General features: G+C 61.7%; 48 protein-coding genes, 2 tRNA genes and 3 rRNA genes (2 of these 53 cut by a window edge). 20 read left to right on the plus strand and 33 right to left on the minus strand.

Annotation, left to right across the window (positions count from 1 at the left end):
* From AACG97_RS21690 to AACG97_RS21745, 12 genes are all read right to left on the minus strand, one after another.
* Positions 1–1,506: the 5' portion of a pyridoxamine 5'-phosphate oxidase family protein gene (locus AACG97_RS21690; protein ID WP_009682585.1), read on the minus strand. 531 nt of this gene lie to the left of the window's left edge; 1,506 of the gene's 2,037 nt are visible here — the first part of the coding sequence; its start codon is at positions 1,504–1,506; the stop codon falls past the left edge of the window.
* A gap of 22 nt (positions 1,507–1,528) precedes the next feature.
* Positions 1,529–2,158 (minus strand): glutathione S-transferase family protein, encoded by a 630-nt coding sequence (locus AACG97_RS21695; protein WP_047150015.1) that lies wholly within the window; start codon positions 2,156–2,158, stop codon positions 1,529–1,531.
* Between the two features lie 215 nt (positions 2,159–2,373).
* Complete coding sequence (locus AACG97_RS21700) at positions 2,374–2,925, minus strand: UPF0149 family protein (protein ID WP_009682588.1); 552 nt, start codon at positions 2,923–2,925, stop codon at positions 2,374–2,376.
* 92 nt (positions 2,926–3,017) lie between these two features.
* Complete coding sequence (locus AACG97_RS21705; RefSeq protein ID WP_009682589.1) at positions 3,018–4,007, minus strand: asparaginase; 990 nt, start codon at positions 4,005–4,007, stop codon at positions 3,018–3,020.
* Positions 4,004–5,158, minus strand: coding sequence for a hypothetical protein (locus AACG97_RS21710; protein WP_009682590.1), 1,155 nt, complete (start codon positions 5,156–5,158; stop codon positions 4,004–4,006). Before AACG97_RS21710 ends, AACG97_RS21705 begins: the two co-directional genes overlap by 4 nt.
* Before the next feature lie 10 nt (positions 5,159–5,168).
* Positions 5,169–6,065: a nitrilase family protein gene (locus AACG97_RS21715; RefSeq protein ID WP_009682591.1), complete on the minus strand. Its 897-nt coding sequence runs from the start codon at positions 6,063–6,065 to the stop codon at positions 5,169–5,171.
* Positions 6,066–6,288: 223 nt separating this feature from the next.
* On the minus strand, positions 6,289–7,932 hold the full coding sequence (locus AACG97_RS21720; RefSeq protein WP_054881147.1) for an acetolactate synthase large subunit: 1,644 nt from the start codon (positions 7,930–7,932) through the stop codon (positions 6,289–6,291).
* 229 nt (positions 7,933–8,161) lie between these two features.
* Positions 8,162–8,277: ribosomal RNA gene (rrf, locus tag AACG97_RS21725) — 5S ribosomal RNA — on the minus strand.
* A 134-nt stretch (positions 8,278–8,411) separates the two neighbouring features.
* Positions 8,412–11,315, minus strand: a 23S ribosomal RNA gene (locus AACG97_RS21730).
* A gap of 249 nt (positions 11,316–11,564) precedes the next feature.
* Positions 11,565–11,640: transfer RNA gene (locus AACG97_RS21735), tRNA-Ala, on the minus strand.
* Between the two features lie 114 nt (positions 11,641–11,754).
* Positions 11,755–11,831, minus strand: a tRNA-Ile gene (locus AACG97_RS21740).
* Positions 11,832–11,917: 86 nt separating this feature from the next.
* A 16S ribosomal RNA gene (locus AACG97_RS21745) occupies positions 11,918–13,453 on the minus strand.
* The 16S, 23S and 5S rRNA genes sit together here with 2 tRNA genes alongside, the layout of an rRNA operon.
* Before the next feature lie 456 nt (positions 13,454–13,909).
* On the opposite strand from AACG97_RS21745, the gene AACG97_RS21750 reads away from it, so the two are divergent.
* Positions 13,910–14,806 (plus strand): formate/nitrite transporter family protein, encoded by an 897-nt coding sequence (locus AACG97_RS21750; protein WP_009684638.1) that lies wholly within the window; start codon positions 13,910–13,912, stop codon positions 14,804–14,806.
* Between the two features lie 2 nt (positions 14,807–14,808).
* Here the strand turns inward: AACG97_RS21750 and AACG97_RS21755 are convergent, their stop codons facing one another.
* A complete protein-coding gene (locus AACG97_RS21755; protein WP_047149994.1) occupies positions 14,809–15,900 on the minus strand; it encodes an MBL fold metallo-hydrolase in 1,092 nt (363 codons plus the stop codon).
* A gap of 129 nt (positions 15,901–16,029) precedes the next feature.
* Here AACG97_RS21755 and AACG97_RS21760 point away from each other — a divergent pair, with 129 nt between their 5' ends.
* Both AACG97_RS21760 and AACG97_RS21765 read left to right on the plus strand, forming a co-directional pair.
* A complete protein-coding gene (locus AACG97_RS21760; RefSeq protein WP_033690737.1) occupies positions 16,030–17,103 on the plus strand; it encodes a diguanylate cyclase in 1,074 nt (357 codons plus the stop codon).
* Positions 17,104–17,154: 51 nt separating this feature from the next.
* A complete protein-coding gene (locus AACG97_RS21765) occupies positions 17,155–19,719 on the plus strand; it encodes a bifunctional diguanylate cyclase/phosphodiesterase (RefSeq protein ID WP_009684634.1) in 2,565 nt (854 codons plus the stop codon).
* Positions 19,720–19,789: 70 nt separating this feature from the next.
* Here the strand turns inward: AACG97_RS21765 and AACG97_RS21770 are convergent, their stop codons facing one another.
* Both AACG97_RS21770 and AACG97_RS21775 read right to left on the minus strand, forming a co-directional pair.
* Positions 19,790–20,119, minus strand: a complete 330-nt coding sequence (locus tag AACG97_RS21770) for a DUF2025 family protein (protein ID WP_009684633.1) — start codon at positions 20,117–20,119, stop codon at positions 19,790–19,792.
* A 125-nt stretch (positions 20,120–20,244) separates the two neighbouring features.
* Positions 20,245–21,153 carry a LysR family transcriptional regulator gene (locus AACG97_RS21775; RefSeq protein ID WP_225785944.1) on the minus strand — a complete coding sequence of 303 codons (909 nt, stop codon included), beginning with the start codon at positions 21,151–21,153 and terminating at the stop codon, positions 20,245–20,247.
* A gap of 112 nt (positions 21,154–21,265) precedes the next feature.
* On the opposite strand from AACG97_RS21775, the gene AACG97_RS21780 reads away from it, so the two are divergent.
* Positions 21,266–22,024 (plus strand): SDR family NAD(P)-dependent oxidoreductase, encoded by a 759-nt coding sequence (locus AACG97_RS21780; RefSeq protein WP_009684631.1) that lies wholly within the window; start codon positions 21,266–21,268, stop codon positions 22,022–22,024.
* Positions 22,025–22,046: 22 nt separating this feature from the next.
* Here AACG97_RS21780 and AACG97_RS21785 read toward each other — a convergent pair whose 3' ends face one another.
* The 7 genes from AACG97_RS21785 to AACG97_RS21815 form a co-directional block, all read right to left on the minus strand.
* On the minus strand, positions 22,047–22,904 hold the full coding sequence (locus tag AACG97_RS21785; protein ID WP_009684630.1) for an efflux RND transporter periplasmic adaptor subunit: 858 nt from the start codon (positions 22,902–22,904) through the stop codon (positions 22,047–22,049).
* A 12-nt stretch (positions 22,905–22,916) separates the two neighbouring features.
* Positions 22,917–23,123 carry a DUF1656 domain-containing protein gene (locus tag AACG97_RS21790; RefSeq protein ID WP_009684629.1) on the minus strand — a complete coding sequence of 69 codons (207 nt, stop codon included), beginning with the start codon at positions 23,121–23,123 and terminating at the stop codon, positions 22,917–22,919.
* On the minus strand, positions 23,110–25,098 hold the full coding sequence (locus AACG97_RS21795) for an FUSC family protein (RefSeq protein WP_054890183.1): 1,989 nt from the start codon (positions 25,096–25,098) through the stop codon (positions 23,110–23,112). The genes AACG97_RS21790 and AACG97_RS21795 overlap by 14 nt, the downstream gene beginning before the upstream one ends.
* Positions 25,099–25,343: 245 nt before the next feature.
* Positions 25,344–25,460 (minus strand): cytochrome c oxidase subunit CcoM, encoded by a 117-nt coding sequence (ccoM, locus tag AACG97_RS21800; protein ID WP_003254862.1) that lies wholly within the window; start codon positions 25,458–25,460, stop codon positions 25,344–25,346.
* A gap of 135 nt (positions 25,461–25,595) precedes the next feature.
* On the minus strand, positions 25,596–25,757 hold the full coding sequence (locus AACG97_RS21805) for a hypothetical protein (protein WP_009684626.1): 162 nt from the start codon (positions 25,755–25,757) through the stop codon (positions 25,596–25,598).
* Positions 25,758–25,824: 67 nt separating this feature from the next.
* A complete protein-coding gene (locus AACG97_RS21810; RefSeq protein WP_009684625.1) occupies positions 25,825–26,154 on the minus strand; it encodes a hypothetical protein in 330 nt (109 codons plus the stop codon).
* 63 nt (positions 26,155–26,217) lie between these two features.
* Positions 26,218–26,913 (minus strand): M949_RS01915 family surface polysaccharide biosynthesis protein, encoded by a 696-nt coding sequence (locus tag AACG97_RS21815; protein ID WP_009684624.1) that lies wholly within the window; start codon positions 26,911–26,913, stop codon positions 26,218–26,220.
* 151 nt (positions 26,914–27,064) lie between these two features.
* Between AACG97_RS21815 and rapA the strand changes: the two genes are divergently transcribed.
* Positions 27,065–29,911: an RNA polymerase-associated protein RapA gene (rapA, locus tag AACG97_RS21820; RefSeq protein ID WP_009684623.1), complete on the plus strand. Its 2,847-nt coding sequence runs from the start codon at positions 27,065–27,067 to the stop codon at positions 29,909–29,911.
* Positions 29,912–30,177: 266 nt separating this feature from the next.
* A complete protein-coding gene (locus AACG97_RS21825) occupies positions 30,178–32,442 on the plus strand; it encodes a putative bifunctional diguanylate cyclase/phosphodiesterase (protein WP_009684622.1) in 2,265 nt (754 codons plus the stop codon).
* Here AACG97_RS21825 and AACG97_RS21830 read toward each other — a convergent pair.
* The gene (locus AACG97_RS21830) at positions 32,342–33,229 is read right to left on the minus strand and encodes an NAD(P)-dependent oxidoreductase (RefSeq protein ID WP_009684621.1); all 888 of its coding nucleotides are present in this window, start codon (positions 33,227–33,229) and stop codon (positions 32,342–32,344) included. The genes AACG97_RS21825 and AACG97_RS21830 overlap by 101 nt on opposite strands.
* Positions 33,230–33,394: 165 nt before the next feature.
* The gene (locus AACG97_RS21835) at positions 33,395–33,706 is read right to left on the minus strand and encodes a DUF2288 domain-containing protein (protein WP_009684620.1); all 312 of its coding nucleotides are present in this window, start codon (positions 33,704–33,706) and stop codon (positions 33,395–33,397) included.
* A 359-nt stretch (positions 33,707–34,065) separates the two neighbouring features.
* On the opposite strand from AACG97_RS21835, the gene AACG97_RS21840 reads away from it, so the two are divergent.
* The 7 genes from AACG97_RS21840 to AACG97_RS21870 all read left to right on the plus strand — a co-directional run bounded on the left by AACG97_RS21840 (position 34,066) and on the right by AACG97_RS21870 (position 41,604).
* Positions 34,066–35,181: a branched-chain amino acid ABC transporter substrate-binding protein gene (locus AACG97_RS21840; RefSeq protein WP_009684619.1), complete on the plus strand. Its 1,116-nt coding sequence runs from the start codon at positions 34,066–34,068 to the stop codon at positions 35,179–35,181.
* Positions 35,182–35,366: 185 nt separating this feature from the next.
* The gene (gene livH, locus AACG97_RS21845) at positions 35,367–36,290 is read left to right on the plus strand and encodes a high-affinity branched-chain amino acid ABC transporter permease LivH (protein WP_008097482.1); all 924 of its coding nucleotides are present in this window, start codon (positions 35,367–35,369) and stop codon (positions 36,288–36,290) included.
* Entirely contained in the window at positions 36,287–37,543 is a 1,257-nt protein-coding gene (locus tag AACG97_RS21850) for a high-affinity branched-chain amino acid ABC transporter permease LivM (RefSeq protein ID WP_009684618.1), read from the plus strand. The genes livH and AACG97_RS21850 overlap by 4 nt, the downstream gene beginning before the upstream one ends.
* Complete coding sequence (gene livG, locus AACG97_RS21855; RefSeq protein WP_009684617.1) at positions 37,540–38,307, plus strand: high-affinity branched-chain amino acid ABC transporter ATP-binding protein LivG; 768 nt, start codon at positions 37,540–37,542, stop codon at positions 38,305–38,307. The genes AACG97_RS21850 and livG overlap by 4 nt, the downstream gene beginning before the upstream one ends.
* Positions 38,308–39,009 (plus strand): ABC transporter ATP-binding protein, encoded by a 702-nt coding sequence (locus AACG97_RS21860; RefSeq protein ID WP_009684616.1) that lies wholly within the window; start codon positions 38,308–38,310, stop codon positions 39,007–39,009.
* Positions 39,010–39,218: 209 nt separating this feature from the next.
* Complete coding sequence (locus tag AACG97_RS21865; RefSeq protein ID WP_009684615.1) at positions 39,219–39,893, plus strand: COG3650 family protein; 675 nt, start codon at positions 39,219–39,221, stop codon at positions 39,891–39,893.
* Between the two features lie 103 nt (positions 39,894–39,996).
* Positions 39,997–41,604 (plus strand): NAD(P)/FAD-dependent oxidoreductase, encoded by a 1,608-nt coding sequence (locus AACG97_RS21870; protein ID WP_009684614.1) that lies wholly within the window; start codon positions 39,997–39,999, stop codon positions 41,602–41,604.
* Positions 41,605–41,714: 110 nt separating this feature from the next.
* On the opposite strand, the gene AACG97_RS21875 is transcribed toward AACG97_RS21870, so the two are convergent.
* On the minus strand, positions 41,715–42,179 hold the full coding sequence (locus AACG97_RS21875; protein WP_009684613.1) for an outer membrane lipoprotein: 465 nt from the start codon (positions 42,177–42,179) through the stop codon (positions 41,715–41,717).
* 146 nt (positions 42,180–42,325) lie between these two features.
* Here AACG97_RS21875 and AACG97_RS21880 point away from each other — a divergent pair, with 146 nt between their 5' ends.
* Positions 42,326–42,565, plus strand: coding sequence for a hypothetical protein (locus AACG97_RS21880; protein ID WP_009684612.1), 240 nt, complete (start codon positions 42,326–42,328; stop codon positions 42,563–42,565).
* A 112-nt stretch (positions 42,566–42,677) separates the two neighbouring features.
* On the opposite strand, the gene pdxH is transcribed toward AACG97_RS21880, so the two are convergent.
* From pdxH to dinG, 5 genes are all read right to left on the minus strand, one after another.
* On the minus strand, positions 42,678–43,325 hold the full coding sequence (gene pdxH, locus AACG97_RS21885) for a pyridoxamine 5'-phosphate oxidase (RefSeq protein WP_009684611.1): 648 nt from the start codon (positions 43,323–43,325) through the stop codon (positions 42,678–42,680).
* An 18-nt stretch (positions 43,326–43,343) separates the two neighbouring features.
* The gene (locus AACG97_RS21890; RefSeq protein WP_009684610.1) at positions 43,344–44,315 is read right to left on the minus strand and encodes an OmpA family protein; all 972 of its coding nucleotides are present in this window, start codon (positions 44,313–44,315) and stop codon (positions 43,344–43,346) included.
* Between the two features lie 99 nt (positions 44,316–44,414).
* Complete coding sequence (locus tag AACG97_RS21895) at positions 44,415–45,560, minus strand: EstA family serine hydrolase (protein ID WP_009684609.1); 1,146 nt, start codon at positions 45,558–45,560, stop codon at positions 44,415–44,417.
* A 118-nt stretch (positions 45,561–45,678) separates the two neighbouring features.
* Positions 45,679–47,916, minus strand: a complete 2,238-nt coding sequence (locus AACG97_RS21900; protein ID WP_047149545.1) for a beta-galactosidase — start codon at positions 47,914–47,916, stop codon at positions 45,679–45,681.
* A gap of 79 nt (positions 47,917–47,995) precedes the next feature.
* Positions 47,996–50,140: an ATP-dependent DNA helicase DinG gene (dinG, locus tag AACG97_RS21905; RefSeq protein ID WP_029887504.1), complete on the minus strand. Its 2,145-nt coding sequence runs from the start codon at positions 50,138–50,140 to the stop codon at positions 47,996–47,998.
* A gap of 98 nt (positions 50,141–50,238) precedes the next feature.
* On the opposite strand from dinG, the gene AACG97_RS21910 reads away from it, so the two are divergent.
* A complete protein-coding gene (locus AACG97_RS21910; protein ID WP_047149546.1) occupies positions 50,239–50,703 on the plus strand; it encodes a CopD family protein in 465 nt (154 codons plus the stop codon).
* A gap of 91 nt (positions 50,704–50,794) precedes the next feature.
* Here the strand turns inward: AACG97_RS21910 and AACG97_RS21915 are convergent, their stop codons facing one another.
* From AACG97_RS21915 to AACG97_RS21925, 3 genes are all read right to left on the minus strand, one after another.
* Positions 50,795–51,553 (minus strand): collagen-like triple helix repeat-containing protein, encoded by a 759-nt coding sequence (locus AACG97_RS21915; protein WP_009684603.1) that lies wholly within the window; start codon positions 51,551–51,553, stop codon positions 50,795–50,797.
* The gene (locus AACG97_RS21920; RefSeq protein WP_009684602.1) at positions 51,546–51,821 is read right to left on the minus strand and encodes a DUF1145 domain-containing protein; all 276 of its coding nucleotides are present in this window, start codon (positions 51,819–51,821) and stop codon (positions 51,546–51,548) included. Before AACG97_RS21920 ends, AACG97_RS21915 begins: the two co-directional genes overlap by 8 nt.
* 213 nt (positions 51,822–52,034) lie before the next feature.
* Positions 52,035–52,730, minus strand: a complete 696-nt coding sequence (locus AACG97_RS21925; RefSeq protein ID WP_009684601.1) for an OmpA family protein — start codon at positions 52,728–52,730, stop codon at positions 52,035–52,037.
* 159 nt (positions 52,731–52,889) lie between these two features.
* Between AACG97_RS21925 and AACG97_RS21930 the strand changes: the two genes are divergently transcribed.
* The 5 genes from AACG97_RS21930 to AACG97_RS21950 form a co-directional block, all read left to right on the plus strand.
* Positions 52,890–53,384 carry a DUF6231 family protein gene (locus tag AACG97_RS21930; RefSeq protein ID WP_009684600.1) on the plus strand — a complete coding sequence of 165 codons (495 nt, stop codon included), beginning with the start codon at positions 52,890–52,892 and terminating at the stop codon, positions 53,382–53,384.
* 227 nt (positions 53,385–53,611) lie between these two features.
* Positions 53,612–54,481, plus strand: a complete 870-nt coding sequence (locus AACG97_RS21935; RefSeq protein ID WP_225785943.1) for a site-specific integrase — start codon at positions 53,612–53,614, stop codon at positions 54,479–54,481.
* A gap of 60 nt (positions 54,482–54,541) precedes the next feature.
* A protein-coding gene (locus tag AACG97_RS21940; protein WP_182275479.1) for an IS3 family transposase occupies positions 54,542–55,692 on the plus strand; the annotation gives its coding sequence in 2 pieces (ribosomal slippage) (positions 54,542–54,776 and positions 54,776–55,692; 1,152 coding nt in all).
* Between the two features lie 426 nt (positions 55,693–56,118).
* The gene (locus tag AACG97_RS21945) at positions 56,119–56,601 is read left to right on the plus strand and encodes a YchJ family protein (RefSeq protein WP_009684592.1); all 483 of its coding nucleotides are present in this window, start codon (positions 56,119–56,121) and stop codon (positions 56,599–56,601) included.
* On the plus strand, positions 56,598–56,950 hold the 5' portion of the coding sequence (locus AACG97_RS21950; RefSeq protein WP_009684591.1) for an LEA type 2 family protein. 124 nt of this gene lie beyond the right edge of the window; 353 of the gene's 477 nt are visible here — the first part of the coding sequence; its start codon is at positions 56,598–56,600; its stop codon lies off the right edge, out of view. Before AACG97_RS21945 ends, AACG97_RS21950 begins: the two co-directional genes overlap by 4 nt.

Genomic DNA, 56,950 nt, shown 5'->3' on the forward strand with positions numbered 1-56,950 from the left:
TTCCGGCTGGCTCAGGGCGCGATGAATGTGCAGCAAGCCCTCGGCCCGTTGCTGCAAACTCGCCAGCTCCTGCCTGAACGGCAGGTCGGCCAGGCTACGCGCCCCCTGGAACACGTGGATGGCCCGAGCCTGCCCTTGGCTCAATTGCTCACGCAGCATGGCCAGCAACGGCGTAATGCCTACGCCGGCGCCAATCAACACCAGCGGCCGCGTGCTCTGCACGTCGAGCGTGAAACTGCCCATGGGTGGGCGAACGTCAAGCACATCGCCTGGCGCGATGCGCGCATGCAAGTGGCGGGAAACCGGGCCCTGGGCTTTGACGCTGATGCGCCAATAGCCGTCGGAAGGTGCGCTGGACAAGCTGTAGGTGCGGATAAGCGGCGCCTCATCGTCGCGCTTGACCTGCACCGGTACATGTTGCCCGGGTGCAAACACCACAGCACTATCGCTGGGCGGCTGGAGGTAGAACGAACGGATATCGCGGCTCTCCTGCTCTACCCGCAGCACCCGCCAGGCTTGCCATTGGTGCTGCTGCTGACGTTGCTGCAAACGCGCATCGGCCTCGGCCCAGGTGCCGGTCATCAGGCTGGTGGGGGCGTACTCCTTGAACGCCCAGCGCAGGGAAACCGCAGCCGGCCGCCACACCACCTGGTCGACCTCCAGCGTCCACAGCCGCTCTGCACCTTCGAACGCCTGGATGGCCGGGCTTTCCAGCAGCACCTCGGCACGCCCGCACACCTGCAGCACGTTGCCGTTGCTGAAGTCGATGAACAACAAACCTGCCCTCGGGTTGACCAACAAGTTGCCCAAGGTGTTGAAGTGCAGGTTACCGGCGTAGTCGGGAATGGTCAGCGTATTGCCTTGGACCCTGACGAATCCTGGCCGACCGCCACGGTGGGACACATCCACCGAACGCTGGCCGTTGTCATGCTCGACATAGCTGGCGACGAAGAAGGTGTCGGCAGACTGGATCATACTGACGGTCGTGGCATCCAGGGCCGTCGCATCGATGCGCCCCTGGGCCGGTTCGGCGACGCGCGTGTAATCGCGCAACTGGATGTATTGCGGGCAGTTGCCGAACGACTGCTCTACCGTCACCTGCAATTGCCCTGCAACCGCCTTGCGAATCTGCCCGTTGAGGCGGTTGCGCCGGCGGGTGTGCAGTTCGATGCCCAGCAGGCCGATTGCCTGCCCGGCGACCAAGCCCGGGGTCGCCGGGTCATCGGCCGCTAGCCTGGCGTCAATCGTCAACTGGCGTGGGTCGGGCGAACTGACGAAACCTTCCGGCCCTTCCAGCAGCGTCGCCCAGGGCCGCCCCTGAGCGTCTACGCTGGCCGCCACCATGAACGGCAACTGATGGTAGAACGTGCGGTGCTGGTCGGGCATGTAGTCACGAATGACCTTTTGCCCGAACGCCTCCATGCGCTCTGCTACACCGACCTTTTCCTGCAGGGTTTTCTCGCCCGCATGCCAAGGCGAGGGGCGGTGATCGGGGGACTGTTGCATGGTGGCGTTCCTCGCAGGGGCATCAGGCGCTGGTCTGCAGCCCGATGACGGTGCGGGGCATCGGTACGAAGCCCGGCAATGCCTCGATCCGCGCCAGCCAGCTACGTACGTTGGCATACGGCTCCAGCGACACGTTGCCCTCCGGTGCGTGGGCGATGTAGGAGTAGTTGGCGACGTCGGCGATGGTCGGCGTGTCGCCTGCCAGGAACGGCGACTTGGCCAGTTCGGCATCAATCACCTTGAGCAGGGTGTGCGCCCGGGTAATCACTTCGTCAGTGTTGAACGAAGCGCCGAACACGGTCACCAGGCGTGCAGCGGCCGGGCCAAAGGCCAGAGGGCCTGCAGCGACCGACAGCCAGCGTTGTACACGGGCGGCAGCGGCTGGCGCTTCGGGTAGCCAGGTACCGTTGTCATATTTTTTGGCGAGGTAAACGAGGATTGCGTTGGAGTCTGCGATCACCGTGCCGTTGTCATCGATGACCGGTACCTGGCCGAACGGGTTGAGGGCCAGGAAGTCCGGCTGCTTGTGCGCACCTTTGGCCAGGTCCACGAACACCAGCTCGGTAGGCAGGTTGAGCAGCGAAAGCATCAGCTCGATGCGGTGGGCGTGGCCGGACTTGGGGAAGTTGTAGAGCTTGATCGGGTTCGACATGGGCTTGGCTCCTGGTCAGCACCGGATTGGGCTGATGGAGCACATGCTGCACTGATTCGGCTGGCAGCAGAATCAGTGCGCGGGGGAAACCATAATTTCGCCAGATGGAATAATAAACCGCCCCATGACAAAAAACAGTCTGCGTTGTTCGGGTGCTTGCCGACGGATCCGCAGTGCGGCCCCAGCAAGTACCGCAGCAACCGAGCCCGTGTGCCTCAGTGCAGCTCTTTGAAGTAGCGGAACAAACCACGCGCGGCTTCGATCACCTTCGGCACACAGGCCTGGATCTCCGCTTCGCTCATCTGGTCCAGCAGCTCGAAGTTATCCTCCAGCCCATGCAAAGAGATGGCTTTGAGTAACTGGTCCTGCTCTGGCGGCAAAGCTTCCCAGTTGGCGACCTGGGTAGCGCGCATGTAGCCGAAGCACCATTCTTCAATCACGACCACGGTGCCCTGCTCGTCTTCTGTTTCCTCGAACAGCGGCTCGAACTGATCGATGTGGTCGCCCAACTGTCCGGCGACTTGGTCGGCATAGCGCAGCATCAATGCCACATAGGCTTCTTCATGGGCCGGTTTCTTGAACTTGGGCACCTTGCCACCTGCCACTGCCGGCAGCCAGTGCTCGGGGGTGACCGTGGTCGGCGAGCTAGCCAGCGCGGTGAAAAAGCCATTGAGCTCGGCCAGGTTGAGTACCGAATAGTCGTTGCCGTAGGTGATCAGCAGGTCTTCGAGGCGGTGCAGTTCTTTTTCGCTGAGTGGCGGGAGCATCGGGCAGGGAATCCTTGCTAGCAAAAGTGTGTGCACCCTAGCACAGCAATGCTTGAAGGGTTGCCCGTGCAAGGCACTGCACGGGCAAATTTTCAGGTGGGCAGCCAACCCGGCAACTCATGCTGCCGGTCGGCGCCAATCAGCAGCCACAGCAAGATGCGGCACTTGCGCGGGCAGAGGTGCCCGGCCATGTGCACACCTTTTTTCTGCAAGTCGATCTCGGAGCCGGAAAAACCGTATGTTGCGCGGGCTGTAGCCCCCTCACCTGTACGAGTGGCGACAATGACTGGCAGGGTTGGCGTCATGTGCTCCAGAACATCAGACCAATCGCCGGAAACATGGCCGGCGCCGAACCCGGCGATGACCAGCCCGTCGTAGCGCAATGCGGGCAGAGCCTGCAGCAATACAGTGTCGGCGTCCAGGCACGCTTCCAGCAGGATGACGCGCTGGTCGGTACGCCCCGGCAGCGGGAGTACCTCCCGCCTGTCTGGGGGATGGCGGTACGTTGCAACACCTTCTACAACTTCCCCCACAGGACCGAAACCAGGCGAGTCGAATGCCGCTATCGCCAGGCTGGCTGTCTTGCGAACCTTTGTCGCACGATGGATCTGATCATTCATCACCACCAGCACACCACGCCCACCGCTGCCTCGTGCCAATGCAACCTGGGCCGCAGCCAGAAGGTTGGCCGGGCCATCGTTGCCCGGCTGGCTGGGCGAGCGCATTGCACCGGTCATCACCAAAGGCGCATCGAATGGCCAAAGCAGGTCAAGGAAATAGGCCGTTTCCTCAAGGCTGTCGGTGCCTTGGGTCAGTATCACGGCCCGGGCACCGCCCTCGACTTCGCAGCGAGCCCAGGCCAGCACTTCCAGCAACGCGTTGAAGCTGAGCGATGCACTGGGGACCAGGCTCAATGACGTTACAGTCAACTGCGCCATTTCGCGCAACTGCGGTACCTGAAGCAGTTGCTGCTCACAATCCAGGGTGGGCGTTACGCCACACCCACCCGCTGTAGCCTGCATGCTGACCGTCCCGCCCAAACTGGCGATCGACAGCGTGGGTAGGTCCGAATGCTCAATCATCCTTCTCCCCCCACCAGTAACCCGATCAGCGGTACGATTCCCAACGTGCTGATCGCCATCGACACCACGTTGCCGATGTAGCCATGCACATAACCCGGCAACCGCTGCCTGATCGCCACTGCCAGCGGCGGAGCCACCAGGGCCCCCAGCACTGCACTGGCCACAATGACTTGCCAACTACCGCCATGCGTCAGCACGGCGGCGGGCACGATCGAGACAATCGGAATATAAGTCGGATACCACCCCCGGGCTTGCCACTGGCCGCGCCAGAATACGACCCCGACCAAGGATGCCAAGACCTGTCCGGCCAGTATGTGCAACGCCAACATTGAACCGTATGCAGGTGCTGCCGGGGCCAACAGGTAAGCCAGTAACAAACCCAGTAGGAGACCCAGACTGGCCAGCTCATTGCCAAAGAAGGGGGCTTCACTGAAATCGGCCAGTACACGCCGCAAAGTCCAGATCACACCGTAGGATGGCTGGCTGGCCACAGGCTTCACAACGTCGGGTTCGTGGCTTTGACGGACCCATGACGGGTAGCGCTTGCACAGCAGGAAAGCGGCGGCACTTGCCACGGCCATTCCACCCACGTTGCCGATAACCACAGGCAACTGCAGGGGGTAGCACAGGTAGTTGACCAGCAGCAGACTCGCCGGGGTTACGAGTAATGCCCCCAGCAATGCGCCTGCTATCGCCACACGCCAGCCCGCCCCATACAACAGCACCATGGCTGCCGGCAACGACACGAAGGCCACGAACGTTGGTTGCCAGGTACCACTGGCCAAGGTCCATCCCCACAAGGCATGGCTAAGTAAAAGGCCCATCAGCGAGCTGGTGAACACCCATGGCCACAGTCCGCTTCCATAGCAGATGGCAAAACCCTGCCAGCGGTACCCGCGAAGATGGGCCCAATGTGCCAGACTGGCGCCTAGCAGCAAGCCCAGCGCAGGCAGCTCATGCTTGTAGAATGCGACCTCGCTGATATCGCCCACTATCCAGCGCAAACGACTCAGCGGTTGGTCCAGTGTCGCCGCCAGTTGCCCGTAGTCTGGCCACGGGCCTAACGCAAGACTGGCTGCCAGCAGCATTGCCAGGCAGGTGAAGATCAGCACGGGGGCGTGCTGCCGATTGGGCAGCAGTAATGGCTTCATGTGCGGATCCTCAGCGTGGCATAGGCGCATGCAGGCGGTAGCCAAGCGCAGCATCGTAGAGGTCGGTACGGCGATCACGCTGCAGGTCGTTGAGGCTGTTCCAGATCGGCGCTGAACGCGCGCTGCTGAGGTCGACATCGGCGTAGACAATGCTTTCCTCCTCCGCACTGGCCACAGCACCAATGGGCCAACCGTTGGTTCCGGCAATCAACGAACAACCGAGAAAGCGCCCTCCTCGCTCACTGCCGATACGGTTTGCGGCGGCGATGTAGACATTGTTCACATGCGCGGCTGTCATGGTCAGGTACGACGCCATGCAACGCCCTGTTTCATCAAACAGCGGAGGCGGTGTCCACACCCAATTGTTCAAGCTGCATATGATGTCTGCCCCTTGCGCTGCCATGAGCCTTGGCACTTCAGGGAACCAGATGTCCCAGCAGATCAGCAGGCCAATACGGCCGATTGGCGTCTCGAATACAGGGAAGCCGAGGTCGCCAGGGGTGAACCAGAGCTTTTCCTGGTTCCACAGGTGGGCCTTGCGATAGTGGCCTAGCAGGCCGTCGGGGCCAAACAATACGGCGCTGTCGTAGAGCTTCAGGCCCTCACGCTCGGCGAATCCTGCTGCCAGGTACACCTGATATTCCCTGGCGAAATCAGCCCAGGCTTTCAGGCTGCGGCCCGCCTGCAACGTTTCGGCATGGGCATAGGCCTCGGCACGGGAGTGAAAGGTGTACCCGGTGTTGGCCAGCTCGGGCAGCACGATCAGATTGGCACCTTCACGCACCGCACGCCGGGCCAGTGCCAGGCCTCTGCTCAGGTTGCCATCGCAGTACTCTAGCCCGACTTGTGGGTCGTACTGGATGACAGCGATGCGGACAGGGCTGACGGGGGGGCAATGTTCGGACATGGCGACTTCCTTTTTGTGGTTGTTTTGGAAGGTCGCCAGTAGAGCGGGGTTGGGTTTTGGAGGGACAGTCGGGCGATTCTCAAGCAGTTGAAGGATCTTGGAGAGAATTGAGTGGGAAACGCCCTAGGATAAAGAGCGGGAAGGAGTGATTGCCCACAGCCAGCTGACGCAGGAGCATAAGCTCCCAGCGCCTGCTGGCCCTATGAAGGGCTTGTGGATCTGTTTACACCGCCAGCGCGCGCTCACGCAGCTCGCTGTTGAGGATGCGGTCGTTTTCGCTGTAGTCGACCGGGCAGTCGATCACGTGCACGCCTGGGGTCTTGATGCAGTGCTCCAGCAGCGGCAGCAGGCCGTCGGCGCTTTCCACGCGGTGGCCATTGGCGCCGTAGGCTTCGGCATACTTGACGAAGTCCGGGTTGCCGTAGTCCAGGCCGAAATCGGTGAAGCCCATGTTGGCCTGCTTCCAGCGGATCATGCCGTAGCCATCGTCACGCAGGATCACCACGGTGATGTGCATGCCCAGACGCACGGCGGTTTCCAGCTCCTGGCTGTTCATCATGAAGCCGCCGTCACCGCACACCGAAATCACCGGGCGATCCGGGTAGACCAGGTGTGCAGCCATGGCCGATGGCAAGCCGGCGCCCATGGTCGCCAGGGCGTTGTCCAGCAGCACGGTGTTCGGCTTGTGCGCTTTGTAGTTACGGGCGAACCAGATCTTGTAGATGCCGTTGTCCAGGGCCACGATGCCTTCGGACGGCAGCACGCGACGAATGTCGGCCACCAGGCGCTGTGGGTAGACCGGGAAGCGGTCGTCGTCGGCGCCTTCGGCGATCTGGGCTTCGTTGGCTTCACGAATTGCCATGAGGCGGGTGAAGTCCCAGTGCGAAGTGTCGCCCAGGCCTTCAGCGATCTGCCACACGGCGTTGGCGATGTCGCCGATCACTTCAACCTGCGGGAAGTACACGGCATCGACTTCGGCGGAGCGGAAGTTGATATGGATGACTTCGGTGCCGCCACGCACCATGAAGAACGGCGGCTTCTCGATCACATCGTGGCCGATGTTGACGATCAGGTCCGCCGCTTCGATCGCACGGTGCACGAAATCGCCGGACGACAGCGCAGCGTTACCCAGGAAGCGCGGGCTGCGCTCGTCAACCACACCCTTGCCCAGCTGGGTGGTGACGAATGGGATACCGGTATTATCGACCAGTTGCTTGAGGACCTTGGCGGTCATCTTGCGGTTGGCGCCGGCACCGATCACCAGGATAGGGCTACGTGCGGTGCGCAATTTCTCGATGGCAGCTTCAATGGCCACGTGCTCGGCCAGCGGGCGGCGGTGCAGGCTGCGCGGGATCGGCAGCGCGTCGGTCTGCTCGGCGGCGATGTCTTCCGGCAGTTCCAGGTGCACGGCACCCGGCTTTTCTTCTTCAGCCAGGCGGAAGGCTTCACGCATGCGCGAAGGGATGTTGTCGGCCGAAGCGAACTGGTGGGTGTACTTGGTGATGGGGTCCATCATGCCGCACACGTCGATGATCTGGAAGCGGCCCTGCTTGGACTTCTTGATCGGCTTCTGGCCGGTGATCATCATCATTGGCATGCCGCCCAGGTAGGCATAGGCGCTGGCCGTTACCAGGTTGGTGGCACCCGGACCGAGGGTTGACAGGCTGACGCCGGTCTTGCCGGTCAGGCGACCGTAGGTAGCCGCCATGAAGCCTGCAGACTGCTCGTGACGGGTCAGTACCAGTTTGATCTTCGACTTGCGCAGGGATTCGAGCAGGTCGAGGTTTTCCTCGCCAGGGATGCCGAATACATACTCGACACCTTCGTTTTCCAGGCATTGCACAACGACATCGGCGGCCTTGGCCATCTTGCTTGCTACCTCAAGTGATGGGACGGTGGAAGTCCAGAAATGCGCAGCACGGTGCGCTGGCATCGCCAGGTCGAGGGGCAGGGATGCCCCGGACCTAAGCCTTGACGAAGGGTAGCCGAGGGAAAGTCACGTTGTGAGGGCAGTCATATTGTCGCAGCCCGGGACAACGGCGTGAGAAAGACAAAACCCCTACCTGCATGCGCAGATAGGGGTTTTGCGAAATGAATCTTGACGATGACCTACTCTCACATGGGGAAACCCCACACTACCATCGGCGATGCATCGTTTCACTACTGAGTTCGGGATGGGATCAGGTGGTTCCAATGCTCTATGGTCGTCAAGAAATTCTGTAGCCAGAATGTCCAGATGGACAGCCCAGCGAATTCGGATATGTGATGTTTGTGATGCCTTGCGAACTTTCGGTTCATGTCATCTTCACCACCGCAATCTGCGTCAGCAAATTGCTTCGGCGTTGTAAGGTTAAGCCTCACGGTTCATTAGTACCGGTTAGCTCAACGCATCGCTGCGCTTACACACCCGGCCTATCAACGTCGTCGTCTTCAACGTTCCTTCAGGAGACTTAAAGTCTCAGGGAGAACTCATCTCGGGGCAAGTTTCGTGCTTAGATGCTTTCAGCACTTATCTCTTCCGCATTTAGCTACCGGGCAGTGCCATTGGCATGACAACCCGAACACCAGTGATGCGTCCACTCCGGTCCTCTCGTACTAGGAGCAGCCCCCCTCAATTCTCCAGCGCCCACGGCAGATAGGGACCGAACTGTCTCACGACGTTCTAAACCCAGCTCGCGTACCACTTTAAATGGCGAACAGCCATACCCTTGGGACCTACTTCAGCCCCAGGATGTGATGAGCCGACATCGAGGTGCCAAACACCGCCGTCGATATGAACTCTTGGGCGGTATCAGCCTGTTATCCCCGGAGTACCTTTTATCCGTTGAGCGATGGCCCTTCCATTCAGAACCACCGGATCACTATGACCTGCTTTCGCACCTGCTCGCGCCGTCACGCTCGCAGTCAAGCTAGCTTATGCCATTGCACTAACCTCCTGATGTCCGACCAGGATTAGCTAACCTTCGTGCTCCTCCGTTACTCTTTGGGAGGAGACCGCCCCAGTCAAACTACCCACCAGACACTGTCCGCAACCCCGATAAGGGGCCTACGTTAGAACATCAAACATTAAAGGGTGGTATTTCAAGGTTGGCTCCACGCAGACTGGCGTCCACGCTTCAAAGCCTCCCACCTATCCTACACATCAAGGCTCAATGTTCAGTGTCAAGCTATAGTAAAGGTTCACGGGGTCTTTCCGTCTTGCCGCGGGTACACTGCATCTTCACAGCGAGTTCAATTTCACTGAGTCTCGGGTGGAGACAGCCTGGCCATCATTACGCCATTCGTGCAGGTCGGAACTTACCCGACAAGGAATTTCGCTACCTTAGGACCGTTATAGTTACGGCCGCCGTTTACCGGGGCTTCGATCAAGAGCTTCTCCTTACGGATAACCCCATCAATTAACCTTCCGGCACCGGGCAGGCGTCACACCGTATACGTCCACTTTCGTGTTTGCACAGTGCTGTGTTTTTAATAAACAGTTGCAGCCAGCTGGTATCTTCGACTGGTCTCAGCTCCGTCCGCAGGGACTTCACCTACACACCAGCGTGCCTTCTCCCGAAGTTACGGCACCATTTTGCCTAGTTCCTTCACCCGAGTTCTCTCAAGCGCCTTGGTATTCTCTACCTGACCACCTGTGTCGGTTTGGGGTACGATTTAATGTTACCTGATGCTTAGAGGCTTTTCCTGGAAGCATGGTATCAACCACTTCGTCGCCTAAAGGCCTCGTCATCAGCTCTCGGCCTTGAAATCCCGGATTTACCTGGGACCTCAGCCTACCACCTTAAACCTGGACAACCAACGCCAGGCTGGCCTAACCTTCTCCGTCCCTCCATCGCAATAACTGGAAGTACAGGAATATTAACCTGTTTTCCATCGACTACGCTTTTCAGCCTCGCCTTAGGGACCGACTAACCCTGCGTCGATTAACGTTGCGCAGGAAACCTTGGTCTTTCGGCGTGCGAGTTTTTCACTCGCATTGTCGTTACTCATGTCAGCATTCGCACTTCTGATACCTCCAGCAAGCTTCTCAACTCACCTTCACAGGCTTACAGAACGCTCCTCTACCGCATCACGCATAAGCGTCGATACCCGTAGCTTCGGTGCATGGTTTAGCCCCGTTACATCTTCCGCGCAGGCCGACTCGACCAGTGAGCTATTACGCTTTCTTTAAATGATGGCTGCTTCTAAGCCAACATCCTGGCTGTCTGTGCCTTCCCACATCGTTTCCCACTTAACCATGACTTTGGGACCTTAGCTGGCGGTCTGGGTTGTTTCCCTCTTCACGACGGACGTTAGCACCCGCCGTGTGTCTCCCGTGATAACATTCTTCGGTATTCGTAGTTTGCATCGGGTTGGTAAGTCGGGATGACCCCCTAGCCGAAACAGTGCTCTACCCCCGAAGATGAGTTCACGAGGCGCTACCTAAATAGCTTTCGGGGAGAACCAGCTATCTCCCGGTTTGATTGGCCTTTCACCCCCAGCCACAAGTCATCCGCTAATTTTTCAACATTAGTCGGTTCGGTCCTCCAGTTAGTGTTACCCAACCTTCAACCTGCCCATGGCTAGATCACCGGGTTTCGGGTCTATACCCTGCAACTTAACGCCCAGTTAAGACTCGGTTTCCCTGCGGCTCCCCTATACGGTTAACCTTGCTACAGAATATAAGTCGCTGACCCATTATACAAAAGGTACGCAGTCACACCCGAAGGTGCTCCCACTGCTTGTACGTACACGGTTTCAGGTTCTTTTTCACTCCCCTCGCCGGGGTTCTTTTCGCCTTTCCCTCACGGTACTGGTTCACTATCGGTCAGTCAGGAGTATTTAGCCTTGGAGGATGGTCCCCCCATATTCAGACAGGATACCACGTGTCCCGCCCTACTCTTCGAGTTCACAACCTGTGCATTTTGGTGTACGGGACTATCACCCTGTACCGTCGGACTTTCCAGACCGTTCCACTAACACACAAGCTGATTCAGACTCTGGGCTGCTCCCCGTTCGCTCGCCGCTACTGGGGGAATCTCGGTTGATTTCTTTTCCTCGGGGTACTTAGATGTTTCAGTTCCCCCGGTTCGCCTCGTTAACCTATGTATTCAGTACAAGATACTCAGCTTGTGCTGAGTGGGTTCCCCCATTCAGAGATCTCTGGATCACAGTCTGTTTGCCGACTCCCCAAAGCTTATCGCAGGCTACCACGTCTTTCATCGCCTCTGACTGCCAAGGCATCCACCGTATGCGCTTCTTCACTTGACCATATAACCCCAAGCAATCTGGTTATACTGTGAAGACGACATTCGCCGAAAATTCGCATTTCGCTCAGTTAAGAGCAGAACTCACAAATTTTACCTTAGCCTGATCACACACCAGTGAAAGTGCATGTCAGTCTATATCTATCACATATCCGAATTTTTAAAGAACGATCTGACAAAAGTCAGAAATCAACATTCATCGACGAATGTTCATTTCTAATTTTTGAGCAGGAGCAACATCTACCGCAGAAAGTGGTGGAGCCAAGCGGGATCGAACCGCTGACCTCCTGCGTGCAAGGCAGGCGCTCTCCCAGCTGAGCTATGGCCCCGTATTCTACGGCTGAACCATGTAATGGTAGGTCTGGGCAGATTTGAACTGCAGAAGAGCCGTCCTCACCACTATTTATCCAGAGGCATGGGGTGCTCAACATTCCAACCAAAAATGGTAGGTCTGGGCAGATTTGAACTGCCGACCTCACCCTTATCAGGGGTGCGCTCTAACCAACTGAGCTACAGACCTAATGGTATAACTTTGGGTCTTGATCGTCTTTTACAATGAATCAAGCAATTCGTGTGGGAGCTCATCAGTAGGCTGATGTCGTCGATTAAGGAGGTGATCCAGCCGCAGGTTCCCCTACGGCTACCTTGTTACGACTTCACCCCAGTCATGAATCACACCGTGGTAACCGTCCTCCCGAAGGTTAGACTAGCTACTTCTGGTGCAACCCACTCCCATGGTGTGACGGGCGGTGTGTACAAGGCCCGGGAACGTATTCACCGCGACATTCTGATTCGCGATTACTAGCGATTCCGACTTCACGCAGTCGAGTTGCAGACTGCGATCCGGACTACGATCGGTTTTGTGAGATTAGCTCCACCTCGCGGCTTGGCAACCCTCTGTACCGACCATTGTAGCACGTGTGTAGCCCAGGCCGTAAGGGCCATGATGACTTGACGTCATCCCCACCTTCCTCCGGTTTGTCACCGGCAGTCTCCTTTGAGTTCCCGGCCTAACCGCTGGCAACAAAGGATAAGGGTTGCGCTCGTTGCGGGACTTAACCCAACATTTCACAACACGAGCTGACGACAGCCATGCAGCACCTGTCTCACAGTTCCCGAAGGCACCAATCCATCTCTGGAAAGTTCTGTGGATGTCAAGACCAGGTAAGGTTCTTCGCGTTGCATCGAATTAAACCACATGCTCCACCGCTTGTGCGGGCCCCCGTCAATTCATTTGAGTTTTAACCTTGCGGCCGTACTCCCCAGGCGGTCGATTTAACGCGTTAGCTGCGCCACTAAAATCTCAAGGGCACCAACGCCAAGTCGACATCGTTTACAGCGTGGACTACCAGGGTATCTAATCCTGTTTGCTCCCCACGCTTTCGCACCTGAGCGTCAGTCTTTGTCCAGGGGGCCGCCTTCGCCACCGGTATTCCTCCAGATCTCTACGCATTTCACCGCTACACCTGGAATTCTACCCCCCTCTACAAGACTCTAGCCTGCCAGTTTCGAATGCAGTTCCCAGGTTGAGCCCGGGGATTTCACATCCGACTTGACAGACCGCCTGCGTGCGCTTTACGCCCAGTAATTCCGATTAACGCTTGCACCCTCCGTATTACCGCGGCTGCTGGCACGGAGTTAGCCGGTGCTTCTTCTGCGGGTAACGTCAATCGATGAGGTTATTAACCTCACCGCCTTCCTCCCCGCTGAAAGTGCTTTACAACCCGAAGGCCTTCTTCACACACGCGGCATGGCTGCATCAGGCTTGCGCCCATTGTGCAATATTCCCCACTGCTGCCTCCCGTAGGAGTCTGGACCGTGTCTCAGTTCCAGTGTGGCTGGTCATCCTCTCAGACCAGCTAGGGATCGTCGCCTAGGTGAGCCGTTACCCCACCTACTAGCTAATCCCATCTGGGCACATCTGATGGCATGAGGCCCGAAGGTCCCCTGCTTTCTCCCGTAGGACGTATGCGGTATTAGCGTTCCTTTCGAAACGTTGTCCCCCACTACCAGGCAGATTCCTAGGCATTACTCACCCGTCCGCCGCTGAATCAAGGAGCAAGCTCCCGTCATCCGCTCGACTTGCATGTGTTAGGCCTGCCGCCAGCGTTCAATCTGAGCCATGATCAAACTCTTCAGTTCAATACTGCTTGGGTTTTTAAGAAACCCTAAACTTGGCTCAGCAATCTCAAATGACTATGTGATTTCTCGCATGGCCACTTGTGATGCTGATAATCTTTTTGACTATCAGTCCGTACTCACAAGCACCCACACGAATTGCTTGATTCAATTTGTTAAAGAGCGGTTGGTTAAGAGTGTTTCGTCTCAACCGAGGCGCGCATTCTACGCTTTCCTCATCTGCTGTCAAGCGTTTATTTTGAAGTTTTTTACCGCTGCTTTCTTTCGAAAGCCTACAACTTCAACAACTTACCGCTTGCCTCGAAGCGTTGATCGCTGCGAGGAGGCGAATAATACGCGCTTTGAATTCAGAGTCAACACCTTGTTCCAAAAACTTTTCTCAGCCGTTTCGCCTGCCCCCCGGCAACTAATGAAATCGCCACGAATCTGTAGAGAACCCCACCACGGAGCGAAACGGCCATGAGTGTCGAGCAAAGCGAGAAAACCCCAGGGCTTTCGGCAGATGAAGAGCAGGAAGTCAGCCACAACCAACCGCCACGAGCGGCAGTGCTGCACGAGACCATTCGCTACCAGGGCGATCAGGAACTGGAACGGACCCTCGCCGCCTTGTGGTGGTCGGCTGTCGCCGCCGGTTTGTCCATGGGCTTGTCCCTGATGGCCATGGGACTGTTCTATGCCCGCCTGCCAGAAGGTGAAAGCGCCCAGGTAGTCGCCAGCATCGGCTACAGCGCCGGCTTCCTTGCCGTGATCCTGGCCCGCCAGCAACTGTTTACCGAGAACACCCTGACTGCGGTGCTGCCGGTCATGACCAGCCCTACCCTTGCCAACTTCGGCCGCCTTCTGCGGCTTTGGGGCGTAGTGCTGCTGGGCAACCTGGCGGGTACCCTGCTGGTGGCCTGGGTGATGCTCGAGCTGCCGATCTTCGACAGCAAGACCGACATGGCGTTTCTGGAGATCGGCCGCAAGGTCATGAGCAACGACATCAGCCAGATGTTCGCCAAGGGCATCGTCTCGGGCTGGATGATCGCCACCATGGTATGGATGATCCCCTCGATGGAGAACGCCAAGATCTGGATCATCCTGATGATCACCTACCTGATGGCCATTGGCGACTTCACCCATATAGTAGTGGGCTCGGTCGAGGTGTCCTACCTGGTGTGGGCCGGCGAAGAAACCTGGCGCAGCTTCTGGCTGGAGTTTGCCTTGCCGACACTGGCCGGCAACATCATCGGCGGTAGTTTCATTTTCGCGCTCATCAGCCACGCTCAGGTGCGCAGTGACAGTGGCAAGGCACCCTCGCGGCTGTTGGAGCACGAGCGGGCGCAACGCCAGCGCGGCAAAGACGACACCAAGTGACACTAGCGCGCCGCAACGCTTCGCTCATTCTTCAGGCTGCGCTGGCGCACCGGGCGGGGCTGCCACCAGTTCAGCCCGGCATGCGGCGAGTCGAGGCTCACCCGCTCGCCCATCTGCGGCGTACTGAGCCGTACCTGGGCCTGGTTTGCCAACGCCAGGATGCGCTCGAAGGGTTCCTGCCAGCCGTGGGTGGACAAGTCGAACGTGCCATTATGGATCGGCAGCATCCAGCGCCCGCGTAAATCCAGGTGGGCCTGCAGGCTCTGCTCTGGCTGCATGTGCACATCAGGCCAGGCGAGATTGTAGGCGCCGGTCTCGACCAGGGTCAGGTCAAACGGCCCAAAGCGCTCGCCAATCAGCTTGAACCCGTTGAAATAGCCCGTATCGCCACTGAAGAACACCCGTACGCCTTGGTCGATGATCACCCACGACGCCCACAAGGTGCGATTGCTGTCCAACAGCCCACGCCCGGAAAAGTGCTGGGCCGGGGTAGCAATAAAACGCACACCCTGCACTTCGCTTTCCTGCCACCAGTCCAGCTGACGCACCTTCGCTGGCGCAACGCCCCAACTGATCAGCAGCTCACCCACGCCAAGCGGGGCCAGGAAAACCCCGGTTCGCGAGGCCAGCTGGCGGATTGCCTGCTCGTCGAGGTGATCGAAATGGTCGTGCGACAACACCACCGCCGCCAGTGGCGGCAGCTGGTCAAGCCCCAGCGGGGGCGCATGGAACCGCTGCGGGCCGGCCCACTGCACCGGTGAGGCGCGTTCGGCGAATACCGGGTCGGTAATGAAGAAGCGCCCTCGCAACTTCAGCAATACCGTGGAATGGCCCAGCCGCCACAGACTGCGGTCTGGCGCATCGAGCACCTGCTGGCGGGTCATCGGTTGCAGGCTGACCGGCGTGGTTGGCCGGGTATTCGGCGGTTTGCGCAGGAACAGGTACTTCAGACCGATGCGCAGCTTCTTCAGCAAGCCATCTTTCGGTAGCTGCGCCTGATTGTGAAAACGCCCGTCACGCTGGGGCGCCGGGTCACCGGCAGCATTGGCCAAAGGAACCATCAGCAACACTCCTAGCAACAGGAAAGTCCGCATGTTACCCCACAGTGATCGCATCAACCGTGAATTGGCTTGTAAGGTCATTTTTCAGTGGGGCGACACTGTTCGACAATATTCATGCGATTTATGCGATAAACGGTACCCCGGCAGAAGAACATGACCATGATGCACAACCGCAGCGGCAAAGGCCTTTCGTTCGTCAAGCGCATCTACCCGCCTCGTGTGGTGGGCATGGGCATCGGCCTGTTCAGCGTCATGGCTGGCGTGGCCCCGCAATCCCCGCCCACCTGGGTGTGGGGCCTGATGCTGTTCAATGGCCTGTTGTGGCCCCACGTCGCCTACTTGTGGGCGAGCCGGTCGGCAACCCCGTACCGGGCCGAGCAACGCAACCTGTTGCTGGACTCGCTGCTGGGCGGTTTCTGGGCCGCCGCCATGCACTTCAACCCGCTGCCGACCGTGACCGTGCTGTCGATGATGACCATGAACAACGTGGCCGCCGGGGGCCGGCAATTGGTGCTCAAAGGGGCTGTTGCGCAACTGGCCGGGATTCTGGTCGGCACCCTGCTGCTCGCCCCAGGCCTGCAATTGAATGCCACTGCACTGCAGATATACGCCTGCCTGCCCATGCTGACGCTGTACCCCCTGGCCCTGGGCTGGGTGTGCTACCGGCTGGCAATCCAGCTGGGCGACCATAAACGCCGGCTCAGCGCCCTGAGCCTCACGGATAGCCTCACCGGGTTGCTCAACCACGGCGCCTGGAAAGACCTGTTGCTCGTCAAATACCAAAAATGCAAACAGCAAAAGGCACACGCGGTGATCGCCTTGATCGACATCGATCATTTCAAGACCATCAACGACACCTTTGGCCACGTGGTTGGCGACTGCGTACTGCGCCAGCTCAGCGCCGAGCTGCGCCGCAACCTGCGCGAGTGCGACCAGGCCGGGCGCTACGGTGGCGACGAATTCTGCGTGATCCTGCCGGGTACCAGCGAAGCTCAGGCCTGCCAGATCATGGAACGCCTGCGTGAGCAGGTTTCCGGGTATCGCAACGCGCAGCTCCCTCACCTGCGCATCAGCCTGAGTATTGGCCTGTCGCCTTTCAATGCCAGCCTGGAGTCACCGGAACATTGGCTGCAAGAGGCAGACAAGGCGCTATACACTGCCAAGCACGCTGGCCGCGACCGGGTGAATTTTGCCGGTGGCGCAGCTACCGCACTGAAGCTGGCCTATCCTGATTGAACCTGCTGCCTCACTGCCTGGCAGGAGGTTTCCTGAAGGAGCCGCTCGCGCATGGCCAGGACTGCCAACCTCCCACCCGCCAGCCCTACCCCACGTTTCCAAGTGCGTAACCTGATCGCCGGCTTCAGCACCGTTTACGGTCTGGCTTGCCTGGTCATTCTCGGCGCGCTGTTCAACATCGCCGCAACCCTCGACCAGCAAGAGCGCGAACGCAGCGCCTTCCATGCCAATCAGGCGCTGGAGCAACGGTTACTGGCGTCGCGCCAATTCCTGTCCAGTTATGCCGTATGGGAGGACGCCTTGCAGCACTTGTCTGGCGAAGCCGACTGGCAGTGGGCCTATGATGAAAAGAACATAGGTGAATCGCTGTACAGCGCCAGCGGCTATGAAGGCGTGTTCGTCGTGGAAAACGGCCGCACCACCTATGCCCTGTTCAAAGGCCAGCCCAGCCCCGCAGGCGTAGGCACGTACATAGATGCCCCTATCCAGCCGATCATCGACCAGGCCCGAGCGGCGGCCATTGCCCGCGAGCAGATCACCCGCTTCGTGCTGTTCAATGGCTGGCCGGCCGTGCTCACCGCCGCGGCCATACGGCCAGATCGCGATGTCACTGAAGGCGAAGTGAGCCAGGCGCCGGTCTTGCTGTTCGTCGACCAGCTGACCGAGGCCAAACTGGCGCAGCTGGGTAAGCGTGCAGGCCTGGCCGGCATGCGCGTTGAGAAGGAAGACGCACAAGCCCACCACCACCTGCGCATCAACCTGGGCGACACCGGCTACCATCTGTCGTGGAACAGCGTGTTGCCTGGGCGCCAGCTGCTAGGGGCGGTATTGCCTGCCCTGCTCAGCGCCCTGCTGATCCTTGGGCTGGTCATGCTCTACCTGTGCCGCCATGCGTGGCGCAGCTCCCGGGCCATCGGCTTGACGCTTGCCCACCTGCAGCATAGCAACCTGGCGCTGGAGGCCAGCGAGCAACGTTTTCGCGCGGTGGCCGAGTCGGCATCGGACTGGATCTGGGAGACCGATCGGCACCACCGCCTGACCTACTTGTCGCAACGCTTTGCCAGCGTGACGGGCTACCCGGTCGAAGACTGGCTCGGCCAACCGCTCAACCAGTTGCTGGCCTGCGACACCACGCCCTTGTCGCCCTGGCTGGATGCCCTGGCCACCGCTGACCCACAGCAGCTGGCCAACCTGCGCTGCACCTACCGCGACCAGAATGGCCAGAACCGCTATTGTCGGATTTCCGCCCGCGCCATCTGGCACCAGGACACGGCCGTGGGTTTGCGCGGCACTGCCAGCGATATCACCGACGAAGTCGACGCCCATGCGCGTATTCAGCACCTGTCCTTGCACGACCCACTGACCGGCCTGGCCAACCGCAACAAACTGGCCCGGCACCTGGAACAGGCCCTGCTGCGCGGCACAGACTCACCGCCGTTGACCCTGTTGCTGCTTGACCTGGACAACTTCAAGCCAATCAACGACTCACTCGGCTATGCGGCTGGCGATGCGGTACTGCAGGAAGTGGCAGCCCGCCTGCGCGACACCACCCGCGACGGTGACCTGGTGGCGCGGTTGGGCGGGGACGAGTTCATCGTGGTACTTGGCGGCATGGACAACCGCCAGGAGATCGACCGCTTCTGCGCGCGCCTGATCGGCTTGCTGCAACAACCGGTCATGTTCGACAGCCAACCCCTGCACATTGGCGCCAGCATCGGCATCGCCCAGACCCGCACCCAGGGCTTCGACGCCGGCGAGCTGATTCGCTGTGCCGACATCGCCCTGTACCAGGCCAAGGCAGACGGCAAGAGCACCTGGCGCTACTTCGCCAGCGAAATGAACCAGCAGATCCAGTACCGGCGGCAACTGGAGAACGACCTGCGCCGCGCCCTGCGGAACCAGGAGTTCGAGTTGCACTATCAGCCGCGCTACCGCCTCAGCGACCTGCGCGTGGTCGCGGTCGAGGCGCTGATACGCTGGCAGCACCCTCAGGAAGGGCTGCTGGGGCCGGATACCTTCATCCCGCTGGCCGAACAGAGCGATATCATTGTCGCGCTGGGCCGCTGGGTGCTGCACGAGGCCTGCCGCACCGCCCTTGACTGGCCTGCAGACATCCTGGTGTCGGTCAACCTGTCACCGGCGCAGTTCCTGCGCAGCGATGTGGTGCAAGACGTGCGGGAAATCCTGCTGGGCACGGCATTCCCGGCGCAACGCCTGGAACTGGAGATCACCGAGAATGTGATGCTCAACGACATCGAGGGCGCGCTGGGGACCATGCTGTCGCTCAAAGAACTGGGCGTGCGCCTGAACATGGACGACTTCGGTACCGGCTATTCATCGCTGGGTTACCTGCGAACGTATCCTTTCGACAGCCTCAAGATCGACAAGCGCTTCATCAGTGGCCTGAGCACCAACGGCGGCAGCGACCGTGCGGTGGTCCAGGCCATCATCAACCTGGGCAAGGCAATGGGGCTGACCGTTACGGCCGAGGGCGTGGAAACCGAACAGCAACTAGCCATGCTGCAAATGGACCGCTGCCATGAAGTACAGGGCTATTACCTGAGCCGGCCACTGGATACCGCGGCCATGCGGGCGTTGTTGCAGCGCCCCCGGTAGGCGCGGGTCGAGCCGCCTCTGCACGGTTGCGCGGCAACGCCCCGATCAACCCAACGGGCGCGAGCGGGCCTCAGCCAGTAGGCTGCACCCGCCGCTCGGCGATGATTTCCGGCAAGTCGCCGCGGCGCAGGTAGATGCGCAGCGGCTCGGCGATGTTCAAGCGGTCATCCACGTGCTGGTCCAGCAACAGTGCCAGGCGCTCCCGGCACAGGGCCATGCGCTGCCCCTGCTCGGGGCGCCAGACAAACTCTCTGCAGGGGGTGATGCTGGCGTCAGCGACATCCATACCGAACGCGTCTTCGGAAAAACGCACGATATGAACGCCGCGCTTGTCATGAAAGCCGACGAAGCCTTTGAGCTGGTCAGCTGCGTTGCAGATGTCCTGGGAAGTAATAGCCATGGCGTAACCTCGTGATGAAATCGGAAGATACGCACGCTGGGCAGCACAGGGTCGCCTCTGCCGGGCGCCTCGCCAGTCCAAGCCTAATGCAAGCGGCCGTGCGTGCGCCATGACCCGGCTCAACTTCACGCCGTAGCATCGACCTCGCTGCGAAGCACCTCTGCCAGCCACTGCATGAACGCCTGCACCCGGCGGGGTACATGCCGTTGCCGCGCATACAGCAACGACACGGGCATCGCCGGCGCCTGCCAGGCCGGCAGCAGCGCGACCAGTTCGCCGCGCTGCAGGTGTTCGGCCACCCCCACCGCCGGCACCTGTATCAGCCCCAGCCCGGCCAGGCAGGCTGCCGAATAGGCTTCGGCATTATTGACCGTTACCGCCCCAGCCATGGGCTGGTACTGCACCTGCCCACCTTGCACGTATTCGAAGCCGGCGCAGCGCCCCCCCAGGTTGCGCACGTAGTGCACCAATTGATGCCCTGCCAGGTCCTGCAGGGTACGGGGCACCCCATGGCGTGCCAAGTAAGCCGGGCTGGCACAGTTGCGCATGCTCAATTGCCCGACCGGCCTGGCCACGACATCCAGGTCATGCAAGGCGCCGATGCGCATCACGCAGTCGAAGCCCTCACGCAGCAAATCGACCTGCCGATCGGTGCAACTGAGCTCTACCTGCAAACGTGGAAAACGCTGCAGGAACCGGGGTAACGCGGGAATGATGACCCGCCGCGCCATCATCGTCGGCAGGTCGACACGCAGGCGCCCGGCCAGTTCGGCATCATCGGCGCTGAACAGGCTCTCGATCTCGTCCATACCTGACAGCAGGTCCTTGATGCGTGTGTACAGCAAGGCACCATCCTGCGTGGCCTGCACCCGGCGGGTGGTGCGGTTGAACAGTTGCGTACCCAGCAGGCGCTCCAGCGCCCTGACCTGTTCCGACACCGTCGAACGTGGCAAGCCCAGGCTCTCGGCGGCCAGGGTAAAGCTGTTCACTTCACTGACCCGCACAAAGGTCCGCAGCAACTCCAACTTATTCACGCCCGCCCTCGACTATCCGGTTGAGGCGAACAGTATTTCCATTTTTGCAGGATTTAACACCTTCCAGCCGACCAATAACCTGTGAGCACGCACCCATCGAGAGGTTCTTACCATGACCCGCAAGATTGCCCTGATCACCGGCGCAAGCCGCGGCCTTGGCCGTAACACCGCCGAGCATCTGGCCGCCCGTGGCATCGACATCATCGGCACCTACAACAGCAAAGCGCAAGAAGCACAGGCCGTGGCGGCCACGCTGGAGCAGGCAGATGTGAAGGCGACCATGCTGCAACTGGATGTGGGTGACGCCAGCAGCTTTGCCGGCTTTGCCGAGCGGCTGGCGGCTGTCTTGCAGCAGCACCACGGTCGCCAGCGTTTCGACTTTCTGGTGAACAATGCCGGCATCGGGTTGAACGTGCCGTATACCGAAACCAGCGAGGCGCAGTTCGACCAACTGCTGAACATTCAGCTCAAAGGCCCGTTCTTCCTCACCCAACGCCTCTTGCCACTGCTTGTCGATAACGGCCGGATCATCAACATTTCGACCGGGCTGGCACGGTTTGCCCTACCAGGGTACGCCGCCTATGCCGCCATGAAAGGCGCGATGGAAGTGCTGACCCGCTACCAGGCCAAGGAACTGGGCGCCCGGGGCATTCGCGTGAACATCCTGGCGCCGGGGGCCATCGAGACCGATTTTGGCGGGGGCGTAGTGCGGGACAACCCGCAGGTGAATGATTACATTGCTGGCAACACCGCGCTGGGACGGGTGGGTTTGCCGGATGACATCGGCGCGGCGATCGCCTTGTTGCTGGAAGACGGTAATGGCTGGATCACCGGGCAGCGCCTGGAGGTTTCGGGCGGCATGTTCCTGTAGTGGCGGGTGCCTGGGCCCCGGCTCACGGCTCATGCACTTGCACACTCGCAGTCATCCCCGCACTCAGGGTCACGCCGTCGGGCACCTGGTCCAGGCGGATTCTCACCGGTATCCGCTGGGCCAGCCGCACCCAGTTGAAGGTCGGCTCAACCTCCGGCAGCAGCTGGCTGTCCGGGTTGCTGTTGCTGTCGGTGATGCCGCGGCTGATGCTTTCTACATGCCCCTGCATGGGTTCACCCGCGCCCATCAGCCAGACCTTTACCGGGTCACCCACGCGAATGCGCGGCAGCTTGGTTTCCTCGAAGTAGGCCTGGATATAGAACGTCGAATCGTCCACCAAGGCCATCACCGACTGGCCGGTGTTCACGTAGTTGCCTTCGGCCAGGCGCAGGTTGGTGATATGCCCGCTGCGCGGCGCACGCACTTCACTGCGCGCCAGGTTGATTTTCGCCACCTGCAGCTGCGCCTGGGCTTCCTGCAACTCGCCACGGGCGATGGCAGCATTGATCTGCGCGTTCTCCCGCAGCTCGGCACTGATCGCCCCGGGCCCCAGGGCGGTACGCCGGGCTGCTTCACTCTCGCGCAGGCGCAACTGCTGGGCGCGGGTTTGCGTCACCGCACTGGCCTGGTCGAACGCGGCCTGGAAACGCTCGCGGTCGATGCTCATCAACAGCTCACCCGCCTTGACCTGCTGGTTGTCATGCACCTTGAGCTGGCGCACCCAGCCGGAAACGTCAGGTGCAATCACCACCACATCGGCGCGCACACGGGCATCCCGGGTCCAGGGGGTAAGCATGTAGTACTGCCACAATTGGTAGCCGGCCAACACGGCCAGGGCCACCACACACAGGGTTACAAGAGTACGTACGGCCGCACGCATCGAAACACTCCTTTAAAAAGCTCCCAACAGGCGTACCACCAGGAACAGCACACAAACGAAAACCGCCGCATCGAACAGCGCTTCATGCCAGATCCAGCGCGCCAACGGTGTGGCCTGCACCAGCAGGCGCAGCAGGCCGGTAAGCACCAGCGCCAGCAACACATAAAGCAGAAACGGGCTGAGCAGCACGCCGCCCACTTCCCATTCACGCAACCCCATGGGCTTCCTCCTGCCAGCGGCACCACTTGCCCCAGCTTTTCTGCAATTGCAGCACCGCGCCCTCGGCCAACCGCAGCGGGTCGCTCGCAGGCTGGCGGTGCAACGCAGCAATGAACCGTTCGCTGGCACTGTCCAGCTGTTGCCCGCGCCCGGCGGCAGGCCCTTTGGCCAGTACCGCCTCCACTTGCTGCAGGTACTCCCGCTCGGCGCCGCCCAACGGCGCCTGCGCGACCGCCAGGCACATGCGCAGGTGCACCAGTTCATCACCGATATCCAGCCCGTGCAGGCCATCGTCCCAGCGCTTGCGCTCGCCCTCGGGCAACTCGCTGGCATGCCGCGCCAACTGCATCAGGCGGTCGGCCATGCGCCCGCCGAACCAGGTATCGGCCCCGCGCAGGTCACGCCGGGTCAGGCGCACCAGGTCACTCTGGGTTGCAGCACGCAGGCGCCGCCCAAGCCAGGCCGGGTGACGGAACACCAACAAGCGAAACGCCATGACCGCTGCCGACACCCCTACCAGCATGGCCAGGGCACTGTTGAGCATGGTCGCCACGCTGAACTGCATGGCATTCACCGGCGACACCAGTACGATGAAGTGCAGGCAATAAGAGGTGGCAGTGGCGCCGGTACGCGGGTGGGCCATACCCAGCGCGCCGAACAACAGCGGCACGCCCATGCCCAGGCAAAGCAGCGCGAAGCTGCTCCATTGCGGCAGCAGAATCTGCCCGACCAGGAACGCTGCCGGTATGGCCAGGCAGATCCCGCGCAGGAAACTCAAGCCAATCTGGGCGCCATTCTCGCGGCTGGCGAACAGGCTGCAGACCACACAGGTCAGCACCAGGCCGCCCGGCGCCGAAGGCCAGGCGGTGGCCAGCCAGAAAGCGCTCATCACCAGAAACGCCAGTGCGCTACGCGAACCGAACAGCAAGGCCAGCGACCAATCGCGGTGCACGGCCAGGCCTTGGCCGACATCCTTCGGCGCCGTGCCCGCTTCCACAGCCTCCAGCGCCTGGCCGGCGGCCATTGCGTAATCCAGCAGCAGGGCCATGCGCGCCAGGCAGTAATGCTCAACCGAACTTATATGCTCATCGTGCGCGGCATCCCAGACGCGCTGGCGCAGCACCAACAGGCTGGGCTGGTCGGGCTTGTCCAGCAGCGCCCGAACTTCAGACAACCAGGGGGCCAGGTGTTCCGCCTGCTGCTCATCCAGTTGCCGCCACTGTCGGCGCACCGACCGGGAAATACGCAACAGCACCATCAGCTTCTGGCTTAGCCCCCGAATGGCACGGGCACGCTGACGCCCGCGGTTGCCTTCGAACCAGGCATGCTCGCGCTGGCTGTCGATGGCAACGATGCGCCCCAGGCTCTCCAGCAAGCCCCTGCGTGCATCGTCCTCGCCACCCAGCATCGCACTGGCGGCCTGCAGACCGTTCTGCCAGGCCTGACGCGCCTGGCCGCCAAGCTGCTGCTCGACCCGCATCGGCCAGAGCAAGGCACTGCTGGCCGTGGCGCAGAAAATACCCAGGCTGATCTCGGTGCAGCGGGCCACCGCCTGGTCGAACACCTGCAGGGGGTGGTCGATGGCCGGCAAGGTGATGATCGCTGCCGTGTAGCCGGCCAGCACGAAGGCATAGGCCCAGGCACTGCGCAACTGGGTAGAGGCGGCGGTGCACAAGGCCAGCCACAAGGCCAGGGCAATCAGAAACAGCCCCGGGGTCTGGGCGAACAGGCCCAGCAGCACCACCGCCATGACCGTACCGACAAAGGTCCCGGCCAACCGCGCCAGGCCTTTCTGCACCACCATGCCAGACAGCGGCTGGGCAACGATAAACGCCGTCATCAATGCCCAGGACGGCTGCTCCAGGCCCCATCGCATTGCCAGCCACAACGCCAGGCCACCACCGAGCAGGGTTTTGATGGCGAACTTGATGGCGAGGGGGGTGGGGGCGAACAGGGCCTGAAGCGTGATGGGCACTGGGCGAACCTTGCGGGGAGGGTAGTAGTGAAAAGATAGACAATGGCGCAGAGAATAAAGTGAAAATGAATAATTAGCTAGCTACTCATCTTCATTGCAATCCAACTGCTGCGTCAGCGCACGCCACGCTGCGCGATGGCTGGCTTGAGCCCTGTGGCCCGGCAGGCAACACGCAAATGCCAGGCAAAAAAAAATGGGCGACCGAAGTCGCCCTAAATGCCTTGCGTGCTCGTGTACCCGGAAGGTCAGCGCGGCTTGCGCTTGTTCGAGTCCTTCCAGATGAAAATGCCCAGACCGGCAAAGAAAGCAACCATCAGCCCGACCGTTACCACACCGGCGATAACCACATTGTCGAAGAACATGCTGGCCTCCCCATTCGTTTGCCGTTGTCCGATGGGAGAACGTTAACCAATGTCGGGCGAGGGAAAATTGATCAGGGTCAATGGTGCCCGGGCCCGGGCACACGAGGCAGGTGCAGGGTTGACCTGCGTCAAGTTTCAGCGCTTCTTCGGCTTGCCCTTGGGCTTCTTTTTCTTGCCAGTGTTCAACGGCAGAGCCTGCTCGAATGCATTGCGCATCTCGTTCAGGCGCTTTTCCTTGAGGTCATGCACGCGCTTGGCGCGTTCAGCATCGAAATCGATAAGGTTGTCTTGGCTCATGGGTGGGCTCGACGATCAACGGAGACTTGCATGATGAAGCCCGACGCCGGCGCTGACCAGCCCCGTGTCAGACTTCGATGTCCACCAGCAGCCCTTGGCGGTTGGGCTCGTCCATCAAGGGCACGACCGGGACAGTATTGTCGGCGTTGACCTCGTCGCCAGGCTCAGGGTTATAGCGCCCCGCCCCACGCTGCTGGCGCCGTTGCTGCTGGCGGCGCTGCTCATCACGCAACAGCAGTGCCTGCTCCTGCGGATCGCGCTGCTGCTTGAGGTCGATGGCAGTTTCGCCGGACGCAGGCTGCGCCGGTACCACCGGCTTGATGTCGGGGGTAGGTTTGACCGGGTCCTGTTGCGAGGTCACCGGGGCGGCACTGAGCGGTATGATCGGCGGCAACATGGGCGTTCTCCTATGCCCGCTGTATCGGCAGGCGCGGCATTACCTTGATCTCAGGCCCAACCTTTACTCCACATCATCGTCAGGCTCGTCGTCACTGGGCGGGCTGGCTTCGCTCCAGGGGCGCTTGTAGACCTGCTGCCAGACCGCATCCATATGGTCACGCAATACTTGCGGGGCGTTCTTGAGCGAAGCGCTGTCGGTGCGCTCGCCCCCTACCGGGTCCTCGCCTGCGGGGCTGATCAGCGACTGCCCGGTAATGGTGTAGCTGGCCTGCCCTTCACGCATTTCGATGGCGATGTCGTGGGGGTCGATACCCCCGCCGCAAAAGGCGTGACTGGCAACTGTCACTTCGGCCACGCCATCTTTGTTCAGGTCGCTGACGTCACTGACATCCGTATAGAAGTCGACATCCAGGTCCAGGCCGGGGCACGTGGTTTCCTGCTCGATCTGCCAGCGGGCCTTGAACGCATCGCTTTGCGCCGTGCGCCCGTACAAGGTGGCCTTGAGCACCACCTTGTCGACCTCCTGCTCGCTTTCCGGGTCGCTGGCCTGGCCATCGCTGCGGCTCAATACCAGCAGCCCTTCGCCATCGCGGTCGCGAAAATGCACGCTCTTGATCGGCGCCTGCACGCCCAGCACTTCAAGCTGATCGGTGGGAATGGGGGCCAAAGGCTCGAAGGTTTTCTGCTCGCAGGCACTGAGCAGCAACAGGCTGCCCACGGCCATGGAAGCGCTGATCCAGCTGTGCTTGGCAGACATGTTGGTGCGTGGCCCTCGTCGGCGGTGCGGTACAGAGCGGTGAAACGGCTAGACTGATGGCTTTCGGCACCATTAGGTGCGCTCGGCACTTTGGTCTCACCGGCCGATCCGTTAACATAATCGGCTTTTTCATCGCGGGAGTTCAGGCAGTATGGCGCAGCAGTATCAACCGGGGCAACGCTGGATCAGCGACAGCGAAGCAGAGCTCGGCCTGGGTACCATCCTGGCGCAGGATGGCCGCCTGTTGACCGTGCTCTACCCGGCCACTGGCGACACGCGCCAGTATTCCCTGCGCAATGCGCCGCTGACTCGCGTGCGCTTCGCGCCAGGTGACCAGATCACCCACTTCGAAGGCTGGAAGCTGACCGTACGCGAGGTCGAGGACATCGACGGGCTGATGGTCTACCACGGCCTCGACGGGCAGAACCAGCCGCGCACCTTGCCGGAAACCCAGCTGTCGAACTTCATTCAGTTCCGCCTGGCCAGCGACCGCCTGTTTGCCGGGCAGATCGACCCTTTGGCGTGGTTCAGCCTGCGCTACAACACACTGCAGCACACCAGCAAGCAGATGCAGTCGGCGCTGTGGGGGCTGGGCGGTTGCCGCGCTCAGCCAATCGCTCACCAGTTGCACATTGCCCGCGAAGTCGCCGACCGCAGCGCGCCGCGGGTACTGCTGGCCGACGAAGTGGGCCTGGGCAAGACCATCGAGGCTGGCCTGGTCATTCACCGCCAGTTGCTGACGGGCCGGGCCAGCCGAGTACTGATCCTGGTGCCGGAGAACCTTCAGCACCAGTGGCTAGTAGAAATGCGCAGGCGCTTCAACTTGCAGGTGGCGCTGTTCGACGCCGAACGCTTCATCGAAAGCGACGCCAGCAACCCGTTCGATGACGCCCAGTTGGCACTGGTGGCCCTGGAGTGGCTGGTAGAGGACGAGAAGGCCCAGGATGCGCTGTTTGCCGCCGGCTGGGACCTGATGGTTGTCGATGAGGCTCACCACCTGGTCTGGCACGAGGACCAGGTCAGCGCCGAATACGCCCTGGTCGAGCAACTGGCCCAGGTGATTCCTGGCGTACTGCTGCTTACCGCTACCCCTGAACAGCTTGGCCAGGACAGCCACTTCGCTCGCCTGCGCCTGCTCGACCCCAACCGTTTCCACGACCTGGCCGCCTTCCGCGCCGAAAGCGATCACTACCGCCCGGTCGCCGAAGCCGTGCAAGAGCTGCTCGACGAAGGCCGCCTGTCGCCGAAGGCACACGCCACCATCCAGGGCTTCCTGGGGGCTGAGGGCGAAGCGCTGCTGGCCGCGGTCAGCGATGGCGATACCCAGGCCAGCGCGCGGCTGATCCGTGAGCTGCTCGACCGCCACGGCACCGGCCGAGTGCTGTTCCGTAACACCCGCGCGGCGGTCCAGGGCTTCCCGGAGCGCCAACTGCACCCTTACCCGGTGGCCATGCCCGAGCAATACCGCGAGCTGCCGCCAGGCGAGAAAGCCGAGCTGTACCCGGAGGTCGCCTTCCAGGCACAGGGTGACAGCACCGACGACGAGCGCTGGTGGCGTTTCGACCCAAGGGTCGACTGGTTGATCGACACCCTGAAAATGCTCAAGCGCACCAAGGTGCTGGTCATCTGTGCCCACGCCGAAACCGCCATGGACCTGGAAGACGCCCTGCGCGTGCGCTCCGGCATTCCGGCCTCGGTGTTCCATGAGGGCATGAGCATTCTGGAGCGCGACCGGGCAGCCGCCTACTTTGCCGATGAAGAGTTCGGCGCCCAGGTGCTGATCTGCTCCGAGATCGGCAGCGAAGGCCGCAACTTCCAGTTTTCGCACCACCTGGTGATGTTCGACCTGCCGGCCCACCCGGACCTGCTGGAACAACGTATCGGCCGTCTGGACCGTATCGGCCAGAAGCACACCATCCAGTTGCATGTCCCCTACCTGCAGAGCAGCCCGCAGGAACGCCTGTTCCAGTGGTACCACGAAGCGCTCAACGCGTTCCTCAACACCTGCCCGACCGGCAACGCCCTGCAACACCAGTTCGGCCCACGCCTGCTGCCGCTGCTCGAAGGCGGCGACAGCAAGGCCTGGGACAGCCTGGTGGCCGACGCCCGTCACGAACGCGAGCGCCTGGAAGCCGAACTGCACACCGGCCGCGATCGCTTGCTGGAGCTGAACTCGGGCGGCGCGGGTGAAGGCGAGGCGCTGGTAGAAGCCATCCTCGAGCAGGACGACCAGTTCGCCCTGCCGATCTACATGGAAACGCTGTTCGACGCCTTTGGCATCGACAGCGAAGACCACTCCGAGAACGCCCTCATCCTCAAGCCGAGCGAAAAAATGCTCGACGCCAGCTTCCCGCTGGGCGACGACGAAGGTGTGACCATTACCTACGACCGCGCCCAGGCGCTGTCGCGCGAAGACATGCAGTTCCTGACCTGGGAACACCCGATGGTGCAAGGCGGCATGGACCTGGTGCTGTCCGGCTCCATGGGCAATACGGCCGTCGCCCTGATCAAGAACAAGGCGCTCAAGCCCGGTACCGTGCTGCTCGAACTGCTGTTCGTCAGCGAGGTGGTGGCACCGCGAAGCTTGCAACTGGGGCGTTACCTGCCCCCTGCGGCACTGCGCTGCCTGCTCGATGCCAACGGCAACGACCTGGCCTCGCGCGTGGCCTTCGAAACGCTCAACGACCAGCTTGAAAGCGTGCCACGGGCCAGCGCCAACAAGTTTGTCCAGGCGCAGCGCGACGTGTTGGCCAAGCGCATCAGCGGTGGCGAAGAGAAGATCCTGCCGACCCACGTCGAGCGTGTGGCCGAAGCCCAACGCCGCCTGGCAGCGGAGGCCGACGAAGAACTGGCGCGCCTGCTCGCCCTGCAAGCGGTGAACCCAAGCGTACGTGACAGCGAAATCGACGCCCTGCGCAAGCAGCGCGAAGAGGGCCTGGCAATGCTGGAAAAAGCTGCCCTGCGCCTGGAAGCCATTCGTGTACTAGTCGCCGGCTGACGCCATACCAGCACCCCTCCCCCTGGGCAGCGCAGGTGCCCGCGAAAACCGGCGAAGCCGGTGCCTGGCATCGTGCCAGGCACATCGCGGGCACGCTGCCCTTGGGCGGGTGCCATATTTCCGACAGCGATTAGGTTGATAACCAAATCGTAGAAATCAATGTGCCATTATCCAGGAAGGCTTAAACACTTGTTCCTATACTGCCTCTGGGCAGTCTGCACAGGGTTGTAGCGCAGACGAGTGAAAACTCGATCGAGAGGCATTCCATGGAGTGGCTGGGCCTGCAACTGTTCGCCGACCTGCCGGCAACCGGACGTATCCTGCTCGATTGTCGGCATGAGCCGCTGCTGGTTCTACTCGCCTACGTAGTAGCCTGCGCAGCCTGTTTCGCCACCCTCGACATGGCCGAGCGCCAGTCCCACAGCGAAGACCCTACCGCCCACCGGCAATGGAACGTACTTGGCGCCTGCTGCCTGGCCGGCGGCATCTGGGCCATGCATTTCATCAGCATGCTGGCCTTTCAGGCATCCGTCGAAGTGCACTACGACCTGCCGCTGACCATCCTTTCCCTGCTCATTGCCCTGGCGGTTGCATGGCTGGTCATGCGCAGCCTCGATCGCAAGGACATGCGCACGCCACACATCGTACAAAGCGCGGTACTGATCGGCATGGGTATCGTCCTCATGCACTTTGTCGGCATGGCCGCGATGCAAACCGGCGCCCGGCAGTACTACCAGACCGGCCCGCTGCTGGGTGCTGCCATCATCGCCCCGCTCACCAGCCTGCTGGCATTGTACCTGGCGCGCAACTTTCGCAATGGCAGCGGCACCCTGTACCAGGCCGCGAAGTACGGCGCCAGCCTGCTGATCGCCGCGGGTATGGTGGCTTCCCATTTCACGGCGATGTCGGCAATGACCCTGGTCATCCCCAGCGATACCGCACTGCGCTTGCCGTCTGGGGATAACAGCCTGCAACTGGCGCTGGGCATCGGTTTCATCACCTTGCTGATCAGTGGTGCCAGCATCAGTGCGGCCCTGGCCGACAAGAAGCTGCAAAGCAAGGAGCATGACCTGCGCCGGGTCAGCGTGCTGCTCAGCGAACTGGACCAGGCCCGCGCGTCACTGCAGCAGGCAGCGCACTACGATGCACTGACCAACCTGGTCAACCGCCGTGGTTTCAACCAACTGTTCGCCGAACGCCTGGCCGAGCACCTGGCCAGCGAAAGCCGCCTGGCGGTGATGTTCCTGGATATCGACCATTTCAAACGCATCAATGACAGCCTTGGCCACCACGCTGGCGATGAATTGCTCAAGGTCATTGCCAACCATATCAAGGCCGCGACCCGCAGCCAGGACCTGGTGGCACGCTTTGGTGGCGATGAGTTCTGCGTGGTCACCAGCCTCAACAGCCGCGACGAAGCCCGCCACCTGGCCCAGCGCATCATGCAACGCATGAAAGACCCCATCGAGCTTTGCGGCAGGCGCATGGTGATGACCACCAGTATTGGGGTGAGTATCTTTCCGGATGATGGCAGCAGCGCCGAAGAGCTGCTCAAGCATGCGGACCTGGCCCTTTACCAGTCCAAGGACAACGGCCGCAACAGCCTGAATTTTTTCAATGACAGTCTCAAGGCACGCGCCTCGATTGCCCTGCAACTGGAAGAAGAGTTGCGACTGGCGCTGCTGGAAGAGCGCGGCCTGTGCGTGCATTACCAGCCGATCTTCGACCAGCGCACTGGGCGGGTGGCCAAGCTGGAGGCCCTGGTACGCTGGCAGCACCCCCAGCATGGGCTGCTTGGGCCCGACCGGTTCATCGGCATAGCCGAAACCAACGGCCTGATCGTCGACCTCGACTTGTGGGTGTTGCGGCACGCCTGCGCCGACCTGGCACTGCTGCAGCGCGGCGGCCACGGCGACCTCAAGGTAACGGTCAACTGCTCGGCGGTGACCCTCAGCCATGACGAACTGCCCAACGAGGTGGAGAAGGCCTTGTTCCACGCCGGGGTCTCAGCGCACCAGCTGGAGCTGGAAGTGACCGAAAACGCCTTGATGGGGGATATCCAGCGCACGGTCAACCTGCTGAAACGGGTCCGCGCCCTGGGCGTCGCCCTGTCGATCGACGACTTCGGCACCGGCTACTCGTCCTTGGCCTACCTCAAGCACCTGCCCCTGGATGTGCTGAAGATCGACCGCACCTTCCTGCAAGGCGTGCCGGCCAGCCAGAAAGACCGTGAAATTGTCCAGGCAATCATCGTGATGGCGCATACGCTGCACTTGCAAGTGGTCAGCGAAGGCGTGGAAACCGAGGAACAGCGAGCGTTTCTCGCAGACCACGCCTGCGACTACCTGCAAGGCTTTCTGCTCGGGCGGCCAATGCCCTGGGCCGAGCTGCAACCCATGCTGGACCGGCTGCAGCGCACCCTCGTGGTGTTTACCCCTTGCTGCGATACAGCGTTATCAGGGTCGCCGGATCTTTATGCAGGTACCCCTGGCTACCGTGCAGGCGCATCAGTTGCGCGGCGAGGCCACTGAGCGGTGTTGCCGAACCTTGCTCGCGCGAGAACTTGACCGCGCCGTCCAGGTCCTTGAGCAAGGTGCGCACGTGCCATTTGACCGGCTCGAAGCGGCTCTCGGCCATTTGCGGTGCCAGGATCTGCAACGGCCTGGAATCGGCAAAACCACCGGCCAGCGCCTCGGCCAGCAGCGTGGCGTCCACCCCGGCCTGCTCGGCCAGGGCCACCACTTCGGCAATCACCAGCGCATTGCAGGCGACGATCATCTGGTTGCACGCCTTGGTCACCTGGCCTGCGCCCACCGCCCCCATGTGCGTGACACGCTGGCCCAGCACCTCAAGTACCGGCTGAGCGCGCTGCAGGTCCGCCGCTTCGCCACCGACCATGATCGCCAGCGTGCCAGTTTCGGCACCCGCGGTGCCGCCTGACACCGGCGCATCGAGCCAGGCCATGCCGCACAGCGCTGCCAGCTCGGCCGCCATTTCTCGGGTGGCAGTAGGCTCCAGGCTCGAGAAGTCGATCAGCAACTGGCCACCACGGCCACACTCGGCAACGCCTTGCTCGCCAAACACCACCTCACGCACCACCGCCGTGTCGGCCAGGCACAACAACACCATGTCGCTGTCGCGGCACAGTTCGGCCGGGCTGCCAGCCAGACGGGCACCGGCGGCGACCAGCGCGGCGCACTTGTCCGGGCTACGGTTCCAGACCGTCAGCGGATAGCCCGCAGCCAGCAACCGGCGGCACATGGGCAAGCCCATTAGGCCAATGCCGGCAAAACCAAGCGAAGGTAGTGCAGTGTTCATCAATGACTCCCGTCAGATTCGATATCGAGCTGGTGTGCGGGGCAACCTCATTACGCATCCCGTAAACTGTTACCGCCACGCCGAATTGTTACTTACCTCTACCCGCACTGAGCAGCAGCGAGCACCAAAACGAGGCCGGTGCGCATTTTTACGCACCAAAAAAGATCACGCCTGGTCAGCACGCTTCGCCTGGATCACGATGAACGGTGACACCACCACCGCCCATATCTCTGGATCGCGGGTTTGCAGGTCCAGGGCCTGCTCTGCCGAGACAGGCCCCACAGTGCCATCACTACGCCATTTGGCGAAGATTTCACTGCGGTTCTCGGCCATCGCCTCAGCCACAGCGATCAGATCCAGGCTGGGGTCGACCCAAATCAGGTCACCCTTTGCCCAGAAACGCTCCAGCGCTTTCCACTCGATGATTGCAGTCTCGCCAAGCAATTTGGCATAGAGGGTGCTTGTTTGATCGGTCATGGGTGGTATCCGCAAAAATCGCCAATAAAAAAGGCCGGCATTTTTGCAGAAAAACCCGGTTTCAAATATGTAATTTGGTCGATTAGCCCCGAACTTGTGGGCTGAAAGCGCAGATACAGGCAGTTTGATGGCGCCTTTCTGTATCTTTCTTTCGATCAAGCGACAACCCAGGAAGCAGGCACTTTTTGACCGCTTTTCAAGCGATCCGACAGCGCTCTACACTGTACCGGTACAGTTCCGGGACATGTTCCGGGGGAAAGGTGGGCTTGCGCGTTGGCATGGCCACGCCGCAAATCCCGCCCGGTCTGTAGCCCTGGCCGCCAGGACTATAAGAATTACAACAGAATGAGTGGAGCACTATGATCAAGATTTCCAAGCTGTTCGCCGCGATGGTACTGGCCGGGGTAGCCAGCCATTCGTTTGCCGCCGATACCATCAAGATCGGCATCGCCGGCCCCAAGACCGGCCCTGTCACCCAGTACGGCGACATGCAGTTCATCGGTGCCAAGCAAGCCATCAAGGATATCAACGCCGCTGGTGGCGTCGATGGCAAAATGCTTGAAGCCAAGGAATACGACGACGCTTGCGACCCCAAACAGGCCGTGGCAGTCGCCAACAAGGTGGTCAACGACGGCGTCAAGTTCGTCATCGGCCACCTGTGCTCCAGCTCCACCCAGCCGGCATCGGACATCTACGAAGACGAAGGCGTGATCATGATCACCCCGGCCGCGACTTCGCCGGAAATCACTGCCCGTGGCTACAAGCTGATCTTCCGCACCATCGGCCTGGACAGCGCTCAGGGCCCGGCGGCCGGCAACTACATCGCCGACTTCGTCAAACCGAAAGTGGTGGCGGTACTGCACGACAAGCAACAGTACGGTGAAGGCATCGCCACCGCGGTCAAGCAGACCCTGGAGAAAAAAGGCACCAAGGTCGCCGTGTTCGAGGGCCTCAACGCGGGTGACAAGGACTTCTCCTCGATCATCCAGAAGCTCAAGCAGAACAACGTTGACTTCGTCTACTACGGTGGCTACCACCCAGAGCTGGGCCTGATCCTGCGCCAGGCTCAGGAAAAAGGCCTGAAAGCCAAGTTCATGGGCCCGGAAGGCGTGGGCAACGACTCCATCTCGCAGATCGCCCAGAACGCCTCCGAAGGCCTGCTGGTCACCCTGCCGAAGTCGTTCGACGCCGACCCTGCGAACAAGAAGATCGTCGACGCCATCAAGGCTGACGGCAAAGACCCAAGCGGCCCGTTCGTATTCCCTGCCTACTCGGCTGTGGAACTGATTGCCCAAGGCATCAAGGCCGCCAAGTCCGAAGACACCGACAAGGTGGCCGAGGCCATCCACGCCGGCACCTTCAAAACCCCGACCGGCGAGCTGTCCTACGACGCCAAAGGCGACCTGAAAGACTTCAAGTTCGTGGTCTACGAATGGCACTTCGGCAAGCCGAAGACCGAAGTCTCCCCTCAGTAACTGCGTGACTAATAGCTGACCTAGAAGCCCACTGTGCGAGCAGTGGGCTTTGTTTTACGAGGTTCATGGGCCTGGCCCCCGCGATCCGGGGGCGGGCTCACCTGAAAATCTTAAAACCGTCACCCGCGGTTTCCTGGCCTTACCCTCGCCAGCGAAATGCAAATCAGGTTTTTAGGAGCGCTGTAATGCCTGAGATCTACCATTTCTTCCAACAACTGGTTAATGGATTGACCATCGGCAGCACCTATGCCTTGATCGCCATCGGTTACACGATGGTGTACGGCATCATCGGCATGATCAACTTCGCCCACGGCGAGGTGTACATGATCGGTTCGTATGTGGCCTTCATCGCCCTGGCGGGCCTGGCCATGATGGGCATCCACTCGCTGCCCATCCTGATGACCGTTGCCTTCGTCGCGACGATCTTCGTCACCAGTGCCTACGGTTACAGCATCGAACGGGTTGCCTACCGCCCCCTGCGCAACAGCAACCGCCTGATCCCGCTGATTTCCGCCATCGGTATGTCGATCTTCCTGCAGAACACGGTCTTGCTGTCGCAAGATTCCAAGGACAAGTCCATCCCCAACCTGATCCCCGGCAGCTTCTCGTTTGGGCCAGGTGGCGCGGAGGAGGTCCTGATCAGCTACATGCAGATCCTGGTGTTCGTGGTCACCCTGGTCGCCATGACCCTGCTCACACTGTTCATCTCCCGTTCCCGCCTGGGTCGCGCCTGCCGCGCCTGCGCCGAGGACATCAAGATGGCCAACCTGCTGGGCATCAACACCAACAACATCATCGCCCTCACCTTCGTCATCGGTGCCGCCCTGGCAGCCGTGGCGGCCGTGCTGCTGAGCATGCAGTACGGGGTGATCAACCCCAACGCCGGCTTCCTGGTGGGCCTGAAGGCCTTCACGGCGGCGGTACTGGGTGGCATCGGCAGCATCCCGGGCGCCATGCTCGGCGGGCTGGTGCTGGGCGTGGCCGAAGCGTTCGGCGCCGATATCTTCGGTGACCAGTACAAGGACGTCGTGGCATTCGGCTTGTTGGTTCTTGTCCTGCTATTCCGGCCGACCGGCATCCTGGGCCGCCCGGAGGTTGAAAAAGTATGAACAGAAATCTCAAACAGGCGTTCTTCAGCGCCTTGCTGGTCTGGGCCGTGGCCTTCCCGGTGCTGGGCCTGAAACTGAGCATCGACGGCATCAGCCTGGTGGTGCACAGCCAAGGCACGTTCACCATCAGCATCATTGCCGTGTGTTCGCTACTGATGTTCCTGCGGGTACTGTTCGACCGGCAGTGGAGTGCGGTGATGGGCCGCCGCTCGGACCGCAAACTGATCCCACCGGCAGTCAGCAACTACCTGACCCTGCCGAAAACCCAGCGCTACGTGATCATGGGCCTGATCGTCGCCGCATTGGTGTGGCCGTTCTTCGGTTCACGCGGCGCGGTCGACATTGCCACGCTGATCCTGATCTACGTGTTGCTGGGCCTGGGCCTGAACATCGTGGTTGGCCTGGCGGGCCTGCTCGACCTGGGTTACGTGGGTTTCTACGCCGTCGGCGCCTATAGCTACGCCATGCTGTCGCATTACCTGGGGTGGAGCTTCTGGGTATGCCTGCCGATCGCCGGCCTGATGGCCGCCACCTTCGGCTTCCTGCTCGGCTTCCCGGTGCTGCGCCTGCGCGGCGACTATCTGGCGATCGTGACGCTCGGCTTCGGCGAAATCATCCGCCTGTTCCTGCGTAACCTCACCGACTGGACCGGCGGCCCCAACGGCATCAGCAACATCCCCAAGCCGGAGTTCTTCGGCCTGACCTTCGAACGCCGTGCCGCCGAGGGCATGCAGACCTTCCATGAGTTCTTCGGCTTGCCGTACAACTCGATCAACAAGGTCATCTTCCTCTATCTGGTGGCCCTGCTGCTGGCCCTGCTGGCACTGTTCGTCATCAACCGCCTGCTGCGCATGCCGATCGGCCGCGCCTGGGAAGCCCTGCGCGAAGACGAGATCGCCTGCCGTGCACTGGGCCTCAACCCGACGGTGATCAAGCTGTCGGCGTTCACCCTGGGTGCCTGCTTCGCCGGTTTCGCCGGCAGCTTCTTCGCTGCACGCCAAGGCCTGGTGACGCCCGAGTCGTTCACCTTCATCGAGTCGGCGATCATCCTCGCCATCGTCGTGCTCGGCGGCATGGGCTCACAACTGGGCGTGATCCTCGCGGCCATCGTGATGATCCTGCTGCCAGAGCTGATGCGGGAGTTCAGCGAATACCGGATGCTGATGTTCGGTGCGCTGATGGTGTTGATGATGATCTGGCGTCCGCAAGGCCTGCTGCCTATGCAACGTCCGCACATGGAGCTGCGTCGATGAGCCGCGAAATTCTGCAAGTCAGCGGCCTGAGCATGCGCTTCGGCGGCTTGTTGGCGGTCAACGGCGTGGGCCTGACCGTCAAGGAAAAACAGGTCGTGGCACTGATCGGGCCGAACGGCGCCGGCAAGACCACGGTGTTCAACTGCCTGACCGGCTTCTACAAGCCCAGCGGCGGCACCATCCTGCTCGATGGCCAGCCCATTCAGGGCCTGGCCGGGCACCAGATCGCCCGCAAAGGCGTGGTGCGCACCTTCCAGAACGTGCGCTTGTTCAAGGAAATGACCGCGCTGGAAAACCTGCTGATCGCCCAGCACCGTCACCTCAACACCAACTTCTTCGCTGGCCTGTTCAAGACCCCGGGCTTCCGCCGCAGCGAAAAGGAGGCCATGGAGCGCGCGCAGTACTGGCTGGAAAAGGTCAACCTGACCGAGTTCGCCAACCGTACCGCCGGCACCCTCGCCTACGGCCAGCAGCGCCGCCTGGAAATCGCCCGCTGCATGATGACCCAGCCGCGCATCATCATGCTCGACGAGCCGGCAGCTGGCCTGAACCCCAAGGAAACCGAAGACCTCAAGGCCCTGATCGGCTACCTGCGTGAGTCGCACAACGTCACCGTGCTGCTGATCGAGCACGACATGAAGCTGGTGATGAGCATTTCCGACCATATCGTGGTGATCAACCAGGGCACCCCCCTGGCCCACGGCACGCCCGAGGAGATCCGCGACAACCCTGATGTGATCAAAGCCTACCTGGGGGAAGCGTAAATGCTGAAGTTCGAGAACGTTTCCACCTTCTACGGCAAGATCCAGGCACTGCACAGCGTCAACGTGGAGATCAACCAAGGCGAGATCGTCACCCTGATCGGTGCTAACGGGGCCGGCAAGTCGACCCTGCTGATGACCCTGTGCGGCTCACCCCAGGCGCACAGCGGCAGCATCAAGTACCTGGGTGAAGAACTGGTCGGCCAGCCGTCCTCGCACATCATGCGCAAGAGCATTGCGGTGGTACCGGAAGGCCGCCGCGTGTTCGCCCGCCTGACCGTCGAGGAGAACCTGGCGATGGGTGGTTTCTTCACCGACAAAGGCGACTACCAGGCGCAACTGGACAAAGTCCTGCAGTTGTTCCCGCGCCTCAAGGAGCGCTACTCACAGCGTGGCGGCACCATGTCGGGTGGCGAGCAGCAGATGCTCGCCATTGGCCGTGCGCTGATGAGCAAGCCCAAGCTCCTGCTGCTCGACGAACCCTCGTTGGGCCTGGCGCCAATCATCATCCAGCAGATCTTCGACATCATCGAACAGTTGCGCCGTGACGGCGTAACGGTGTTCCTGGTGGAACAGAACGCCAACCAGGCGCTGAAGATTGCCGACCGGGCATACGTGCTGGAAAACGGCCGGGTGGTGATGCAAGGTACCGGGGAAGCCTTGTTGACCGACCCGAAGGTGCGCGACGCGTATCTGGGTGGTTGATTGGGGAAAGGGCCTTCACAGGCCCTTTTTTCTGCCTGCAAGGAACGTGTTGTCTGCATCGCCCCCCCGTCGCCGGCAAGCCAGCGCCTGCAAGTCCCCCGCAATCCTCAGGGCAGTGGGCGCCTGTGCGAACAACCCTTGACTTGAGATCCACCGCCAGCCTGCGTAACGTGGCCAGCTTTCACGGCAAAGATCCCGGAGCCCGCCCCATGCGCCTGACCCCCACCCTGCTGCTCACCGCCCTGCTGCCCCTGTTCGCCGGCTGCCAACTGATGGCTGACGCCCCCAGCGACCCGAACATCGGCACCACGCGCATGCAGGGCGAACTGCGCGCTGCCGGTGGCCAGCTGCTGTTCAAGCCTTGCAGCGAAAACCGTACCTTCGTGATCAATGACGTTGGCGCCACCGGCATCCTGCAAGAAGCCGCCAACCTGGCCAAGGGTGCCAATGACAAGCTGTTCGCCGATGTGCGCGGCCGCCTCACCGGCAGCAAGCAGGCCAATAGCGACGGCCAGCTGGAAGTGCGTCGCCTGTACCGCCTGGAACCGTCCACCCGCGCCTGCGAAGACCCCAATTTCAGGCAACTGACCCTGCGCGCCAGCGGCCACGAGCCGGGCTGGGACGTCAAGGCCAGTGGCAAGGGCATGGTGCTCAACCGCGTGGGTCAAGCGCCCCTGCCCCTGCCATTCCTTGAAGAAGAAGTCCCCGGTGGCGGCCTGACCCTGACCAGCGAAGCCAACGGTCAGCATGTGGAACTGTGGGTCGCACCACAACGCTGCGTAGACAGCGCCACTGGGGCCGTTGACCACCTGCGTGCCGAATTGCGCATCGACGGCAAGACCTTGCAAGGCTGCGGCTACTACGGCGGCGCACGCGACAACTGATCACCGGGCGCTTTTATCCTGCCAGTCAAGGCGGCTAACAGCTTATACTTGGCGGTTTGTGTAAAGCCGCCGGCCGCCCATGGCCGGGATACTGGACCCTGCCATGCTACGAATCACCGAACTGAAGCTGCCCCTGGACCACCCCGACGAAGCGCTGCGTGACGCCATCGTCCAGCGCCTGGGCATCCGCGACGAGCAACTGCTCAGCTTCAACCTGTTCAAGCGCAGCTACGATGCGCGCAAGAAGAACAGCGAGCTGCTGTTCATCTACACCATCGACCTGCAAGCCAGCAACGAAGCCGAGCTGCTTGCCAAGTTCGCCGATGATCGCAACATCGGCCCTGCCCCCGACGTGACCTACAAGTTCGTTGGCCAGGCCCCGGCCGGCCTGCAGGAACGCCCGATCGTGGTCGGCTTTGGCCCGTGCGGCATTTTTGCCGGCCTGCTGCTGGCGCAGATGGGCTTCAAGCCGATCATCCTCGAACGCGGCAAGGAAGTGCGCCAGCGCACCAAGGACACTTGGGGCCTGTGGCGCAAGAGCGTGCTCAACCCCGAGTCCAATGTGCAGTTCGGCGAAGGCGGCGCCGGCACCTTCTCGGACGGCAAGCTGTACAGCCAGATCAAGGACCCGCAGCACCACGGCCGCAAAGTGCTGGAAGAGTTCGTCAAGGCCGGTGCGCCCGACGAGATCCTGTACATCAACAAGCCGCACATCGGCACCTTCCGCCTGACTGGCATGGTCGAGCAGATGCGTCAGGACATGATCGCCCTCGGGGCCGAAGTGCGCTTCCAGGAAAAGGTCACCGACCTGCTGATCGAAGATGGCCAGTTGACCGGCGTGGTGCTGGAAAGCGGCGAGCAACTGCACTCGCGCCATGTGGTTCTGGCCCTGGGCCACAGTGCCCGCGACACCTTCCGCATGCTGCATGCCAAAGGCGTGTACATGGAAGCCAAGCCATTCTCGGTGGGCTTTCGCATCGAGCACCCTCAAACGCTCATCGACAAGGCGCGCCTGGGCAAATACGCCGGTCACCCGAAACTGGGGGCTGCCGACTACAAACTGGTGTACCACGCCAGTAACGGCCGTTCGGTATACAGCTTCTGCATGTGCCCGGGCGGCACCGTGGTCGCCGCAACCAGCGAACCGGGCCGGGTAGTTACCAACGGCATGAGCCAGTACTCGCGTAACGAGCGCAACGCCAACTCCGGCATCGTCGTCGGCATCGACCCCGAACGCGACTACCCAGGCAGCCCGCTGGCCGGTATCGAACTGCAGGAACGCCTTGAGGCCCATGCCTACGTGATGGGGGGCAGCAATTACCAGGCGCCGGCACAACTGGTGGGTGACTTCGTTGCGGGGCGGCCGTCGACCGCGCTGGGCAGTGTCGAGCCATCCTACAAGCCGGGCGTGACCCTGGGCGATCTGGCACCAAGCCTACCGGCGTTCGCCATCGAGGCGATCCGCGAGGCACTGCCGGCATTCGACCGGCAGATCAAGGGCTACAACCTGCCTGATGCGGTGTTGACCGGGATCGAAACACGGACCTCGTCGCCGCTGCGCATCACCCGCGGCGAGGACTATCAGAGCCTGAACCTCAAGGGGCTGTTCCCGGCCGGAGAAGGCGCAGGTTATGCCGGTGGCATCCTGTCGGCAGGGGTCGACGGCATTCGCATTGCCGAAGCGGTAGCGCGGGACATGCTGGGCCTTTGACGGGGGTCAGCCGAGCCGTGGTTCGCGTACCCGGCTCTGCCATCAGCCTGAAGCATAAAAAAACCCCGGCTGGCAGTCGCCAGTCGGGGTTTTGTTTGGCTGCGCTACGCTCAGTGCGAAACGCGGCTGGTGCCGTCAACAGTCATGATGCGCACACGGTCGCCCACACGGAAGATTTCGTTTTCCTGCACGGCCTGGACATAGGCACGCATGCTGCCGTCGTCTTCACGCACAGTGATCTCGACACCCTGGGTACGGGTCAGGCCTTCTTCGGCAGCGGAACCCGCCAGGCCACCGGCAACGGCACCGATGACTGCGGCAACGATGCTGCCACGGCCACCGCCGACGGCGCTGCCCGCCACACCACCGACAATGGCGCCCGCACCACCACCGATCGGGGTCTTGGTACCCTCGATCTTGACCGGGCGCAGGGATTCGATAGTGCCCATCCGTACGGTTTGCACGCGGCGGGCCTCATCACGGGAGTAGCTATCGCCGGTCAGGCTCGAGGCACAACCCCCTAGCAGCAGCGACATGGTGGTAAAGGTTGCCACCAGCAAAGCGGATTTACGCATGGGTAAAATCTCCATAAGTCAGGTGCTTATTAGACGCTGCACATTGACGGCTGTCACGGTACAAACGCAATAAAGTTGTTTTCATTCAGCCGGGGTACAGCCAGCGCGGCTGTGCCATGGCGCTTCAATTGAGACCAAGGATAGCCATGGATTACTTCATCGTCGTGGTGGCCACCGTTGCGGGGCTTTATTTCCACGGGTGGCTGTACGTGCGCATGCGCCGCTGGATGGACCGCGACATGGCGTTGTCGCTGGCAGGGGCTGATCCGCACAAACGCGCGTTCATGCTGCAGAGGCTGGAGCAGGCGCGGCTGGCGAAGGTGAAGCGCAGGGAACTGGCAGGCTGGCTGCAACGGGAGGCGGTGGAGTATTCAAGGTCACGTTGAAAGACCGACCATGCCCTGATCCCACCTGTGGGGGCCCGGCTTGCCGGCGATGGGCCGCAAGGCCATGCCCTGTCGCGGTGTCGCGACAGGGCATGGCAAGCCCCGGAAAATCTCAGGGCGCCAACCGCTCCCGCAGCCACTGCCCATCGACCCGTCGGTAGTTGAGGCGGTCATGCAAACGGCTCGCCCGCCCCTGCCAGAACTCGACCCGCTCAGGCAGCAAGCGATAGCCACCCCAATGTTCCGGGCAATGTGGCTGCGTATCGGAAAACCGCGCTTCGGTGGCCTTCACCAGCCCCTCCAGCTCTTCACGCCCGGCAATCACCCGGCTCTGCGGTGAGGCCCAGGCCCCCAGGCGGCTGCCCAGTGGGCGCACCTGGTAATAGTCGTCCGACTCCTTGGCCGACACCTTCACCACCCGCCCCTCGATACGCACCTGGCGTTCCAGCGCCGGCCAGAAAAAGGTCATGGCTGCAAACGGGTTGGCTTGCAGGTGCTGGCCTTTAGCGCTGTCGTAATTGGTGAAAAAGGTGAAACCCTGCTCATCGAGCCCTTTGAGCAACAATACCCGGCAATGCGGACGGCCCTCGCCGTCCACCGTGGCCAAGGTCATGGCGTTGGCTTCCACTGGCGCCTGCTCGGTTTTGACCGCGTCGGCGAACCACTGGTGAAACAGGGCGAACGGCTCGCCCGGCGCCTGGGCTTCTGCCAGGCCATCACGGGTGTAGTCGCGGCGCATATCGGCCAGGGATTGGGTCATTGCTGCGTTCCTTGACGATCAGTTGGTCTTCGCAGGGCTATTGGCAGCTACTTTCTTGTCGGTGGTAGCTTTCTTGGCGACAGGCTTGGCTGGCGCGGCTTTTTTCTTGGCCGTGGTTTTGGCAGGCGCCTTGGCCACGGGCTTTTTCGCTGCGGGCTTGGCAGCCGGCTTGCTGGTGGCCGGCTTGGCGGCAGGCGCCTTGGCATCCTGCACGGCCACCATTGCAGCCGGCGCCGGTGCCGGAGCAGCCTGTTGGTACTTGGCCAGCAGCGCGACCATGGTGTTCTGCGGGGTCAGCAGCATTTCCACGCGGCGGTTGAGGGCACGGCCCTCGGGGCTGTCATTCGCAGCACGCGGCATTACCGAACCCATACCCTTGAGGGTCAGGCGGTCACGCTGCAGGCCGCTGAGGCGGAAAATGGCCGAAACCGACGCGGCGCGTTCCAGGCTGAGCTTCTGGTTGGCAGCAGCGGCACCGCTGGTGTCGGCATGGCCCAGTACCAGTACGGCAGTCTTGGGGTCGCCTTCAACCGTTTTGGCAACCCGGGTGATCGGGCCAAGCGACATGGGCAGCAGCATGTTCGGGCGATCTGGGTTGTACGAGCTGTCCACCGGCAGGGTCACGGCCAACACGTTGTCGCGGCGCTCCAGTTCCAGCTTGCTGTCCTTGATGGCTTCGCGCAGCTTCGGCTCGTACTCGTCCAGCCAGGCCTGGGTCGCCTGCTGGTCGATTTTAGGCACCACAGGGCCCTTGGCTTGCTGGTCGTCACCGCCGAACGGCCACCACCAGCGGCTGGTGCTTTCCGACTTGGCATCGGCCTTGGCCACATTGTCTGTGACGGCTGCCTTCACTTCCTGCTCGGCGACCTTGTCCGAACCGAAAGGCCACCAGCTGGAACCACCTTCCTTGGAGCCCTCCGGGGCGTGGCTGGCGCAACCGGTAACGGCGGTCAGACACAGGGCGAGTGCTAAGGTTTTATGTGAAGACATCAGCGATACACCATGAAATAGAAAGATATTTTGCCTAGGCACTTCAGGCGTTGGCATTGAGGATAGTCAAAGGGCTGAAGCAATACCCGCATTACCCGATCAAAGGCAACCGGCAAGCACACGGACCAGTTTTTGCGCCCGCGGGTCCATGAGCACATAAGGCCCGAGGGTATTGACCACGAAGCCGAACGCCACATCATGCTCCGGGTCGGCGAACCCCACAGAACCACCGGCCCCAGGGTGGCCAAAGGCGCGGGGCCCCAGGCCGAAGGTGGCGTTGGCCACCTCCGGCTGATCGAGCATGCAGCCCAGGCCGAAGCGGGTCTGGGTGAGCAAGGTGCGGTCCTGGCCAAGGCTGTGTTCTCGGGTCAGTTCGTCGAGCAATTCGGACTCGAGCAGGCTGCCGTCCAGCAAACCGGCATAAAACCCCGCCAGGCTGCGTGCGTTGCCGTGGCCGTTGGCCGCCGGCTGCTGCATGCGCCGCCATTCCGGCTTGTTGGTGCTGGTCAGGATCGCCGGGGGGTTGGTAAAGGCACGGGTGGACAAGGCCTCGGGCTCGCGCAGGGTCACCTGCAGCAAGCGCTGCGCCGCGGCGTCGCCGGGGTTGCCTTTGCCGCGGGCAATATGCGCCACGCGGTGAAACGCTTCGTCGGCCAGGCCAACATGAAAATCCAGCCCTAGCGGGCGAGCGGTACGCGCCACGATCGAGTCACCCGGGGCCCGGCCGTCGGTCCGGCGAATCAGTTCGCCGATCAGCCAGCCGTAGGTGATGGCGGCATACCCGTGTTCCGTGCCAGGCGCCCACCACGGCGTTTCGGCCGCCAGGGCATCGACCATGACCTGCCAGTCATACAAGGCTTCGGCCGGCAGCAGTGCGCGTAGGGCGGGCAAACCCGCACGGTGGCTGAGCAGTTGGCGCAGGGTGATCGCTTGCTTACCGGCCTGGGCAAATTCGGGCCAGTAGTTGGCCACCGGTGCATCGAGTGCCAGCTTGCCCTCGCCGACCAGCTGCAGTGCGGTCACCGCGGTGAAGGTCTTGGTACAGGAAAACAGGTTGGCGATGGTGTCGCTGTGCCACGCCTGCTGGCCGTCCTTGTCTGCACTGCCGGCCCACAGGTCGACCACGGTTTCGCCTCCCACCTGGATGCACAGCGCGGCGCCACGCTCCTGGGGATCATCGAACAGCGCGGCAAAAGCCTCGCGCACGGCTTCGAACTTCAGCTCATAGTGACCCTGGATCTGCACCCGCTGCTCTCCGTGTGACGATAGTCAAAAAGGTCTGCATTGTTTCAGTAGTTGGGCGTTTTGCAAACTGGCTTGAGCCCGGCGGTCGCGATGCCCAGCGCACCGCACCCACCTGTAATCATGGCGCCGGTTTCTTCTCCAGGCCGGTGCGCAGTTGCGCCATGGCCTGGGCGTTGGCCTTGCGCACGGCATCGATAAAACCGGGGTACGGTACATCGGTGATCGCCACCAGCCCCAAGTGGCCGTTCTCGCCATCGAGCAGGCGACCGCTGGCCGGCTGGTCGAGGTACTGGAACCAGTGCGCGCCCACGATCATGGGTTGTTGCAAGGCGGCAGTGAGGAAATTGGCATAGGCCGGGCCGCGGTCTTCTTCTCGCGCCAGCTCCAGTGGCCCCGGCCAGAACGGGCCGCGATCACGCGAACCGAACTGGAATTCAGACACCAGCACCGGCTTGTCCAGCTCGGCCAGGCGGGCGAAATCGTAGCCGTCCTGCGGCTTGAGCGTATAAAAGTTGAAACTGAGTACATCGCAGAACTCGGCGCAGGCGTTGACCGCCTCTGGCGTACTCACGGCATAACGGCCCCCCAGCAACAGGTGGTTGGGTGCATGCCATTTCAAGGCATCGGAAATGGTCTTGAAGTAGGTTTCGGCGAAAACCTGCTGGAAGTGCTGGTAGTCGCGCTCGATTTCCGGGTGCTCCGGGCTGGGCAACGGTGCCTCGAAGCCTGGATCCTCCATCAGTTCCCAGGCGTTCAGCTCGATGCCCCAGGCCTTGGACAACCCCTCCTGGTTGCGGTACTTGTCACGCAACTGCTTGAGGAAGGCGCGCTTGGCAGGCACGTCGGTGGTCAGGCGCAATGTGCCGTAGGCCAGGCCATAACGGGCCTTGGGCTCGCTACCCGGTGCGGCCCAGGCCAACTCGTTATCGGCAAAATAGCCGATCAGCCAGGGATCGTCACGGTGATCACGGGCAGCAATGGCCACGGCGCGTTCGGTGGCCATGGCAAAGCGCGGGTCGAACGGGTCGGGCATGCGCCCCCACCAGTCCATGCCGGTGCTGATGCTGGCGTAATCGCCAACGATCGACAGCGGCAGGGTATAGGGCATGCGCCTGGCCTGGCCGAGGGCAGGCTCGCTCCAGTTGCCCAGCGTGTTGAAACCCCAGGCCTGCAAACGGTCGAGCGCATGCGCCTGCCAACGGCCAGTGTCCACTACCAGCGGTGGGCAAGCGGTCGGCTGCCCTGTTGCCGCCGGCGGGCAGGGCTTGCCATAGGCCCGCTGCAGGTTGGCTGCATAGAAGTCGAACCAGCGCCCTTTCTTGAAATTGCGCCCCTGCGAGGACGCATTGCCGTCGTCGTTGTTGCCTTCACCGTAGAACGCTGCCAGGGCGTCGCCCTCTCCCGGGAGTGCCTTGAACATGGCCTCACGCCCGGCGGTGTAGGTACGCCCGCCGTCGGCTGCCACGGCATTGACACCCAGCGAATAGAAGGGGTGGCCATCAGGGGTAATCAGGTACCAGCGGCCATCACGCTTTTCGGTACGGAAAAAACCCTCGGCAGCAAAGGCCGGCCCCGCCAGCAGGCCGCCATAGGCATCCAACTGCTGCTTGCCGCGCTCGGCCAGCCAAGCCTTGAGTTGCTGCTGTTCACGGTTGGCGGCTGCCTTGAGCTGTTCGTCGTTGGCCACCTTTTCCGGCCAACTGCCACGCGTGGACTGCCCATAGGCATCGATCAGTTCACGGTACGCCACCTGGTAGGCCTGGTCGTCATCCTGAATGCCCACCCGTTCGATCAGCAGGTTCTGGGCGACCTTGGGGCCGGGAATGCTCAAGCTGACCGAAGCCACCTGCTTGAGGTCTACAGCGCCGGCGCTGCTGGTCAGCAGCAGCCGCTGGCCGCCGTGCAGCCAGGGCATGGGGGGGCCTGCGCGCATGCCCTGGCTCAACGGCGAACTGGCGGTCAACGGCACCATCACGGTTTGCGCCGGGCCGGCCGGCAAATCGATACGGCTGGTCAGGGTGCGCCCATCGCTGCCTTGCACCGTGACATCCACGGTCAGCGCCCAGTCCATGGCACTTTGCAGGCGCAAGGTAAGGAACTTGCCGCTGGACCAGTCCCACACACCACTTTGCGGGCTCAGGCGCAAGGTCGGCCGCTGCGCCGGGTTGAACACCACACGCCGCAGCACCTCGCCTTCGGCCGTCTGCTCTGCGTTGTACTGCGGCATACCGGCATCCTCGGTCGCCACGTTGACCACCGAGGCCGGGCGCACGAAGCTGAACAGCGTCTGCTGCCCGGCCCATACGGACGAGCTGAACAACAGGGCGAAAACAGCGGGCAGGGTACGGCGGACCATAAGGCTGGGGCTCTCCTTCAGGGCCATCATGGCCCAGGACTGAGTAATGGACAGCGCGCCGAAGCAAGTGCTCCGGCGATCAGGAAATCTCCCGCCGGAACGGCGGCAGCGCATTGAGAATAGCCTTGCCATAGCGCTGGGTGACCAGGCGCCGGTCAAGCAAGGTGATGATGCCGCGGTCCTGTTCGGTACGCAGCAACCGACCGCAGGCCTGGATCAGCTTGAGCGAGGCGTCGGGCACGGCGATTTCCATGAACGGGTTGCCGCCGCGGGCCTCGATCCATTCGGCCAGGGCAGCTTCGACCGGGTCGTCGGGCACCGAGAACGGAATCTTGGCGATGACCACGTGCTCGCAATAGGCCCCCGGCAGGTCGACCCCTTCGGCGAAGCTGGCCAGGCCGAACAGCACGCTGTGCTGGCCGTCGTCGACCCGGGCCTTGTGCTTGTTGAGGGTTTCCTGCTTGGACAGGTTGCCCTGGATCAGCACCAGTTTGCGCCAGTCCCGGTCCAGGCCGTCGAACACATCCTGCATTTGCTTGCGTGACGAGAACAGCACCAGCGCACCCCGGGCCCCTTCGACGATACCCGGCAGCTCACGGATGATCGCCGCCGTATGCGCGGTAGCGTCGCGCGGGTCGGCTTGCAGGTCAGGCACCCGCAGCAGGCCGGCATCGCCATGCACGAACGGGCTGGGCACCACACAGGTGACGGCATCGCGCGGTAACCCCGAGCGCATGCGGAAGCGGTCGAACTTGCCCAGCGCGGTCAGTGTGGCCGAGGTCACCAGCGCGCCATGGGCCACGCTCCACAGGCTGCGGCGCAACATTTCGGCAGCGAGGATGGGGCTGGCGTTGACTTCGATGTCGAACAACGCCCCGCTTTCAGCCAGGGTGAGCCAGCGCGCCATCGGCGGGCTGTCTTCCGGGTCTTCGGCGGTAAAGGCCGTCCACAGCTCCCAGTTGCCCTGGGCACGGGTGACGAGGCTGCCGAACAGTGGGTACCACTCTTCGGCCTGGTGGCTGGCGATACCGATGCTGACCTCGCCGTCCATGCCCTCCTTGAGCAGGTCGGCCAGCCGCGTGAAGAGATCGTTGAGCCGGGCAAAGCCCTTTTTCAGCTCAATGCCGACCTCACGGATCTGCTCCGGTACCACGCCACCTTCGAAGCGGTAACGCGGCCGTTCGCGGCCTTCGGTGTCCTCGCTCGGGCGGAAGTCGGCTACCTGTTCGCACAGGGTGAACATGAACTGCTGTTGGGTGCGGACTTCCCGCGCCAGCTCCGGCACCTGCTCGATGTATTTGCCCAGGTCCCCCGGCAGCGGGTGCTGGGCCAGCAGTTTGGTCAGGTTCTTGGCGGTCTGCTCCAGCCAATCGGCGGTGGAGCGAAGCCGCGAGTAATGGGCGAAATGGCCGATGGCCTTGTCTGGCAGGTGGTGGCCTTCGTCGAATACATACAGGGTATCGCGCGGATCGGGCAATACCGCGCCGCCGCCCAGGGCCAGGTCGGCCAGTACCATGTCGTGGTTGGTGACGATCACATCGACCTTGCCCATCCCCTCACGGGCCTTGTAGAACACGCACTGCTGGAAGTTCGGGCAGTGGCGACCAGTGCACTGGCTGTGGTCGGTGGTCAGCCGGGCCCAGTCCTGGTCCTCCAGGGCCTCGGGCCAGCTGTCACGGTCCCCGTCCCAGCGGTTGCCGGCAAGCTTTTCGATCATGCTGTTGAATAGCTTCTGGCTGCGCTCATCGACTTCGATGTGGAAGCCTTCTTCTTCGAACAGCTGGGCAGTGGCCGACTGGGCATGGCCTTCCTGCAGCAGGATGTCGAGTTTCGACAGGCACAGATAGCGGCCACGGCCCTTGGCCAGGGCGAAGCTGAAGTTCAGCCCGCTGCTGCGCATCAGGTCGGGCAGGTCCTTGATGACGATCTGCTCCTGCAGGGCCACGGTCGCGGTGGCGATCACCAGGCGTTTGCCGGCGGCCTTGGCGGCCGGGATCGCGGCCAACGCATAGGCGACCGTCTTACCGGTACCGGTGCCCGCCTCCACCGCCACCACGGCAGGCTCGCCGGCACGGCGGCCTTCATCGTCGCAGGGAATGTCGCCAAGCACCTTGGCCACTTCGGCGATCATCAGGCGTTGGCCATAGCGCGGCTTGAGGCTCTTGGCTTCGAGAAAACGCGTATAGGCGCCCTGGATGGTGGCTTTGAGTTCGTTGCTGATCATGGTCTGCAGACGCCCGTAGGGCTGGATATATTTTCAGTGTTTCGCATGGGGCGGCTATCATACCCCGCTATTGCCTATCGTGCCGCATGGAGATCCAGATGCTCGCCTTTACCCTGCCCTACACACTGCATGTTCTGGCCGCCCTGGTATGGGTTGGCGGCATGTTCTTCGCCTGGCTGGTGCTGCGCCCCGCCACGGTTACAGCCCTTGAGGGGCCTGCGCGCCTGCGCTTGTGGGTGGAAGTTTTCCGACGCTTCTTCGTCTGGGTCTGGCTGGCGGTGGCGATCTTGGCGATAAGTGGTATCGGCATGTTGCACCTGCGCTTCAGCGGGTTCGAGACTGCGCCGAAGTACGTTCACGTGATGGTCGGCGGCGGGATCGCCATGTTCGCCTTGTTCATGCGCATCCAGGCCTTGCTGTTGCCAGAGTTGAAAGCGGCGGTACAGGCGCAGGACTGGCCCACGGGTGCGGCGGTGCTGGCCCGCATTCGGCGAATGGTGGGCATCAACCTGTTGCTGGGGCTGGCCGTGGTCGCGGTGGCCAGTTCGCGGCTGGTGATCTGATCGCAGGCAGCCCTTCGCCTGGCGGGCTGCCTGCGCGGCCGGTGGGTGGGGCCCATGGCGACAACGCCGCACCCAGGCCCCTGCACACGGTTCAGAGGCGCTGCAGGATCAGCTCGCCCGCCGCCCCCGCCAAGCCCGGCTGGCCAGGCTGCCCCGGTCGGCCATTGGCACCGGCATCGGTGCGGTACACCAGGCAACCCTTGCTCGCCCCACCTTTGCCGGCCTTGCCAGGCTCACCGGGCTTGCCCGGCGCCCCGCCATCGAGGCGCACCACGATGTGCTCCTGGGCAAAGCCTTGCGGCAAGCTCAGGCGTATGCGCCCACCTGCTGCACCATCATGGCCGTTGCCGCCATCATCGCCATTGGCCCCGCGGCTGGCCTGGCCCCAGGTGCAGCCGCCGGCCTGGCCATTGCCGCCGTCGAGCCCAGCGTAGCCCGGTGCACCGGCGCCGCCCCGGGCGTCGATGACCAGCTGCTGGGCATCCAGCTCCGCCAATACCAGGTCCAGGCTACGCCCGGGGCGGGCTGCCCGCTGGTAGCTGCCCGCAGCGCCGGTGGCACTCAACTCGCTGCCCTCGCCCAGGCGCGCGCTACGCACGTCGATCAGCAACGGCTGCTCGCCAGGGGCCACGACAATCCGCGCATCACGCCCCAGCTCCAACTGGTCGACCTTCAATTGCGCCAGCGACGCAGGCAGCATCAGGGTGGCAGCATCGGCAACACGCAAATGCTCAAGGTGTACGCTGGCCGACTTGCTCGGCAGGCGCAGCATGGAATTGGCAGCAACCTCCAGGCTTTCGGCGTGGGCAAAGGGGGCAGCCAACAGGGCAAGCAGTATCAGATTACGCATTTCGCAGCGCCTCCTGCGCACGGGGAATGGACATGACGTGGAATATCCCCGTCAACAGAATTTGCAGGCGATCGAACCAACGGTGGCTGCGCCCGCGCAAGCTGCCATTGAAGAACAGAATTTCCAGCAGATGCAGGCTGAGCACAACGATGCCTAGGGCATTGATCAGCAGATTGAAAGGCAACGGCTGGGGCAGCAACTGGTTGAACAACACCACGCCCCAGAATGCGACTGTCAGGACCTTGCCCAGGCCCAGGATGAACTTCATAACCCCGCCCCCATTGATTGTTGTTATGGCGTGCCGGCCCGTTCGCGCCGGCCGTGCGCTCCACATTAACTGCAATGCCAAGGCAGGCGCCAGCACCCGTCAGCTGAGGTGCAGTTCCACCCGTCGGTTGCGCGCGCGCCTTTCCTCGGTTTCATTGTCGGCGGCGCTGAGAAAGCGCCCGTGCCACTGCGCAAGGCACGGGCGCACGCCGAACTAGCGCTGGATCTTGATCTCGGTACGGCGGTTCATGGCACGCCCTTCGGCCGTGGCATTGTCGGCCACCGGCTGGGTTTCACCGGCCCCCACCACCGACACGAAGCTGCTGCGCGGTACACCGCTCTGCACCAGGTAGTCGGTCACCGAGTGGGCACGGCGCTCGGACAGTTTCTGGTTGTAGCTGTCGGAGCCGACACTGTCGGTATGGCCGCTGACACTCAGGCGGGCAGAGGGCGCTTCCTGTTTCAGCCGCGTGGCAATCGTGTTGAGGCGCTCCTTGTCAGTGGCAGTCAGGCGTGCAGAGTCGAATTCGAAGTGCACATCACGAATGACGATGACTTCTTCCTTCTCCACCACCACCACTTCCTCGACCACCGCCGGCGCAGCTGGCGGGCAGCCGTTGGCATCGACCTGCACACCCCGTGGGGTGCCCGGGCACTTGTCGCGGCTGTCCGGCACGCCATCGCCATCTTCGTCGCCATCACCATGGGCCCAGCAATAACCTGCCGCCAGGCCGCCGCCCAGCAACGCGCCCCAGCCAGCCCAGCTGGAACTTTCGATAGCGCCCAGCGCGGCGCCACCGACACCCCCGACGGCGGCACATTTAGGCCAGTCGGTTTTTTGCAAACCTGCACAACCAGTCAACACACTGGTGAGCAGTACCAGGGGTAACGCTGTGCGTACTATGCTCATTTCATTGCTTCTCCTAGGGGGAATCGGCATAAGGCCGATCTCTGGGAGTAAAGACCGCGCATTCCAATGCTGCCAGCAATTAGCCACGACGCGGTCACATGCCTCTATGCCCGCACGCTGCAGCCGGCTAGTCTTGGACGACTTGAACGAGGATTGGCAATGACCGCAGGTTTTTCCCAACGTACCCCGCAGCAGGCCCTGGCGGCCCTGCTCGAACGCTTCACCCCGCAACGCCTGCTGTTGGTGGGCACCCGCTTCCCGGCGCTGGACGCCTTTGCCCAAGCGCACCCGCAGGTGACCATCGCTACCGCTGCGCCAGGGCCACTGCCTGCCGAACTGGCAGCCCAGCGTTTCGACCTGGCGTTGCTGGTGGACTGCCTGGAACACCTGCCCAAGCGAACCGGCCTGGAGTTGCTGGGCGGCATTCGCAACCTCAATGCCAGCCGGGTTGCCGTGCTGGCCGACCTGGCGGCGTGCAGCTGGCAGGACACCGACTTTTTCGCCCTGGCATTGTCAGCCAGCGAGAAATTCTGCCGCGATGAGCAGGTGTTGAGCCTGTTCACCTATGATCTGCATGATTACAAGCAGGTCCCGGACTGGCTCAACGCCAGGTTCTGGGCCAACCCGGAAATGTTCGGGAAGTACTGGTGGTAAACCCATGAATATCAAGGGCTTACCTCACCATGACCACCAGCATTGCTATGCCCGAGCAGGGCCAAGTGTCACCAGCCTGTCACCAGCCTTGTCACCAAAGACCAGATCAGCACCTATCTGTCTGGCATTACAGGCGCTCAGGGATCTACTACCTGAGGGTCCGTCCACGGGGCTGTTCCGCCCGTAGTCTCACCATCTCTCTCAGATCTACCGATAGGCCGACCGCTATGCAGTTCTCCAAGGACATCCTCAAGACACTGGCTGTCTTCCACCTCGACCGCCCTGAGGCTTCGTGGGAGGACCTCAAGGAACGTCTCAAGGAGATCGCTGAGGACGCGCTACAGGGCCATAGCGAGGACTCACGGGGCCTCTACATGGAAATCTATGACCAGATGAGCAACCACCTCGCAGAGGCAGCCTCAACCGGTCGGTTCAATGCGAGTCAACAACGAGCCATAGGCACCGGTCAACGTATGCTCAGGGCTGCTCAAGACCGCCTTGATGGTCGCCCGCAGGACCTCACGGAGATCATTGGGGAGCTATCTTGTGGCACGTCTGTAGCCCCTTCTGTGTCCCTATCTGTATTACCGTCTGGCGAGCCGACAACCTTTGAGACCCTCTCAGGGCTCTATCTGGCTGAGCGCAAAGGCAACGTCACCGCCACCACTCACAAATCAGTTACGTCAGCTTGCCGAACCCTCAGCGGGCTCCTTGGAGACTTGAACCTCAAGACCCACACTCGGGCCGATATGGTGGCGCTCAAGGAGAAAATCATTGATGGTCGCAAACCTCTGACATCTAACAAGCTACTAACTCAGCTATCAACGGTGATGAGCTGGGCGGTAAATAACGGTTTCCTTGAGCGCTCCTTTGATAAGGGCTTGAAGATTGAGCGAGGCGCTGAGAGCACTCGCAAGCCTCTGACTCAGGATCAGGTGATCACAATCATGGATCACGCGAATGGTCTGGCTATTGACGACTGGAAGCGCTGGGCGTTGTCCCTTGGGGTTCTTACAGGTGCCCGTATTGGCGAGATCTACCAGTTGAACAAAGAGGACATCAAGCAGGTGGACGGAATCACCGTTATCGACATCTGAATCGCCCCTGGTTTCGTAGACACCTCCAAGCCTCATAATGAGGCCCAAATAGGAGGTGCCATGAGTCGTCAGCGTTACCCCGAAGAATTCAAGATCGAAGCGGTCAAGCAAGTGACCGAGAAAGGCAAACCCGTCGCCGATGTCGCCCAGCGCCTGGGCGTGTCCGTGCATAGCCTTTACGCCTGGATCAAGGTCTACAGCAAGCCCCAAGAGCAGCGTCAGCAAGACGACGATCAGCAGGCCGAACTGCGCAAGCTGCGCGCTGAACTCAAGCGCGTGACGGAAGAGCGAGACATCTTAAAAAAGGCCGCCGCGTACTTTGCCAAGGAGTGCGGCTGAAGTACGCCTTCATCAAGAAGCACTCGACTGATTACCCGGTGCGGCGCCTTTGCCAAACCCTCAAGGTGCACCCCAGCGGCTACTACGCCTGGCTGGCCGAGCCTCAATCTGCCCGAGCAAAAGAAGATCAACGTCTGCTTGGCTTGATCAAACACGCTTGGCTAGAAAGCGGAGGTGTATACGGCTACCGCAAAATTCACGATGACCTACGTGAGCTGGGAGAGGAATGCGGACGAAATCGAGTCGGGCGCTTGATGCAGGCGGAGGGGCTGCGTTCGCAAACGGGCTATCGGCGGCGTCCAGGGTTTTACGGTGGAAAACCAACAGTGGCCTCGCCCAACCACCTCGCGCGGCAGTTCAAGGTCAGTGAGCCGAACAAGGTCTGGGTGACAGATATCACTTACATCCGCACCTATGAAGGATGGCTCTATCTGGCGGTAGTGCTGGATCTGTTCTCACGCCAAGTAATTGGTTGGTCAATGAAGCCAAGGATGTGCAGCGACCTGGCTATCGACGCAATGTTGATGGCTGTGTGGCGACGCAAGCCACAGCAGCAAGTGATGATTCACTCAGATCAAGGTAGTCAGTTCAGTAGCTCAGATTGGCAAAGCTTCTTGAAGGCTAACAATGTAATCAGCAGCATGAGCCGGCGGGGAAACTGCCACGACAATGCCGTAGCCGAGAGCTTTTTCCAGCTTTTGAAGCGGGAGCGAATCCGACGAAAGATCTACACAACCCGTGAAGAAGCCCGAAGTGATATTTTCGATTACATCGAAATGTTCTATAACCCTAAACGCCGACACAGCAGTGCTATGCAGCTGTCTCCAATAGAATATGAGAAACGCTATTTCCTGAGCTTGGAGAGTGTCTAGGAAACCAGGGGCGATTCACTCACAGACGTTCGCTTTCACAAGTCACTCTAATCCCTCAAGGAGAACCCCATGGACCACCTACAGGCCCTCTACTGGGTCTGTCTGGCCGTGCAACTGGGGTTCTGGTTGTGGTCGCATAGACCACCCTAAGGCCCTTTGAGAATCTGACAGAAAAATCTGAAAGGTCACCATTACAAGACTTCCCGCGCTGGCTCCCCCGTAGGCCCTCGCATGGGTGCCGGTGGGCGCGTTAAGGACCCCGGTTAATTCACCCTTGCGGTCTTGCTGTCTGTCACCAACACTGTCACCAGCTTTGTCACCAAACTCCTTGAGGTCCTCTATGAAGCCCGCTACGCTTGGCCTGCCGCCATACCCCACTCAGTTCTGGGCCAACCCGGAAAACTTTGGCAAGTACTGGTGGTGATGATGAGTGTCTCGGTCTGCCCTTGTGGCAGTGGCAACCTGCTTGATGCCTGCTGTGGGCATTACCATGCCGGTACCCCCGCACCCGACGCCCAGACGCTGATGCGCTCACGCTACAGTGCCTACGTGCTGGGCCTGGTCGACTACCTGGTCGCCACCACCCTGCCAGCCCAACAGGCCCAGCTGGACCGCGCCGGCATGGCCGCCTGGAGCGCCCAGAGCACCTGGCTGGGGCTGGAAGTGGAAAGCGCCCAAGTGCTGGGCGGCCAGCCCGAGCATGCCTTTGTCACGTTCACCGCACGCTGGCACGACCCGGACGGCGACCACCAGCACCGCGAGTGCTCGGCATTCGTCCAGCACGCCGGGCGCTGGTACTTCATAGACCCCACGGTCGCGTTGAAGGCCGGGCGCAATGACCCTTGCCCATGCGCCAGCGGGCAGAAGTTCAAGAAATGCTGCGCCAGTTACATGGGGAACCGAGCATGATCGAACGCGCCCGTCTGCTGCTGCTCGGTTCGCTGCTGGCATTGCTGACGGGCTGCGCCAGTTGGAGCGCAGACGACTGGCGCCCGCCTGAAGTGCACCTGGTCGAGGTCGAAACGGTCAAGGCCAGGTTGCTGCAGCAGGAATTCGTACTGCACCTGGAGGTCATCAACCCCAACGACAGCCGTCTGTTCATTCGCAGCCTGGCCTATGCCGTGCGGCTCAATGACCTGCTGCTGGTGCAGGATGAAACCAGCCTGTGGCGCAGCGTAGGCGGCCACGACCGGCGAACCTTCAAGATCACCGCACGCACCAACCTCTGGCGGCAACTCAAGCCACTGGCCAAGCTGCT

It is taken from the genome of Pseudomonas sp. Nvir (genome assembly GCF_963778085.1).
Lineage (GTDB): Bacteria > Pseudomonadota > Gammaproteobacteria > Pseudomonadales > Pseudomonadaceae > Aquipseudomonas > Aquipseudomonas juntendi.

Bases quoted from the DNA above. Each gene is read 5' to 3' on its own strand.
- AACG97_RS21695 (WP_047150015.1), bottom strand. From the start codon at position 2,158: ATGTCGAACCCGATCAAGCTCTACAACTTCCCCAAGTCCGGCCACGCC.
- AACG97_RS21780 (WP_009684631.1), top strand. From the start codon at position 21,266: ATGACCCGCAAGATTGCCCTGATCACCGGCGCAAGCCGCGGCCTTGGC.
- AACG97_RS21700 (WP_009682588.1), bottom strand. From the start codon at position 2,925: ATGCTCCCGCCACTCAGCGAAAAAGAACTGCACCGCCTCGAAGACCTG.
- AACG97_RS21710 (WP_009682590.1), bottom strand. From the start codon at position 5,158: ATGAAGCCATTACTGCTGCCCAATCGGCAGCACGCCCCCGTGCTGATC.
- livH (WP_008097482.1), top strand. From the start codon at position 35,367: ATGCCTGAGATCTACCATTTCTTCCAACAACTGGTTAATGGATTGACC.
- AACG97_RS21815 (WP_009684624.1), bottom strand. From the start codon at position 26,913: ATGTCTGCCAAGCACAGCTGGATCAGCGCTTCCATGGCCGTGGGCAGC.
- AACG97_RS21880 (WP_009684612.1), top strand. From the start codon at position 42,326: ATGGATTACTTCATCGTCGTGGTGGCCACCGTTGCGGGGCTTTATTTC.
- AACG97_RS21825 (WP_009684622.1), top strand. From the start codon at position 30,178: ATGGAGTGGCTGGGCCTGCAACTGTTCGCCGACCTGCCGGCAACCGGA.
- AACG97_RS21945 (WP_009684592.1), top strand. From the start codon at position 56,119: ATGAGTGTCTCGGTCTGCCCTTGTGGCAGTGGCAACCTGCTTGATGCC.
- AACG97_RS21830 (WP_009684621.1), bottom strand. From the start codon at position 33,229: ATGAACACTGCACTACCTTCGCTTGGTTTTGCCGGCATTGGCCTAATG.
- AACG97_RS21865 (WP_009684615.1), top strand. From the start codon at position 39,219: ATGCGCCTGACCCCCACCCTGCTGCTCACCGCCCTGCTGCCCCTGTTC.
- AACG97_RS21875 (WP_009684613.1), bottom strand. From the start codon at position 42,179: ATGCGTAAATCCGCTTTGCTGGTGGCAACCTTTACCACCATGTCGCTG.
- AACG97_RS21770 (WP_009684633.1), bottom strand. From the start codon at position 20,119: ATGGCTATTACTTCCCAGGACATCTGCAACGCAGCTGACCAGCTCAAA.
- AACG97_RS21890 (WP_009684610.1), bottom strand. From the start codon at position 44,315: ATGTCTTCACATAAAACCTTAGCACTCGCCCTGTGTCTGACCGCCGTT.
- livG (WP_009684617.1), top strand. From the start codon at position 37,540: ATGAGCCGCGAAATTCTGCAAGTCAGCGGCCTGAGCATGCGCTTCGGC.
- AACG97_RS21790 (WP_009684629.1), bottom strand. From the start codon at position 23,123: ATGGGGTTGCGTGAATGGGAAGTGGGCGGCGTGCTGCTCAGCCCGTTT.
- AACG97_RS21765 (WP_009684634.1), top strand. From the start codon at position 17,155: ATGGCCAGGACTGCCAACCTCCCACCCGCCAGCCCTACCCCACGTTTC.
- AACG97_RS21860 (WP_009684616.1), top strand. From the start codon at position 38,308: ATGCTGAAGTTCGAGAACGTTTCCACCTTCTACGGCAAGATCCAGGCA.
- dinG (WP_029887504.1), bottom strand. From the start codon at position 50,140: ATGATCAGCAACGAACTCAAAGCCACCATCCAGGGCGCCTATACGCGT.
- AACG97_RS21785 (WP_009684630.1), bottom strand. From the start codon at position 22,904: ATGCGTGCGGCCGTACGTACTCTTGTAACCCTGTGTGTGGTGGCCCTG.
- AACG97_RS21760 (WP_033690737.1), top strand. From the start codon at position 16,030: ATGCACAACCGCAGCGGCAAAGGCCTTTCGTTCGTCAAGCGCATCTAC.
- pdxH (WP_009684611.1), bottom strand. From the start codon at position 43,325: ATGACCCAATCCCTGGCCGATATGCGCCGCGACTACACCCGTGATGGC.
- AACG97_RS21870 (WP_009684614.1), top strand. From the start codon at position 39,997: ATGCTACGAATCACCGAACTGAAGCTGCCCCTGGACCACCCCGACGAA.
- AACG97_RS21705 (WP_009682589.1), bottom strand. From the start codon at position 4,007: ATGATTGAGCATTCGGACCTACCCACGCTGTCGATCGCCAGTTTGGGC.
- AACG97_RS21935 (WP_225785943.1), top strand. From the start codon at position 53,612: ATGCAGTTCTCCAAGGACATCCTCAAGACACTGGCTGTCTTCCACCTC.
- AACG97_RS21850 (WP_009684618.1), top strand. From the start codon at position 36,287: ATGAACAGAAATCTCAAACAGGCGTTCTTCAGCGCCTTGCTGGTCTGG.
- AACG97_RS21915 (WP_009684603.1), bottom strand. From the start codon at position 51,553: ATGCGTAATCTGATACTGCTTGCCCTGTTGGCTGCCCCCTTTGCCCAC.
- AACG97_RS21930 (WP_009684600.1), top strand. From the start codon at position 52,890: ATGACCGCAGGTTTTTCCCAACGTACCCCGCAGCAGGCCCTGGCGGCC.
- AACG97_RS21750 (WP_009684638.1), top strand. From the start codon at position 13,910: ATGAGTGTCGAGCAAAGCGAGAAAACCCCAGGGCTTTCGGCAGATGAA.
- AACG97_RS21805 (WP_009684626.1), bottom strand. From the start codon at position 25,757: ATGAGCCAAGACAACCTTATCGATTTCGATGCTGAACGCGCCAAGCGC.
- AACG97_RS21920 (WP_009684602.1), bottom strand. From the start codon at position 51,821: ATGAAGTTCATCCTGGGCCTGGGCAAGGTCCTGACAGTCGCATTCTGG.
- AACG97_RS21900 (WP_047149545.1), bottom strand. From the start codon at position 47,916: ATGGTCCGCCGTACCCTGCCCGCTGTTTTCGCCCTGTTGTTCAGCTCG.
- AACG97_RS21715 (WP_009682591.1), bottom strand. From the start codon at position 6,065: ATGTCCGAACATTGCCCCCCCGTCAGCCCTGTCCGCATCGCTGTCATC.
- AACG97_RS21835 (WP_009684620.1), bottom strand. From the start codon at position 33,706: ATGACCGATCAAACAAGCACCCTCTATGCCAAATTGCTTGGCGAGACT.
- AACG97_RS21840 (WP_009684619.1), top strand. From the start codon at position 34,066: ATGATCAAGATTTCCAAGCTGTTCGCCGCGATGGTACTGGCCGGGGTA.
- AACG97_RS21720 (WP_054881147.1), bottom strand. From the start codon at position 7,932: ATGGCCAAGGCCGCCGATGTCGTTGTGCAATGCCTGGAAAACGAAGGT.
- AACG97_RS21755 (WP_047149994.1), bottom strand. From the start codon at position 15,900: ATGCGGACTTTCCTGTTGCTAGGAGTGTTGCTGATGGTTCCTTTGGCC.
- AACG97_RS21910 (WP_047149546.1), top strand. From the start codon at position 50,239: ATGCTCGCCTTTACCCTGCCCTACACACTGCATGTTCTGGCCGCCCTG.
- rapA (WP_009684623.1), top strand. From the start codon at position 27,065: ATGGCGCAGCAGTATCAACCGGGGCAACGCTGGATCAGCGACAGCGAA.
- ccoM (WP_003254862.1), bottom strand. From the start codon at position 25,460: ATGTTCTTCGACAATGTGGTTATCGCCGGTGTGGTAACGGTCGGGCTG.
- AACG97_RS21810 (WP_009684625.1), bottom strand. From the start codon at position 26,154: ATGTTGCCGCCGATCATACCGCTCAGTGCCGCCCCGGTGACCTCGCAA.
- AACG97_RS21925 (WP_009684601.1), bottom strand. From the start codon at position 52,730: ATGAGCATAGTACGCACAGCGTTACCCCTGGTACTGCTCACCAGTGTG.